Origin of the sequence: Saccharibacter sp. 17.LH.SD, assembly GCF_009834805.1 — a bacterium.
In the GTDB taxonomy this organism is placed as follows: domain Bacteria; phylum Pseudomonadota; class Alphaproteobacteria; order Acetobacterales; family Acetobacteraceae; genus Saccharibacter.
Window position 1 is genome coordinate 287,627 of the sequence record NZ_WVHO01000010.1, and the last position, 57,671, is coordinate 345,297.

General features: G+C 49.5%; 48 protein-coding genes, 4 tRNA genes and 1 riboswitch (1 of these 53 cut by a window edge). Of the genes, 11 read left to right on the top strand and 41 right to left on the bottom strand.

Annotated elements, in window-relative coordinates; all coding sequences use genetic code 11:
* From dnaE to GS501_RS06015, 16 genes are all read right to left on the bottom strand, one after another.
* Positions 1-3,049 carry the 5' portion of a DNA polymerase III subunit alpha gene (gene dnaE / locus GS501_RS05940; RefSeq protein ID WP_160830946.1) on the bottom strand. 377 nt of this gene lie to the left of the window's left edge, so the window shows 3,049 of its 3,426 coding nt (coding positions 1-3,049); its start codon is at positions 3,047-3,049; its stop codon lies off the left edge, out of view.
* A gap of 67 nt (positions 3,050-3,116) precedes the next feature.
* Positions 3,117-3,827, bottom strand: a complete 711-nt coding sequence (locus tag GS501_RS05945; RefSeq protein WP_160830947.1) for an ABC transporter ATP-binding protein — start codon at positions 3,825-3,827, stop codon at positions 3,117-3,119.
* Positions 3,820-5,067 (bottom strand): lipoprotein-releasing ABC transporter permease subunit, encoded by a 1,248-nt coding sequence (locus GS501_RS05950; RefSeq protein ID WP_160830948.1) that lies wholly within the window; start codon positions 5,065-5,067, stop codon positions 3,820-3,822. Before GS501_RS05950 ends, GS501_RS05945 begins: the two co-directional genes overlap by 8 nt.
* Before the next feature lie 3 nt (positions 5,068-5,070).
* Complete coding sequence (gene proS / locus GS501_RS05955; protein WP_160830949.1) at positions 5,071-6,387, bottom strand: proline--tRNA ligase; 1,317 nt, start codon at positions 6,385-6,387, stop codon at positions 5,071-5,073.
* A 12-nt stretch (positions 6,388-6,399) separates the two neighbouring features.
* Positions 6,400-8,058: a ribonuclease J gene (locus GS501_RS05960; protein WP_160830950.1), complete on the bottom strand. Its 1,659-nt coding sequence runs from the start codon at positions 8,056-8,058 to the stop codon at positions 6,400-6,402.
* Positions 8,059-8,077: 19 nt separating this feature from the next.
* A complete protein-coding gene (locus tag GS501_RS05965) occupies positions 8,078-8,908 on the bottom strand; it encodes a type III pantothenate kinase (protein ID WP_160830951.1) in 831 nt (276 codons plus the stop codon).
* Between the two features lie 14 nt (positions 8,909-8,922).
* Positions 8,923-9,663 carry a biotin--[acetyl-CoA-carboxylase] ligase gene (locus GS501_RS05970; RefSeq protein ID WP_202405329.1) on the bottom strand — a complete coding sequence of 247 codons (741 nt, stop codon included), beginning with the start codon at positions 9,661-9,663 and terminating at the stop codon, positions 8,923-8,925.
* A 14-nt stretch (positions 9,664-9,677) separates the two neighbouring features.
* Positions 9,678-9,752, bottom strand: a tRNA-Val gene (locus GS501_RS05975).
* 126 nt (positions 9,753-9,878) lie between these two features.
* Positions 9,879-9,953: transfer RNA gene (locus GS501_RS05980), tRNA-Val, on the bottom strand.
* A 196-nt stretch (positions 9,954-10,149) separates the two neighbouring features.
* On the bottom strand, positions 10,150-10,437 hold the full coding sequence (locus GS501_RS05985) for an HU family DNA-binding protein (protein WP_160830952.1): 288 nt from the start codon (positions 10,435-10,437) through the stop codon (positions 10,150-10,152).
* A gap of 139 nt (positions 10,438-10,576) precedes the next feature.
* Entirely contained in the window at positions 10,577-13,102 is a 2,526-nt protein-coding gene (gene lon, locus GS501_RS05990; protein WP_160830953.1) for an endopeptidase La, read from the bottom strand.
* 164 nt (positions 13,103-13,266) lie between these two features.
* Entirely contained in the window at positions 13,267-14,535 is a 1,269-nt protein-coding gene (clpX, locus tag GS501_RS05995) for an ATP-dependent Clp protease ATP-binding subunit ClpX (protein WP_160830954.1), read from the bottom strand.
* 87 nt (positions 14,536-14,622) lie between these two features.
* On the bottom strand, positions 14,623-15,255 hold the full coding sequence (locus tag GS501_RS06000; protein ID WP_160830955.1) for an ATP-dependent Clp protease proteolytic subunit: 633 nt from the start codon (positions 15,253-15,255) through the stop codon (positions 14,623-14,625).
* A 153-nt stretch (positions 15,256-15,408) separates the two neighbouring features.
* Entirely contained in the window at positions 15,409-16,740 is a 1,332-nt protein-coding gene (gene tig / locus GS501_RS06005; protein WP_160830956.1) for a trigger factor, read from the bottom strand.
* Between the two features lie 59 nt (positions 16,741-16,799).
* Positions 16,800-16,884 (bottom strand) — tRNA-Leu (locus GS501_RS06010).
* 169 nt (positions 16,885-17,053) lie between these two features.
* Entirely contained in the window at positions 17,054-18,493 is a 1,440-nt protein-coding gene (locus GS501_RS06015; RefSeq protein ID WP_160830957.1) for an NAD(P)H-hydrate dehydratase, read from the bottom strand.
* A 61-nt stretch (positions 18,494-18,554) separates the two neighbouring features.
* Between GS501_RS06015 and GS501_RS06020 the strand changes: the two genes are divergently transcribed.
* From GS501_RS06020 to GS501_RS06030, 3 genes are all read left to right on the top strand, one after another.
* Positions 18,555-18,998 carry a hypothetical protein gene (locus GS501_RS06020; protein WP_160830958.1) on the top strand — a complete coding sequence of 148 codons (444 nt, stop codon included), beginning with the start codon at positions 18,555-18,557 and terminating at the stop codon, positions 18,996-18,998.
* A gap of 681 nt (positions 18,999-19,679) precedes the next feature.
* Positions 19,680-21,275, top strand: a complete 1,596-nt coding sequence (locus GS501_RS06025) for a DEAD/DEAH box helicase (protein WP_408906236.1) — start codon at positions 19,680-19,682, stop codon at positions 21,273-21,275.
* A gap of 2 nt (positions 21,276-21,277) precedes the next feature.
* Entirely contained in the window at positions 21,278-22,579 is a 1,302-nt protein-coding gene (locus tag GS501_RS06030) for a class I SAM-dependent RNA methyltransferase (RefSeq protein ID WP_160830959.1), read from the top strand.
* A 36-nt stretch (positions 22,580-22,615) separates the two neighbouring features.
* Here GS501_RS06030 and GS501_RS06035 read toward each other — a convergent pair whose 3' ends face one another.
* From GS501_RS06035 to GS501_RS06070, 8 genes are all read right to left on the bottom strand, one after another.
* A complete protein-coding gene (locus GS501_RS06035; protein WP_160830960.1) occupies positions 22,616-22,972 on the bottom strand; it encodes an iron-sulfur cluster assembly accessory protein in 357 nt (118 codons plus the stop codon).
* Between the two features lie 33 nt (positions 22,973-23,005).
* Positions 23,006-23,443: an SUF system Fe-S cluster assembly protein gene (locus GS501_RS06040; RefSeq protein ID WP_160830961.1), complete on the bottom strand. Its 438-nt coding sequence runs from the start codon at positions 23,441-23,443 to the stop codon at positions 23,006-23,008.
* 7 nt (positions 23,444-23,450) lie between these two features.
* Positions 23,451-24,662, bottom strand: a complete 1,212-nt coding sequence (locus GS501_RS06045; RefSeq protein WP_160830962.1) for an aminotransferase class V-fold PLP-dependent enzyme — start codon at positions 24,660-24,662, stop codon at positions 23,451-23,453.
* Entirely contained in the window at positions 24,655-25,857 is a 1,203-nt protein-coding gene (sufD, locus tag GS501_RS06050; RefSeq protein ID WP_160830963.1) for a Fe-S cluster assembly protein SufD, read from the bottom strand. The genes GS501_RS06045 and sufD overlap by 8 nt, the downstream gene beginning before the upstream one ends.
* Positions 25,854-26,624, bottom strand: a complete 771-nt coding sequence (gene sufC, locus GS501_RS06055) for a Fe-S cluster assembly ATPase SufC (protein WP_160830964.1) — start codon at positions 26,622-26,624, stop codon at positions 25,854-25,856. The genes sufD and sufC overlap by 4 nt, the downstream gene beginning before the upstream one ends.
* A gap of 3 nt (positions 26,625-26,627) precedes the next feature.
* The gene (sufB, locus tag GS501_RS06060; RefSeq protein WP_160830965.1) at positions 26,628-28,112 is read right to left on the bottom strand and encodes a Fe-S cluster assembly protein SufB; all 1,485 of its coding nucleotides are present in this window, start codon (positions 28,110-28,112) and stop codon (positions 26,628-26,630) included.
* A 12-nt stretch (positions 28,113-28,124) separates the two neighbouring features.
* Positions 28,125-28,595 carry an SUF system Fe-S cluster assembly regulator gene (locus GS501_RS06065; protein ID WP_160831110.1) on the bottom strand — a complete coding sequence of 157 codons (471 nt, stop codon included), beginning with the start codon at positions 28,593-28,595 and terminating at the stop codon, positions 28,125-28,127.
* Positions 28,596-28,780: 185 nt separating this feature from the next.
* Positions 28,781-30,052 carry a DUF445 domain-containing protein gene (locus GS501_RS06070; RefSeq protein ID WP_160830966.1) on the bottom strand — a complete coding sequence of 424 codons (1,272 nt, stop codon included), beginning with the start codon at positions 30,050-30,052 and terminating at the stop codon, positions 28,781-28,783.
* A 135-nt stretch (positions 30,053-30,187) separates the two neighbouring features.
* Here GS501_RS06070 and GS501_RS06075 point away from each other — a divergent pair, with 135 nt between their 5' ends.
* Complete coding sequence (locus GS501_RS06075; RefSeq protein WP_160830967.1) at positions 30,188-32,983, top strand: phosphoenolpyruvate carboxylase; 2,796 nt, start codon at positions 30,188-30,190, stop codon at positions 32,981-32,983.
* A 129-nt stretch (positions 32,984-33,112) separates the two neighbouring features.
* Here GS501_RS06075 and GS501_RS06080 read toward each other — a convergent pair whose 3' ends face one another.
* Positions 33,113-34,978, bottom strand: a complete 1,866-nt coding sequence (locus GS501_RS06080; protein ID WP_160830968.1) for a Hint domain-containing protein — start codon at positions 34,976-34,978, stop codon at positions 33,113-33,115.
* Between the two features lie 370 nt (positions 34,979-35,348).
* Here GS501_RS06080 and GS501_RS06085 point away from each other — a divergent pair, with 370 nt between their 5' ends.
* The gene (locus tag GS501_RS06085) at positions 35,349-36,596 is read left to right on the top strand and encodes an APC family permease (RefSeq protein ID WP_160830969.1); all 1,248 of its coding nucleotides are present in this window, start codon (positions 35,349-35,351) and stop codon (positions 36,594-36,596) included.
* Here the strand turns inward: GS501_RS06085 and GS501_RS06090 are convergent.
* The 4 genes from GS501_RS06090 to GS501_RS06105 form a co-directional block, all read right to left on the bottom strand.
* Positions 36,591-37,934 carry a voltage-gated chloride channel family protein gene (locus tag GS501_RS06090; protein ID WP_160830970.1) on the bottom strand — a complete coding sequence of 448 codons (1,344 nt, stop codon included), beginning with the start codon at positions 37,932-37,934 and terminating at the stop codon, positions 36,591-36,593. The two genes, GS501_RS06085 and GS501_RS06090, sit on opposite strands and share 6 nt — an antisense overlap.
* A 50-nt stretch (positions 37,935-37,984) precedes the next feature.
* Positions 37,985-38,066, bottom strand: a riboswitch (Fluoride riboswitch).
* A gap of 117 nt (positions 38,067-38,183) precedes the next feature.
* Positions 38,184-40,289, bottom strand: coding sequence for an elongation factor G (gene fusA, locus GS501_RS06095; protein ID WP_160830971.1), 2,106 nt, complete (start codon positions 40,287-40,289; stop codon positions 38,184-38,186).
* 141 nt (positions 40,290-40,430) lie between these two features.
* Entirely contained in the window at positions 40,431-40,733 is a 303-nt protein-coding gene (rpmB, locus tag GS501_RS06100) for a 50S ribosomal protein L28 (protein ID WP_160830972.1), read from the bottom strand.
* Positions 40,734-40,892: 159 nt separating this feature from the next.
* Positions 40,893-42,680 carry an ABC transporter ATP-binding protein/permease gene (locus GS501_RS06105; protein WP_160830973.1) on the bottom strand — a complete coding sequence of 596 codons (1,788 nt, stop codon included), beginning with the start codon at positions 42,678-42,680 and terminating at the stop codon, positions 40,893-40,895.
* A 66-nt stretch (positions 42,681-42,746) separates the two neighbouring features.
* On the opposite strand from GS501_RS06105, the gene GS501_RS10120 reads away from it, so the two are divergent.
* A complete protein-coding gene (locus tag GS501_RS10120; RefSeq protein WP_370517952.1) occupies positions 42,747-43,613 on the top strand; it encodes an NUDIX domain-containing protein in 867 nt (288 codons plus the stop codon).
* 118 nt (positions 43,614-43,731) lie between these two features.
* Positions 43,732-44,865, top strand: coding sequence for an AI-2E family transporter (locus GS501_RS06115; protein WP_160830974.1), 1,134 nt, complete (start codon positions 43,732-43,734; stop codon positions 44,863-44,865).
* A gap of 19 nt (positions 44,866-44,884) precedes the next feature.
* Here GS501_RS06115 and GS501_RS06120 read toward each other — a convergent pair.
* The 7 genes from GS501_RS06120 to GS501_RS06150 all read right to left on the bottom strand — a co-directional run bounded on the left by GS501_RS06120 (position 44,885) and on the right by GS501_RS06150 (position 50,771).
* Positions 44,885-44,961: transfer RNA gene (locus GS501_RS06120), tRNA-Pro, on the bottom strand.
* Between the two features lie 66 nt (positions 44,962-45,027).
* Positions 45,028-47,205 carry a MerR family transcriptional regulator gene (locus GS501_RS06125; RefSeq protein WP_160830975.1) on the bottom strand — a complete coding sequence of 726 codons (2,178 nt, stop codon included), beginning with the start codon at positions 47,203-47,205 and terminating at the stop codon, positions 45,028-45,030.
* On the bottom strand, positions 47,202-47,513 hold the full coding sequence (locus tag GS501_RS06130; RefSeq protein ID WP_160830976.1) for an integration host factor subunit alpha: 312 nt from the start codon (positions 47,511-47,513) through the stop codon (positions 47,202-47,204). The genes GS501_RS06125 and GS501_RS06130 overlap by 4 nt, the downstream gene beginning before the upstream one ends.
* A 40-nt stretch (positions 47,514-47,553) precedes the next feature.
* The gene (locus GS501_RS06135) at positions 47,554-48,549 is read right to left on the bottom strand and encodes a beta-ketoacyl-ACP synthase III (RefSeq protein ID WP_160830977.1); all 996 of its coding nucleotides are present in this window, start codon (positions 48,547-48,549) and stop codon (positions 47,554-47,556) included.
* A gap of 8 nt (positions 48,550-48,557) precedes the next feature.
* Positions 48,558-49,655: a phosphate acyltransferase PlsX gene (gene plsX / locus GS501_RS06140; protein WP_160830978.1), complete on the bottom strand. Its 1,098-nt coding sequence runs from the start codon at positions 49,653-49,655 to the stop codon at positions 48,558-48,560.
* Between the two features lie 97 nt (positions 49,656-49,752).
* Positions 49,753-49,959 carry a 50S ribosomal protein L32 gene (gene rpmF / locus GS501_RS06145; protein WP_160830979.1) on the bottom strand — a complete coding sequence of 69 codons (207 nt, stop codon included), beginning with the start codon at positions 49,957-49,959 and terminating at the stop codon, positions 49,753-49,755.
* 212 nt (positions 49,960-50,171) lie between these two features.
* A complete protein-coding gene (locus GS501_RS06150) occupies positions 50,172-50,771 on the bottom strand; it encodes a DUF177 domain-containing protein (RefSeq protein ID WP_160830980.1) in 600 nt (199 codons plus the stop codon).
* 171 nt (positions 50,772-50,942) lie between these two features.
* Between GS501_RS06150 and GS501_RS06155 the strand changes: the two genes are divergently transcribed.
* Complete coding sequence (locus GS501_RS06155; RefSeq protein WP_160830981.1) at positions 50,943-51,575, top strand: outer membrane protein assembly factor BamE; 633 nt, start codon at positions 50,943-50,945, stop codon at positions 51,573-51,575.
* A gap of 58 nt (positions 51,576-51,633) precedes the next feature.
* Here GS501_RS06155 and GS501_RS06160 read toward each other — a convergent pair whose 3' ends face one another.
* Positions 51,634-52,128, bottom strand: a complete 495-nt coding sequence (locus GS501_RS06160; protein ID WP_160831112.1) for a MarR family winged helix-turn-helix transcriptional regulator — start codon at positions 52,126-52,128, stop codon at positions 51,634-51,636.
* A 182-nt stretch (positions 52,129-52,310) separates the two neighbouring features.
* Between GS501_RS06160 and rpsU the strand changes: the two genes are divergently transcribed.
* Positions 52,311-52,514 carry a 30S ribosomal protein S21 gene (gene rpsU / locus GS501_RS06165; RefSeq protein ID WP_026294133.1) on the top strand — a complete coding sequence of 68 codons (204 nt, stop codon included), beginning with the start codon at positions 52,311-52,313 and terminating at the stop codon, positions 52,512-52,514.
* A 67-nt stretch (positions 52,515-52,581) separates the two neighbouring features.
* Here the strand turns inward: rpsU and GS501_RS06170 are convergent, their stop codons facing one another.
* On the bottom strand, positions 52,582-53,991 hold the full coding sequence (locus tag GS501_RS06170; protein WP_160830982.1) for a glycosyltransferase family 39 protein: 1,410 nt from the start codon (positions 53,989-53,991) through the stop codon (positions 52,582-52,584).
* 5 nt (positions 53,992-53,996) lie between these two features.
* On the bottom strand, positions 53,997-54,461 hold the full coding sequence (locus tag GS501_RS06175; RefSeq protein ID WP_160830983.1) for an Lrp/AsnC family transcriptional regulator: 465 nt from the start codon (positions 54,459-54,461) through the stop codon (positions 53,997-53,999).
* A gap of 189 nt (positions 54,462-54,650) precedes the next feature.
* On the opposite strand from GS501_RS06175, the gene trxB reads away from it, so the two are divergent.
* Together trxB and GS501_RS06185 are read left to right on the top strand one after the other, a co-directional pair.
* Positions 54,651-55,622, top strand: a complete 972-nt coding sequence (trxB, locus tag GS501_RS06180) for a thioredoxin-disulfide reductase (RefSeq protein ID WP_160830984.1) — start codon at positions 54,651-54,653, stop codon at positions 55,620-55,622.
* A 163-nt stretch (positions 55,623-55,785) separates the two neighbouring features.
* Positions 55,786-56,730 (top strand): LysR family transcriptional regulator, encoded by a 945-nt coding sequence (locus tag GS501_RS06185; RefSeq protein ID WP_160831113.1) that lies wholly within the window; start codon positions 55,786-55,788, stop codon positions 56,728-56,730.
* On the opposite strand, the gene GS501_RS06190 is transcribed toward GS501_RS06185, so the two are convergent.
* Complete coding sequence (locus GS501_RS06190) at positions 56,660-56,998, bottom strand: HU family DNA-binding protein (protein WP_160830985.1); 339 nt, start codon at positions 56,996-56,998, stop codon at positions 56,660-56,662. The genes GS501_RS06185 and GS501_RS06190 overlap by 71 nt on opposite strands.
* A 145-nt stretch (positions 56,999-57,143) precedes the next feature.
* Complete coding sequence (locus GS501_RS06195) at positions 57,144-57,644, bottom strand: MucR family transcriptional regulator (RefSeq protein WP_160831114.1); 501 nt, start codon at positions 57,642-57,644, stop codon at positions 57,144-57,146.
* Positions 57,645-57,671 lie beyond the last annotated feature (27 nt).

Consider the following 57,671-nt stretch of genomic DNA (forward strand, 5'->3'; position numbering starts at 1 on the left):
CACATCCACCGCTGGAATCCGTTAAATTCACCCAGGCCATTTTTTTACCTGTGCGCGTGGGACGCTCTTTTTTATCCACCACACAACCTGCGATACGCACCCGTGTCACGCCATTTTGCGCTAAACGCTCAAGTTGTATAGCGGGCACAACCCCCATACGGCGCAAAACCTTACTGTAACCATCCAATGGATGGGCACTCATATGGAACCCAATAACCGCCGCTTCATGCGAAAGACGCTCAAAATCTGGCCAAGGCCTTACAGATTTGAGGCGTAATATCTCCCGGGTGGTGTCATCACTTCCCCCAAACAGACCAACCTGCCCCACTTGCTTCTCATGGGCGCGCGCCTGCGCCCGGCGCATAATAAGTTCAGCACTCGCAAAAACTGTATGACGGTCAGGCACAAGGCTGTCGAACGCCCCTGCCTTTGCCAAACTTTCTAGCTGGATTTTATTGATATGTTTGGAATCACACCGTTCGGCAAAATCCGTTATGTCACGAAAAGGCGTCTCACCACGATCCCGCACCAATCCTTCCATCGCGACAGCACCAACACGCTTCACGGCTGACAGCGCGTAACGGATAGCGAGCCGTCCATCTTCAAGCTTTTCAATCGAGAAATCTGCTTGTGAACGATTCATATCAACCGGAAGAATGGGAATCTCCATTCGCTTCGCTTCTTGGCAAAGAGCCGCTAATTTTTCGGTTTTTTCACGAGCAAGCGACATACAGCCCGCCAAGAATGCCACAGGATGATTCGCCTTCATCCACGCCGTTTGATACGACACTAATGCGTAAGCCGCCGCGTGGGATTTATTAAATCCATAATCGGCAAACTTCGCCATGAGATCAAAAACCTCTTCAGCTTTCTCAGGCGTGATGCCGCGCTTTACCGCACCTTCTCGAAAAATAGCGCGTTGCTTTTCCATTTCCGATGCAATTTTTTTACCCATAGCACGGCGCAAAATATCCGCCCCACCCAGACTATAACCCGCCATCTTCTGGGCAATCTGCATCACCTGCTCCTGATAGACCATGATTCCATAAGTCTCTTCCAGGATAGGGCGAATCTCTTCATGAGGCGGCGACCATTCCGCCCCATGTTTCCGTCGGCAATATTCAGGAATATTGGCCATTGGCCCTGGGCGATATAAGGACACGCCTGCAATAAGATCTTCCATACGGCTGGCGGCCATTTGTTTCAGCATGTCACGCATGCCTGCACCTTCGAACTGGAACACACCCGCTGTGTCGCCACGCGCCATCATGTCGAAGGTTTTTTTATCATCCAGTGGGATATGAGAGAGATCGACCTCAATCCCTAGACCTTTTAGAAAATCCACTCCCCTCTTCAGAATCGTCAACGTTGTCAGGCCAAGAAAGTCGAACTTGACCAGACCAGCCTGCTCAACAAATTTCATATTATATTGAGTGACCAACATATCACTGCGCGGGTCTCGGTAGAGCGGCACCAACTCCACAAGGTTACGATCCCCAATCACGACCCCGGCAGCATGCGTTGAGGCGTGGCGGAAAAGCCCTTCAAGCTGCAAGGCAATTTCCAACAAACGGCGAAGGGTTTCATCACCATCGCGCATTTCTTGCAATCGTGGCTCTTCTTCAATGGCCTTTGCTAAAGGTGTCGGCTTTGCGGGATTATTCGGAATAAGTTCCGCAACACGATTCACCATTCCATAAGGAAGCCCTAAAACACGGCCAACATCACGCACTGCGGCCTTAGCTTGCAACTTTCCGAACGTAATAATCTGTGCGACTCGTTCATTGCCATATTCTTCGCGAACATAACGAATCACCTCGTCACGTCGATCTTGGCAAAAATCGATATCAAAGTCCGGCATGGACACACGTTCTGGATTGAGAAATCGCTCAAACAGCAGGCCAAAAGGAATCGGATCAATATCGGTAATCGTTAAGGCATAAGCAACAAGTGACCCTGCGCCGGACCCACGACCAGGCCCAACAGGAATTCCATGCGCCTTTGCCCATTGAATGAAGTCCGCCACGATTAAAAAATAGCCTGGGAACCCCATGCTCACGATAATATCGAGCTCTGTTTCCAGGCGCTCCTTATACATCGTGCGGCATTCATGCTGATTGGCCATAACAGCCAAGCGCTTTTCAAGCCCCTCCCGGGCCATCGCCCGTAATGTCTCTTCTTCCGTCGCCCCTTCATTAACCTTGGGGCAAACCGGCAAAAGCGGCTGACGTGTTGTCGCTGCCACAGCGCAATAGCGCGCAATCATCACTGTATTATCACACGCATCTGGTAGATCGTGGAATAAAGCACGCATCTCCGCCGGTGTTTTAAACCATGCTTGAGACGAAACCCGCCACCGATCCTCTTCCGCCATCGTGCGCCCTTGGGCGATACAGAGCAGCGCATCATGGGCTTCATGCATATCTGGGCGCGGGAAGAAGCACTCATTGGTCGCCACAAGAGGAATATCCATCTCATCGGCCAAACGAATCAGCGCTGGTTCCGTAATCTCTTCCCCTGGCTCATCCAGACGGTTGATCTCAACGGCAAGATAATCTCCGAAAGAAGCCTTTAACCTCTCAAGAAGCGCCCGCGCCGCACTCTCTTGTTCAGAGAGAAGCAGCCTATTAAGAGGCCCGCGATTCCCCCCTGTTAAAAGAAAAAGTCCTGCTGAACGTTCACATAATATATCCAACGTTACGCAGGGATCAGACGAATCGCCCCCTATAAAACCTTGAGAAGATAAATATTGAAGATTCTCGAGCCCTTCTTCTGTACGCGCCAACACCACGACCGGTTCTGCCGGTGTTCCAGGCTTGTCACTATGAGGTGGCAAGCCTATCTGGCATCCGACAATAGGCTGCACCCCAGCCTTACGGCATGTCAGGGAAAACTCTAATGCCCCAAATAAATTACCACTATCGGTTAAAGCGACCGCTGGCATCTCGTTGCGCACTGCGAGATCAACAAGTTCCGCAGCCCGAATAGCCCCTTGGCTAAGAGAATACGCCGAATGATTACGAAGATGGATAAAATCAGCATGAGACATGCCTCTATTTATCACGCTCTCATCAAAGGCTGGAAGAATTTTCCGTTAAGGATTCGTCAATAACAGGCTACGAAAAAGGGATCATCGCCCCTTCTTGTAAGGTCATGATCCGATCTGTTGCCGCGGCAAGATCTTCATTATGCGTTGCGACCAAAACAGCCGTTCCCTCCTCTCGCACCACACGTGTGAGTTCCTGGAAAACGATTTCTGCTGTTTTAACATCCAAATTCCCTGTCGGCTCATCTGCCAACAACAAGCTTGGGTTATTCGCTAAGGCTCGCGCAATGGCTGTGCGCTGCTGCTCTCCGCCCGACATCTGACCCGGCAATGAATCAAGCTTAGTTTGAAGACCAAAGCGCCCCAATAAATCCTCGGCCCGTTTTCGAGCTTCATAGCGTGACTGCCCTGCGACCATTTGGGGCAACATAACATTCTCACACGCCGTAAATTCTCCAAGGAGATGATGAAATTGATAAACAAATCCAATCTCATCACGCCTAACAGCGGTACGCCCCTTCTCCCCCAAGGTTCGCGTTACACGCCCATTAACGATCACATCGCCAGAATCAGGAAGTTCGAGCAAACCCGCAATATGCAATAAGGTCGACTTGCCCGTGCCACTCGGCGCAACAAGCGCCACCATTTCTTCACACTCTAGCGAAAAATGAACGTCCTTCAATACCTCAAGCGTCTTATCCCCTGAGCGAAAAGAACGGGCCACATGATGCAATTTCAGAGCATGAGGCGAAGATGAAGAAGATGTTGTCATATCACTCATGTCTTAACGCCTCGACAGGATCCGTTTTCGCCGCGCGCCATGAGGGATACAACGTCGCAAGCAAGGAAAGCACGAGAGACAATACCACTACTTCAATCACCTGAGACCAGACCAACCGCGCCGGTAACCGCGAAAGAAAATACACTTCCGAATTAAAAAGATTTGTCCCTGTGAGATGCTCCAATACGTGCCGAATACGCTCAATATTAAGCGCAAACGCGATCCCTAAGGCCGTCCCAAAGCACGTGCCGATCACCCCAACAGCCGCACCACACATCAGAAAAATACGCATGATGGACGCACGGCTTACGCCAAAGGTTCGCAAAATAGCAATGTCACGCGTCTTATCCTTCACCATCATAATCAAGGATGAAATGACATTAAACGCCGCTACCAGAATGATAAGCGTGAGGATCAAGAACATGACATTCTGTTCCACCGTTACCGCATCTAAAAAGCCATTCGCACTTTGCGCCCAACTCACCACATTGAGCCTTGGATCATCTAAAACACGCGTAATCTCGCGGCCTACAGGAACCACATTAAGAGAATCCGTTGTGTTAATTTGAATGACCGAAACCGCTTTATCCATCAAGAGAAAGCTTTGTGCGGCAGCCAACGGCATAAGCACCACATTGCTGTTATAATCGTTCCAGTTCGCATCAAAAATCGCTACGACATGGACACGATGCACACGCGGCACCATCCCAAAAGGCGTTGACCGACCATTGGGCGACAAGATCGTCATGGACGAGCCAACGTGCAGACCCGCCCGTGCGGCCATCGTCACGCCAATGGCCACGGCATCATTGCCTTTGAAATTATCTAAACTTCCGTCAAAGACCCCTGAGTTTAACGCAGGCCATCCTCGCAAATCCTCAAGGGAAATCCCTTGGAGAGCCGCACCCGTCGAGTAGCTCTCCGCTTCAGCAAGAACTGTCCCTTGTGCCATTGGAATAACGCGACGAACCCCTGGAACCCGTTGAATACGCGCAACATCTTCCGGATAGTCTGTAATCGTTTTCCCATAAGCATAAACGTTGAGATCACCATGAAGGCCGAGAATGCGTCCCATCAAATCTGATTTGAACCCATTCATCACCGCCATCACGATAATAAGCGTCGCCACCCCAAGCATGATTCCCACCAAAGAGAATAATGCGATAAGCGACGCAAAACGTTCACCTCTGCGCGTTCGCAGATAACGTAAGGCAATGGTACGTTCAAAGCGCCCAAACATGCGCTAGTTCAGCCCCACTTTTGCAAGAGCTTCATCAACGGACAGCTCTAAACGCTCTCCTGTTGCGCGGCGTTTCAATTCAACCATGCCATTTTTCGCGCCACGTGGCCCGATGATAATCTGCCAAGGATGCCCCATCAGATCCGCATCATTAAATTTGACGCCGGCCCTCTCTGAACGATCATCATAAAGCAACCCTTCTGGATCACACTGATAGAAGCGCTCACACAAAGCATCGCAGCTTTCATCACCAGGGCGCAAATTCAAAATAGCCGCACGATATGGCGCGACATTATCCGGCCAGATAATGCCATGATCATCATGAGATGCCTCAATAATCGCCCCAACAAGGCGCGACACCCCAATACCGTAAGAACCCATATGAGGATGGAACGCCGTGCCATCAGCACCGCTCACACTCACACCCATCGCCTCGGTATATTTTGTACCGAAATAAAAGATGTGACCAACCTCGATCCCACGACCAGAGCGACGCTTATCTTCCGGCACATTCTGCCATGACGCTTCGTCATGTTTCTCATCGGTTGCCGAATACGTTTTAGAGACAATCTCTTTCAGCGCATCCAAATCTTCAGATTTTTGCGGATCTAATGGCGACGTCCCCCAATCCATCAAATCCCAATCATGATGGTAGAAAACTTCGCTTTCCCCTGTTGGCGCGAGAACCAAAAATTCGTGGCTTAAATCCCCACCAATAGGCCCCGTATCTGCAGCCATTGGCACGGCTTTTACACCTAACCGATGGAAGATGCGCAGGTAAGACAACATCATGCGAAAATAGCTGTACCCTGCTTCTTCGTATGACGCATCGAAGGAATACCCATCCTTCATGTAAAATTCACGCCCACGCATCACACCAAAACGTGGACGAATCTCATCACGAAATTTCCATTGGATATGGTACAATGTCTTCGGCAGCTCACGGTATGATTTAACCGTACTCCCGAACAAATCGGTCACCATCTCCTCATTCGTGGGCCCATAAAGCAATTCACGCTTTTGGCGGTCCTGAATGCGCAACATTTCAGGACCATAAGCATCATAGCGTCCTGAACGCTTCCACAAATCAGCCGACTGAAGGGTCGGCATCAAAACCTCTTGCCCACCAACGGCATCTTGCTCTTCACGCACAATAGTCGCGATACGGCGCAAAACCCGCAACCCAGCGGGAAGCCACGTATAAATACCTGAAGCCGTTTGTCTAACCAGACCTGCACGCAACATAAGACGATGCGAGGCAATCTGTGCTTCGGCGGGAATTTCTTTAAGGGTCGGCTGAAATGCTTGGCTCAAACGCATAAATGATTTTCCTTAAACCCGCAAAAGATGAACATCAACAAGCGGACGTTTTTGTAATTTACGCCCTAAAGCACGACGTAAAGCAGTACGGGCCGCATTGCGGAATGAAAGATCATCCTGACGTAATTCATCAGGGATCTCATCAATCGCATACGAAAATTCTTCGCAAATGCGCATGCTCTCTGGATCTTCGGATTCCAATAATCCTGGAGCACTAATGCGTGGTTCGCCGATGACATAACCTTCTTCGTCAACCGCAAAACTTGCTAGGACAACACCATTAAACAACATCCGACGACGTGCCGCTAACACACCACCCGTCATAGGCAGTAAACGCCCACCATCCAGAGCCCAACGCCCCGTCGGAGCCGTGTCAACGACCTTCACTTCTCCAGGCGCTAAATTGAGAATATCGCCATCTTCAAGCAAGACAACCTGAGAACCCGCCTCATGCGCTAAGGCGGCATGGGCTGTCAGGTGACGCCATTCCCCATGGGTCGGAATACTATATTGCGGACGCACCAAACTATAGAGATGGCTGATGTCGCCCCCCGTCGCGTGGCCAGAAACGTGAACGGTTCCATCTTTATCGGTCAGGACACGCACACCACGACGCGTCAAATTATCCTGCACGGTCATAACCGCTTGCTCATTCCCAGGAATGACACGCGAGCTGTAGATAACCGTATCTCCCTCACCAAGGGAAATGGTCGAATGCGTATCTGACGCAATCCGTGACAAAGCAGAGCGCGCCTCTCCTTGGCTTCCCGTCACGATCATCAGCAGATTATCATCTTCGATATTCTGCGCATCATATTCTGTCAGAAATGGTGGAAGATCCGTAAAATACCCGCATTCACGGGCCGCTGTCTCGAGATTACGGAGAGAACGTCCAACAATCATAACCTCACGGCCTGAGGCACGCGCTGCCTTAGCAATGCTCTCTACACGGGCCACGTTACTGGCAAAACATGTGACAGCAATCCGCCCTTCTAGCGAAGCAATCATTTCAGTCAGGCCAATCCGCACATCCGCCTCGGATTGTGAAGGCCCTTCCTTCATCGAATTCGTGCTATCGCCGACCATGGCCAGCACGCCTTCATCGCCCAATGCTTTGAATGTATCGAGATCGGTGACTGGACCAACGAGTGGGTTTGGATCAAGCTTCCAATCCCCCGTATGCACGACCAAGCCATAAGGCGTACGAAGTGCTACTGCCTGAGATTCAGCCGCAGAATGGGTAACAGACACAAATTGCAGATCAAAAGGCCCAACCTCAAACCGTGATGCCGGACGGATCACATGAATAACCACCTGATTATTCAAATAGGCTTCAGTCAATTTCCGCCTTAAAACAGCCGCTGCGAACGGCGTTGCGTAAACGGGGCACTGAAGATATGGCCATAAATGCGCTATAGCCCCCAGATGGTCTTCATGCGCATGTGTAATCACCAACCCGCATAAACGGTCACGTCGTTCTGCGATAAAGGTTGGATCAGCCATTAACACTTCAGCTTCAGGCGTATCATTTCCTGAAAAGCCGATACCGCAGTCAATCGCAAGCCACGTCTCTTCGCCTTCGTGACGCAAACGATAAAGATTGAAATTCATTCCGATCTCACCTGTTCCTCCGAGAGGAAGGTAAGCAAGACCCTCTTTTTGCTCTGTCATACGTTAATCCTACATTATGTTACGTATTGATTGGTTTATTCACACTCGAACGATCAAACCGTCCGGAAGAAGCTTTCAGAAACCGCTGAGCGTTACGCACGGCCAAAAGACGCAAACCATCCAGCGTCAAATCGGGTGCCACCGCATCGAACAAAGCCGTTCCTTCAGAAAAAAGTGGTGCTAATCCGCCTGTCGCAATCACTTTGGGGCTTTCCGCCATTTCCGCAGAAATGCGCCTTACAATCCCCTCAACAAGTCCAACATATCCCCAAAAAAGACCAGACCGCATCGCAACACTCGTATTGCGACCGATCGCTTCAGATGGACGTCCAATACTGACGCGCGGCAAGCGTGCCGCAGCTTGATGCAGCGCATCCATAGACAGGTTAACACCGGGCGCAATGGCGCCACCACAATAACGCCCCTGCCCATCGATCACATCAAACGTGGTTGCTGTTCCAAAATCCACAACGATCAGGGAGCCAGAATAGGTCTCACGGGCTGCCAAACCGTTTAAACGGCGGTCAGCCCCCAATTCATCAGGTTGATCTACCAGGACATCCATATCCCAGTCTAAATCACTATTTGCAATGAGCGGCTCAACGCCAAACCAGTGGCGGCAAAAACGCCGCAAATCATATAACGCCGCGGGGACAACCGTGCCAATAATCGCTTGCGTTACCAAAGAAGCAGAAATATCTGCCCGATCCATAAGGGCTAAAAGCCACGCCGCATACTCATCTGATGTCCGTTGATCATCAGTCGAAATACGCCAACGTCCAATCCATGATTGTCCATCATGAATCGCAAAAACAATATTCGTATTGCCTGCATCAATGACAAGAAGCACCGGCTATTCCTTACTCACAAGAGGACATCGCCTGTCACAACCGGCACAACCTCACCACTCTCCAATGTGAGCAGCAGGCGCCCTTGTTCATCCAACCCACCAAACATGCCGGTCATATACGTATCACGCCCCTTCACCGCAAGCCGCGTTCCCACAGGATGAGCATAAGACAACCATGTTTGATGTACAACTCTCACCCCCTCCTTCTGCCACACCTGTAGCCAGCGCTGCAGAGATTCAATAATGGCGTGAGCACAAATCTCAGACGTTGGTGGCGGTGCCTTCTCTGCAAAACAGGCAAGCTCTCGTCCTTCAATGACGGGAGCCTCTTGCAGATTAACACCGATACCGACCACTGCCCAACGCTTGGGCCCACTATAACCTGTCTCTACTAGAATACCGGCTAGCTTGCGACCATCAAGTAGTAAATCATTCGGCCATTTTAATTGAAAGCATTTTTCTGCTTTTTGCGGTCCAGGCAAAAACCCTTGCAACGCCTCATAAAGCGCAACACTGATAAGAAAAGGCAGTGCTTGCAGCCATTCATCGTCCACAAAATGCATTAAAAAAGAAAAAGAAAGGTTGCCCTTCCCCGTCGTCCAACCGCGCCCTCGGCTACCACGTGCGGCATATTGCTCTTTTGCTAAGATAACGAGCCCATCAGGTTCACCAGCTTCTGCCCGACTCCGGCACAAGTCGGATGTAGACGCCAGCGCCTCATAAATTTCGAAACGCCAGTTCACATTCTTAAACATCTTAAGGGGGATCATGGTGGGCAATGACGGGATCGAACCGCCGACCCTCTCGGTGTAAACGAGATGCTCTACCGCTAAGCTAATTGCCCGTAGCGGTATGTAGAGGAACATCGCCTCGCACGCAAGTAATTCATTGATTTTTTTTGATAAAAAATAAACACACCTCTCCCCGCAGGGAGATTAGTCTAAAAACCATTCTTTTTGGGGAGATGTGATGGTGGGCAATGACGGGATCGAACCGCCGACCCTCTCGGTGTAAACGAGATGCTCTACCGCTAAGCTAATTGCCCGCAGCGGTATGTAGAGGAATCACTCCTGGAGCACAAGCCGTTTTTATAATTTTTTGAAAAAAATTGATGCATTCTCTTTTTTATACAGCCACCAACATCATCGGCTGTCTATATTCCCTCCACCTTAGGGAAGAAGGAACAGCAAAAACGAAACCAGGCCATCTAGATGATAGCCTGGCCCGTCGCGCATAAAGCGTTACTTGCTTACAGCGTCTTTTAAGCCCTTACCTGGCTTAAACCGTACAGACGTAGAGGCGGGAATATCAATTTCCTCACCTGTACGTGGATTACGCCCTTTGGCAGCCTTACGCGTTGCTGTCACGAAGCTTCCGAACCCGACCAGACGGACTTCTTGCCCTTTGGAAAGAGTTTTCTCGATTGTGCCGAAAACTGCATCCACAACTTCACTGGCTTTTGCCTTGGGCAGGTCAGCAGCGTCAGCTACAGAAGCGATCAATTCCTGCTTATTCAAGGGTTTCTCCATGATATGCCTTTCTGGTGGTGGGCGCACCACACTCCTTCCAACATGAGGAAAAGTATGATGCGCAGATTAGGATCAACGAACTGCACTATGAAGCGGTTTTTATCCGCGTCAACTAGTGGAATCACTTAAACTGCCAAAGTCAGTGGCGATAGGACTGAGAAAGCACACCTGACGCCTCTTTCTCTCCTTTTCGTTCCAATAAGGCCTCCGGCGTTAAAGGTTCTGGTCGACGTGTCAAAGCCACTTCAAGAACATCATCCATGTGCTTCACAGGAATGATGGTCAACACTTGACGCACATTCTCAGGAACTTCAACGAGGTCTTTAACATTTGCTTCTGGAATCAGAACCGTCGTAATCCCCGCTCGGACTGCCGCCAAAAGCTTTTCCTTCAACCCGCCAATTTCCAATATGCGACCGCGCAATGTCACTTCGCCTGTCATCGCCACATCGTGTCGAACAGGGATACGGCTCATCACACTAACAAGCGATGTTGTCAATGCACCCCCTGCTGAAGGCCCATCTTTTGGAATAGCCCCTTCAGGAAGATGAATATGAACATCTGTCTTTTCAAACAGCGCTGGATCAATCCCGAACTCAACAGCACGTGATTTCACATAAGAAAACGCCGCTGCTGCGCTCTCCTTCATGACATCACCCAGCTTACCCGTGAGTTTAATGTTCCCTTTCCCCGGCAAAGCCAGACTTTCGATGGTCAGAATCTCGCCTCCCACCTGTGTCCAAGCCAGACCTGTCACAATCCCTACTTGGTCTTCTTGCTCTGCCTTGCCATGGTGATAACGTGGAACTCCGGCATAATGCTCCAAATTATCTACCGTGATCTTCACATGGTCGACCTTACCACTTGAAATCTCACGTACGACCTTACGGGCTAAACGGGCGATCATTCTCTCAAGATTACGAACACCCGCTTCACGCGTGTAAGAGCGAATAAGCTCAACCAGAGCCTCCTCAGAAATCTCCCACTCGCTTGGCTTAAGATTATGCGACTTCTCCTGCTTGCTCAGCAAATGACGACGCGCAATCTCAACCTTCTCCTCTTCTGTATAACCAGAGAGGCGAATGATCTCCATACGATCCAAAAGAGGTTGTGGCATATCCAGTGAATTCGCCGTTGTGACAAACATCACATCAGACAAATCATACTCAACTTCTAGGTAATGATCCCCAAAAGTGCTGTTCTGCTCTGGATCCAAAACCTCCAACAAAGCTGATGTTGGATCGCCACGCCAATCCGCACCGAGTTTGTCAATCTCATCCAGCAAGAAAAGGGGATTGGATACACCCGCCTTCTTCATTCCCTGAATGATTTTGCCCGGCATAGCCCCGATATAGGTGCGACGGTGCCCTCGTATCTCGGACTCATCACGCATACCGCCAAGCGACATACGCACGTACTTACGCCCTGTTGAGCGAGCAATCGAACGCGCTAAGGATGTCTTCCCCACCCCTGGCGGCCCAACCAAGCACAAAATCGGCCCTTTGAGTTTCTTCGAACGGCTCTGAACCGCAAGATACTCCAAGATCCTCTCTTTTATTTTCTCTAAGCCGTAATGATCGTTATCAAGAACCTCTTCGGCTTTTTCGAGCGAACGCGTAATCCGTGAACGCTTGTTCCACGGAACATTCACAATCCAATCAAGGTAATTGCGAACAACGGTCCCTTCAGCCGACATTGGGCTCATGCCACGCAACTTCTTCAGTTCCGCACGCGCTTTGCCTCTTGCTTCTGAGGTAAGGTCGAGCTTTTCGATTTTATCTTCAAGCTCGCTCAACTCATCGCGGCCATCTTCGCCTTCGCCAAGCTCTTTTTGAATGGCCTTCATTTGCTCATTCAAATAATACTCGCGCTGCGTCTTCTCCATCTGCTTTTTAACGCGATTTCGAATACGCTGCTCGATTTGAAGTACGTCTATTTCTGCTTCCATATGAGCAAAAACCTGCTCAAGACGTGCTTCCACCTGCGGCATTTCCAAAAGCTCTTGCTTCTCCGCAATGCGCAAATTCAGATGACCGATGATCGTATCCGCTAACCGTGATGGGTCATCAAGTTGGTTAACAGCCGCCAAAATTTCAGGAGCTACCTTTTTATTGAGGCGAGCATATTCCTCAAAGCGCCCCATCGCAGAACGCGCCAACGCATCACGACCACTTTTCGTGCCGCTATAATCGTCAGCAATATCCTCTATCGTCGCAACGAAATGGTCTTCCCCTTCATCCTGAAGGTCCACCAGGCGTACACGACGTATCCCCTCCACCAGAACTTTGACCGTTCCATCTGGGAGCTTCAATAATTGAAGAACATTCGACACCGTGCCAACACGATAGATATCGTCAGCGCGCGGGTCATCCAATGCGACATCTTTCTGCGCGACCAAAACGATTTCGCGCTGATCAGCAGGCAAGCTCTCCAACGCACGAATAGACTTATCCCGCCCGACAAAAAGCGGAACAATCATATGTGGGAAAACAACAATATTTCTTAACGGAAGAACAGGCAACGTCACTAAAGAGCTACGATCTGCCTCATTCTTTTTCTTCGCTGCAACGCGACGGCGCGTTTTTTTTACCGTATCACTGCTTTTCTTTTCAGAAACAGTAGCCGTTTTGCGGCGACGCGTTTTGGGTTTTGTTTCTTCAGTCATTATACGGGATCTCCACCAAGGACGATCAACCGCCCCCTTGCCCCATCAATGGGCACAAAAAGGGCGGGCTCTGTTTTACCTTACACCTAATGTGGTGCGCACCGACACGTTGAACAATACCTGCCCTATGAGAGACTCATAGAACAGATCTCCTTTTACAATCGTTAAGAAGACGTCTCAGTCACGGGCGATTCTTCCTGGCGATAGACATAAGCAGGCTTTGCCCTATCTTCTGCCACATCGCGGTTCACAATCACCTTTTCAACATCAGTTCTCCCGGGAAGATCAAACATCGCCTCCATTAAAATCTTTTCCAAAATAGAACGCAAGCCGCGTGCTCCGGTTTTGCGCTCAATCGCCCGTTTCGCAATGGCTTGAAGAGCATCATCCGTAAAAACAAGCTCGACATTATTCATCTGGAACAGACGCACATATTGCTTCACCAACGCATTGCGTGGCTCACTGAGAATGCGAACAAGGGCAGCCTCATCCAAGCCTTCCAGCGTTGCAATAACGGGAAGACGCCCGATGAACTCTGGAATAAGGCCGTATTTCATCAAATCTTCGGGTTCAACATCCGTCAGAATTTCACCTAGCTGGCGAGTATCTTCTGAACGAACATCAGCACCAAAGCCAATAGCCTTCCCTTTGCCTCGCGCACTGATGACTTTATCCAGCCCGGCAAAAGCCCCGCCACAAATGAACAGCATATTGGTTGTATCAACTTGCTGCATTTCTTGCTGCGGATGTTTACGCCCTCCCTGTGGAGGCACAGACGCAATCGTCCCTTCCATCATTTTCAGCAGAGCTTGCTGAACACCCTCACCGGAAACATCACGCGTAATGGAAGGGTTCTCAGCCTTACGAGAAATTTTATCAATCTCATCAATATAGACAATACCCCGCTGCGCACGCTCGACATTATGATCCGCTGCTTGCAGAAGCTTGAGGATGATATTCTCTACATCCTCACCAACGTAGCCTGCTTCTGTAAGCGTCGTCGCATCCGCAATGGTAAAGGGAACATCCAAGATACGGGCGAGCGTCTGTGCCAAAAACGTCTTACCCGTTCCTGTCGGACCAATCATCATGATGTTCGACTTACCAATCTCAATGTCGCTATCATGCTTCTCGATATGGCTTAGTCGACGGTAATGATTATGGACCGCTACAGAGAGGATCTTCTTGGCCTCAGCCTGGCCGATAACATATTCATCCAAAATAGCACAGATCTCACGTGGGGTTGGGAGCCCCCCACGCTTTTGAGATGAATTCGTACTACGCTCTTCGCGAATAATATCTGCACACAGCTCCACGCATTCATCACAGATAAAAACGGTCGGACCCGCGATCAGCTTACGTACTTCGTGCTGAGACTTCCCGCAAAACGAACAATAAAGGGTGTTCTTGGAGTCGCTATCTTTCTCGCTCATCACAGTTCCTCTTACCCTGCAATCTATTAGTCAATCACAGGCAAGTTCAGACGCATCCAAATTACAAAAAACGAATATCCGTCCGTGTTATTTCTCAGCTGGGTGACGAAGAACAACCTCATCAACCAACCCAAAATCGCGCGCTTCATGGGCTGATAGATAGCGATCCCGCTCCAGGGTTTCTTCAATCTCTTGCAGCGTACGGCCTGTATGCTCACGATAAATCTCATTAAGGCGGCTACGGATTTGCAAAATTTCACGCGCCTGAATTTCAATATCGGAAGCCTGCCCTTGCGCCCCACCAGAAGGCTGGTGGACCATAACACGGGCATTCGGCAAACAGAAACGGCGTCCTGGCTCCCCTGCCGCTAGCAACAACGATCCCATCGATGCGGCCTGTCCGATACAAACCGTGCTCACCGGTGACCGAATATACTGCATCGTATCATACATCGCCAAACCGGCGGAAACGACGCCTCCGGGGCTATTGATATAGAACGAAATTTCTTTGTCAGGATTAACGCTTTCTAAATATAAAAGCTGTGCGCACACCAACGACGACACCTGATCATAAACAGGGCCTGTTAGAAAAATGATGCGTTCCTGGAGAAGACGGGAATAAATGTCAAACGCACGCTCACCCCGAGATGTCTGCTCAACAACCGTCGGCACGAGAGTGCTGTCAAAAACTTCAAAAGGGTTGCGGTCCCCAATGGCCATAATCTCTTTTCCTCTATGCCTCCCCTCATCTCACTATCAGGGGATAGACTCTAATTCCCTCAGAGATGGGGCAGGAAATGTCGTTCGTCAAAGGGGACCGGGCAAAAACGGCAGAAAAGGGTGCCAGATGCCCGACACCCCCTACGCCTATGCTCAGTCCGCTGCCTCAGGCATATCAGCCAATTCCTCGGGAGTCACTTCCTTCTCGGTAACTTCTGCCAATTCAATCAAATAATCGACAACTTTGTTCTCAAGAAGAGGTCCACGCAGGCTCTCAATGGCTTGTGGGTTTTTGGTGAAATACTCAAAAACCATCTGCTCTTGGCCAGGATAGCGACGTGCTTCCTGCTGCATAGCACCCATCAACTCTTCACGAGAAACCTGGATCTCTTGCTTGCGACCAATCTCCGAGAGAAGTAACCCTAATTTTACACGGCGTTCCGCAATCTTGCGGTATTCCTGACGAAGGGTTTCTTCATCCTTAGCCGAGTCTTTCTCATCAAGACGATCAGCCTTACGCTCTTCTTCAATACGCGCCCAGATCTGGTTAAACTCTGCGTTAACCATATTTTCAGGCGCTTCAAAATTAATTTTCTCAGCCAAAGCGTCGAGCAAATCACGTTTAATACGCATACGGGAGAGCTGCGTATATTCACCCTCAGCTTGCTCGCTGATGATCTTACGAACTTGCTCTAAGTTCTCTAATCCCAAAGACTTCGCAAGCTCATCATCGATCGCTGGATCAACAGCTCTTTTAAGAGCTTTTGCCTTCAGATCAAATGTTGCTTCCTTACCAGCAAACTCAGCAGCCTGGTAATCAGCAGGGAATGTCACGGCGATGGTACGCTCATCACCAACCTTCATCCCTTCCATCTGCTCAGAGAAGCCTGGGATAAAACCTTCACCACCGATTTCAACATTTACATCTTCGGCGGAGCCACCATCAAAGGCCTCACCATTGATCTTACCAACGAAATCAACTGCCAGAACGTCACCCTGAGCCGCTGGACGATCTTCTTCAATCGTCTCAAACGTACGGTTACGACGTGCCACATCAGCCAAAGCCTTCTCAACGACGTCATCAGCAACCTTGCTGACCAAACGCGTCAGCTTCAATCCTGACATATCTGGGATTTCGATCTCTGGCAGGATTTCCATCTCGAGAGTGAATTCGAGATCCTTACCATCCTCAGCCGCTGAAACGAGGTTGACCGTTGGCTGACCAGCTGGACGGATATTCTGTTCAGTCAGCAGCTTATCCACGCTTTCTTGAACCAGCTTTTCCATCGCTTCAGCCCGAACGGATTGGCCATAACGCTGACGCACGACACTTGCAGGCACTTTACCAGGACGAAAACCCGGAAGACGAACATCACGTGCAACTTCTGCTAAACGAGCGTCACAACGAGCCTGCAGGTCAGCAGACGGAACAACAACAGTGAAGGAACGCTTAAGACCTTCGTTGAGCGTGGGCGTAACCTGCATGAGCCAGGCGATCCTCTCGGTCGGAATGGTTAGAAATTCATCGTTTTAGGAGATTGCCTTGGTACGGGCGGAGGGACTTGAACCCCCACGACTTTCGCCACCAGAACCTAAATCTGGCGTGTCTACCAATTCCACCACGCCCGCATAAACCAAACGGCCTTATATCTCCCTAGGGATGGCTTGTTATCCGCCAAACCTCGGTGAAGGGGGATTTAGCGCATGATCGCTTCCACGACAAGTGCCTCTCTCTCTTCAAAAGAGGTTTTTTTCCTTAAGTCAGAGTTTTTCCTCTTTATTAAAGGCATTTTGACACTCACTTTTCGGCCATTTCCCGTGCTTTTCCTAGAACAGACACCAAATCCTCAGCAATTGGCCACCCCCCTCGCTCCGTAGCCGCCTGATATCCAGCTTCTCCGTGAACCCAAACGCCGGCACAGCTCGCCATAAAAGCATCCATCCCAGCAGCGATAAATGTCGCAATGACACCACTCAAAACATCTCCAGAGCCTGCCGTTGCTAATGCAGCGGAGGCGTGGCGATTGATCACAACCCGTCCATCAGGCGCCACAATCAAGGTATCAGCGCCCTTCAGCACAACGACGCTATTCAGCCTATGAGCCACAGCACGGACAGAAGCCACACGATCTTTCTTAGGCTGCCCAAAGAGTCGCGTAAATTCTCCCAAGTGAGGCGTTATGACACTCACCCCCTTCAAGCGATCTGGATCCCCGACAGCCCAACCAAGAGCCCCAGCATCACCCACCACATGACGCTGCCCCTTCAGGAGCATCGGGAGCACACACCCTACCTCATCCGGCGTCAAACCGGGACCACAAACCCATACATGACGCCGTGCATCATCCAGTATGGCCACGCCTTCTAGCGATTCGATAATTACACCTGGTGCGGCGATTCGATAAAAATTTTCTGCCTGCTGTGCCACTGTCATTCTCACAAGACCCGCCCCTACACGGCGCGCCGCCTCAGCAGACAAAAGAGCCGCACCTGGCATCGTGGCCCCACCACAAAGGCTCACAACACCACGCGAATATTTATGGTCTTGGGAATGTTGCGTCGGAAGCTTCCATAAACCCGGATTATTTTCCCAATAACGCGGCTGAACCGCTTCTAAAGATGACGTTGGCATGGTGATGTCCACACAGATACTCTGCCCACACAACGCCGCACCAGGGTGTAATAAATGCGCAGGACGGCGCCTCACGAACGCAATCGTCATCTCGCACGGAGCCACATCCCCCATCATTTCCCCGGTCTCGCCGTGCAACCCGGATGGCAAATCAATCGCAACAATATGGGAGGACGCGCTTAAAAATACTTCTACCTCTTGAGGAAGATCGCGCGACATCCCTGCCCCAAACACAGCATCCACCACTAACCCAGCACGTTGTGCTTCCTCTGAGGTAAAGGGCACAATGGGCCCCGTCCATTGCTGTGCAGCCTGCTCAGCCAAAGAGCCCTCACGTGGCCGTGCTAGTGCCGCGACAGCAACGGGCCAGCCCCAAGCCTGCAAATGGCGTGCTGCCACATAACCATCTCCACCATTATTCCCCGGCCCACACGCCACCACGACACGACATGGCCGAAAATGCTGACGAATCAGGCGCGCCACCATCAACCCCGCATAAGCCATCAAATCTTTCAGAGAATTTTTCGCTTTTTCATCCATAACCCGCGTCTCTTGAGGAGTTAGCAAGGCATATGGCGATAAAGAAACGTGATCAGAGTGAGACATAAGGCGATCTTCCCTCTATAAGTGGCAAAGATATCGACAAATATAACCCTTTGAGGAACCCATGTTCAGTTCTGTTATATGGAGTCTGATCCTTGCGTTACACTTACTCTGTATCGCCTATTGGGTCGGTGGAGCACTCTACTGTTTGCAACTCCGTCGTGCCACTCGGTTACTCGAGCCCGCACAAACCACCATTGTTTTATTGCAATCCTATAGCCGCTACTTGCGCGCTTTGTGGCATGTTATCCCGACAGCGTTCGTCACAGGAATCGCCCTCTTCGTAAAAATGGGCTTTCATTTGCCATGGCCTTATCATCTCATGGCCTTCTGCGGCATTGTCATGTCCGCCATCTTCGCGTCAATGATCCTTGGCCCTCTCCGCACAGCACGACGCGCTATCCGGCCACAACCACAAACTTTTGCCTCCCTTCACACACGAACAGCCCTTATGGCGCTTTTTGGTGTTATCGCCATCATTGCAGGCGCTCTCAGCCATAGCTTTTGAGAGGGTTTTTTTAAGACGCGCATATTAACTAATTATCGTCTTTAGCTTGCCTTCCAGGGAATTTGACTATAACGGGAAGTGTACGGTAAATGGATACGACCTTATACGTCGTTTCTGTAGTGTTATATGTCGGCTCTGTGTTATCGGCATAGGCCGGCATCCCCTTACTATTAGTGTTTCGAGAGTCATTTGAGCACCAAGACAGCATCCAGTTCGTCAACATCCCGCAATGGCGCAACGTCTCGCACACGGAAGGCGTCCACGTCTCGTAAGCAGACACATTATTCTCCCGAGCATGGCGATCTTCCGCCTGAAGATGTTGTGGCGTCTGACGATAATGCTGCTCCAAAAGTTCGTAAAACAACACGTCGGCGCACGGCAACCTCAAAAAAGACTGATGATTCCGTGGCGGCCCCCATTAATACTGAGGACGCACCCGTCGCGAAAACGACCAGAACACGCAAGCGTGTCTCTGTCTCAACGCAAGACGACTCGGAACCTGCCGTCACAAAACGTAAACGCAAAACAAGTGCAGCAAACGAAGCAACATCTCCGGAAGCTGAACTGATGCCCAGTGCAGGGGCCGAAGATTCTGTTGCAAAGCCGAAACGTCGTGGCAGAAAGCCTGCTGCTGCCAAAAAGGTTGAGTTACCCGCTTCGGAAACCGTGTCTTCCGAAGAAATGCCCGTTCCAGCAAAGCCTCGGCGCCGTGTGACCCGTAAAAAGCTTTCTAAAGCTGAAGAAGAAAAATCCTCTGCATTGCCAGCGGCAACTGTAAGCGATGCACAAGAAGAACGCATCGCCCTGCCGGACACCCATGTTTCTTCGAACACTGCTAAAAAAGACGAAGCGCCCTCTCCCGCGAAACAGGAAAATACGCTGTCTTTCCAGAGCTTGAATCTTTCTGCCCCGATCCTGCGCGCCATTGATGAGATGGGCTATACGCACCCAACCCCTATCCAGGAACGTGCCATTCCTGAAATTCTGGGCGGGTGGGATGTCTTGGGTGTTGCCCAAACGGGGACAGGAAAAACAGCATCTTTTACCCTACCTCTTTTAGAGAAATTATCTAAATCACGTGGTCGTGCGCGTATGCCGCGTTCGCTCATTCTTGAGCCAACACGTGAACTTGCTCTCCAAGTCGCTGATAATTTTGAAAAATATGGTAAATATCTTCGCCTAAACCATGCCCTCCTTATTGGTGGAGAAAGCATGAATGAGCAGCGCGAGAAGCTCAATCAAGGCGTTGATGTGCTCATCGCAACACCTGGCCGTTTGATTGATCTTTTTGATCGTGGTGGGTTGCTACTCACTCAAACAGACTTGTTGGTTATTGATGAAGCCGACCGCATGCTTGATATGGGCTTCATCCCTGATATTGAGCGAATCGTAAGCTTGCTGCCTTGGCATCATCAGACATTATTTTTCTCTGCCACAATGGCACCAGAGATCCGTCGCTTGGCCGATAAGTTCCTTTCTTCTCCGCGCGAAATAACTGTTTCGCGCCAATCTTCTGTTGCCAGCACCATCACAGAACGTCTTTTCTTAGTTGAAAAAGACAAAAAACCTGAGGCATTGCTCTCCTTGGTTCAAAATCAGGATGTTGATAATGCCATCGTCTTTTGCAATCGCAAACGCGATGTCGATATGCTGCAATCCTACCTTGCCCGCAAACATCTCTCGGCTGGTCATCTCCACGGAGACCTAACGCAATCTTTGCGTTTTTCAACGCTGGAACGTTTCCGTTCTGGAGACCTAAAAATCCTCGTATGCTCCGATGTTGCGGCACGCGGTATCGACATTGGAGGGCTTTCATATGTCTTTAACTATGACCTCTCTTTCAACGCGGAAGATTACGTACATCGCATCGGCCGTACTGGACGCGCGGGAAAAGAGGGACACGCTTTCAGTTTAGCAACACCTGATGAGCGTCCCCTTTTAGAAGCCATTGAGAAACTCACAAAGAAGACAATTGAACGTGGGACAATAGAGGGATTCCCATCCTTAGAATGGCGCAGTGACGATAACGAGACGCCGCCCGATCCCTCAACCCCTCGTGGGAAAAAGGAACATGAGCCTCGGCAACGCGCCCCTAAACAAGCCCGGCATAATAAGTCTTCAGACCGTCCTTCACGTGAGGAAGACCGTTCTTCACGCAACAAACATCATGGCCTCTTGCCTCCTGTTCCAGAGAAGGACGATATGCAGCATGGGTTTGGGGAGAATGTTCCAGCTTTTATGAAGGTTTCCTTCCGCCCTACCCCTCGTAACGATTAAGCATGGAAGCCACTTCGCCGCTACATCACCGCCTTCCAGTAGAAGGCCTCGGCCATTCAGGTGATGGTTTTATCCGTTATCAGGGGCGTGTTGTCTATATTCCAGGCGCTCTCCCTGGTGAACATGTTGTGCTTCGTCTAAACGGAGAACAGACGGACCTTTTGAAACACGAAGTGACGTCGCCCGTGAGAGTGGTGCCGCCTTGTTCTCTCTTTGGTGAATGTGGCGGTTGCGCAATGCAACACATGGCATTGCCTGCCGTTTTGGAATGGAAGGTCTCGCGTGTTCGTCATGCGTTAGAGAATGCGGGTTTTTCCTCTCTTCCTTCTCCGGAAACATTTCAGGCCCAACCGGCCCATCGCCAGCGTGTCGACTTAGCGATACAACGCGTTCCTGGCTCTGTTGTCCTAGGACTGCATCGCCGCCAAGGTGATCCCGTTGACATGACGGAATGCACGGTGCTTCATCCTCAAATAATGGGGCTTTTACCTCCCCTTCGTGAGGTTTTGGGGTCATTAGGAGCACTCACAGGCCGAGGCGCTCTCGCGATTAACCTCTTTGACAGCGGCCCTGACCTTACACTTGAAATTCCTGGCACACTCTCCAGTTCCGACCGAGGTAAACTCGCTGATTTCGCTAAAAACCAGGCTATTCCACGTATCACATGGCGCCCTAGCGCAACGGCAAATGTAGAAACTGTCGTGCAATGGAGCCCTGTTTATCATCATTTTGGTGAAAAACGTGTCTCTCCACCCCCTGCTTCTTTCCTACAGGCAACACGTGATTCAGAGCAGGCTATTGTAAATGCCGTTCTAAAAAAACTTCCAACGCTTAATCGTAAAGATCGTATCGTCGAACTTTACGCAGGCTGCGGCACTATTACATTTCCAATGGCTGAGAAAGGACAGGTTAAAGCCTTCGAGGGTAATGCAGATGCTATTAAGGCCCTCAATAGTGCAACTCATGGGACCCGTGCCGAAGGGTTTACGCGCGACCTCAACCGCCAACCCCTTCTTCCACATGACCTCAAAAATGCGCGTGTGGTTGTTCTTGACCCCCCATATAACGGCGCAGGGAAGCAAATTTCCCCCCTCGCACAATCGGACTGCCGGGATATAATCTATGTCAGCTGCAATCCAACAGCCCTGACCAAAGACCTTACTCTATTGAAGAAGGCAGGTTATGAGATTTTCGGGTGGCACGTGATTGATCAATTCTTATGGTCTGGTGAAGTTGAGGCCGTTATCGCCCTATCACGCGATGCAAAACGCCTTCGTAAGGCAAAAAAAAAGCGAGAAGAGTAACCTCTCCTCGCTTCCCACACGGGACACGCATCGCCGTTAAACGTGAAAGCTTTCACCACACCCGCAACGCCCTTTTTCGTTCGGATTTGTAAAAGTAAAGCCCGATTCTAGATCTTTAACCGCGTAATCCATCACGGTTCCGATCAGAAAAAGCGTTGCTTTTTGGTCAACAAGCAAAACAAGCCCTTGGTCATTCACGCGTTCATCACCCGGCATTGGCTGATCTACGAAATCCATCTCGTAAGACAAACCTGAACACCCGCGTTTCCCAACACTAATGCGAAGCAACTTCCCGTGCTGCGCTCCTGCATAGAGGGCCTTTAGACGCTCCGCCGCACGATCGGTCATGGTCAATAAGGGAGGCAGAGCGCGAGACGGTTTCATTTCAGCCATATTAGAACCCTCTTTCATCATACTCATACGATCTCAGAACATATTGAGAGCGAGACGTGCACCATCGCTCATCCGGCTCATATCCCATGGTGGATCCCACACAACGTTCACCTTCACCTTCTTAACCGTCGCAACGGAAAGAACAGCATAGCGAACCATCTGTGGGAGTTCCTGCGCACTTGGGCAATTAGGAGCCGTCAGAGACATCTCAATCTCAACACGCCCATCATCGTGCAGGTCAATCGCATAGATCAAACCAAGTTCATAAACATTGACGGGAATTTCAGGATCATAAACTGTCTCCAGTGCCGCAATAACCTCTTCCTGAGTGGGCGGCGCATCAATAGGTGGGGGGACAAGCACTTCCTCACCGTCTGGAAACGCTGCAGAAGCAGGAATCGCTAACGGTTCCGCCTCTTCAGGTGTTGGTGTAACGCCCTCACCTTTTTCATGAACATCAGAAATGGTCATATTTCCCTCACGTAAGTAATGCCCGTGCGCGTTCTAGCCCTTCAGCCAACGCATCAATCTCGTGACATGTCGTATAAATACCTATGCTCGCCCGCGTCGTTGAAGACAGCCCCAAGCGCGTTAGAAGAGGCTCCGCACAATGTTGCCCTGCACGTACCGCAATACCTTGCCTGTCGAGTAACACAGCCAAATCGTGCGGATGCGCTCCATCTAAAAGGAAGGAAAAAACTCCACCTCGCTCTGCTGGATCCCCTAAAATACGCAACCCCTTAATGGCCTCTAAACGTGCCCTCGTATAAGAGGTAAGTTCTTGTTCGTGAGCTTCAATAGTCTGCGCGCCAAGACTTTCCACAAAACGGATCGCCTCACCTAGACCAATGACTTCTAAGATAGGTGGCGTCCCAGCTTCAAAACGATGAGGCACATCTGCCCACGTCGCTTTTTCAAATGATACGGAGCGGATCATTTCACCCCCGCCCAGAAAAGGAGGAAGCTCTTCTAGAAAGGCTTTACGTCCCCACAAAACTCCTACGCCTGTTGGGCCGTAGAGTTTATGCCCTGTAAAAACAATAAAATCTGCCCCAATAGCCTGCACATCAACTCGGCGATGTACAATGGACTGTGAGGCATCGAAAATAATCTTCGCACCATAGTGATGAGCAAGAGACGCTAACTTTTGAGCGGGCGTGATCGTCCCTAACACATTCGACATATGTGTCACGGAAACAAGCGCGACCTTCCCATCAGAAAGCAGACGCTCATACGCCTCTATATCCAAATCCCCATTATCGTGAATGGGGGCAACCCGCAACTCAATCCCAATACGGTCACGCAACAGCAACCATGGCACGATATTAGCGTGATGCTCCAATTCGGAGATCACAACGGCCTGACCTGGCTTGAGACTATTGCCCAGCGTGTGAGCCAGAAGGTTCAGTCCTTCCGTGCTATTGCGCGTAAACACCACCTCATGAGCATCAGGCGCATTAATGAAACGTGCGACATCGTGGCGCACACTCTCATAGGCCGCCGTCGTGCGCTCACTCATCGCATAAAGCCCGCGATGGATATTCGCATAACAATGTCGTGCAGCTTCACCCATAATATCAATAACGCAATCAGGCTTCTGCGCTGATGCTGCGCTATCAAGAAAAACCAACGGTTTCCCATGTACATGTTCAGACAAAATGGGGAAGCGAGCACGCACTGTATCAGTCATGACCTGGAACATTCCTCAACAGATAATTTTGCAGCTCTTCATCATCCAGCATCTCAAACGCCTCACGGAGGAAGGCTCTTACGAGAATATCCCGTGCTTGATCCCCTGGGACGCCACGTGATTGAAGATAAAAAAGCTGCTCTTCATCTAAGGCACCGACAGTCGCACCATGACTGCACTTTACATCATCGGCGTAAATCTCAAGCTCTGGCTTGCTATTCATCTGTGCTTTTTCAGATAAAAGAAGCGCCTGATTCATCTGATAGCCATCAGTTTTCTGAGCAATCTGATCAACCAAAATCTTACCCTGAAAAACACCTTGAGCACTATCCGACAAAACCGTCCGCACCGTTTGGCGAGAGGTACATTCTGGCGCTGCATGATGAATCATGGACGTTAAGTCGTTCAGACGTGCACCGTCTAACAACTGAACTCCATTCACATTCGTATGCGCATGCTTCTCTTGAAGAGTTGTCACCACTTCGTGACGGGCCAGCACACTCCCCTGGTTCAAGGTGAAACTGTTGTAATTGCCACGCTCCGCCACATCGGCGGCAACAATGCCAAGATGTGCGGCCTCTTTGCTCTCTCGCTGATGCTTCACATGCCGTAAATGAGCCCCTTTGGCACAAACGACCTCAATTTGCGGATTAGAAAGATAATGCCCATACCCGCCTTGCACATCCAAGAGCGTTAAAGAAGCCCCCTCCTCCAACACAATGCGATGACGCAGATGAATGGATACATCCTTCCCTTCAGAGAAGCTTACCAGCGTCAGCAACCCAGCATGAACACCAGCTGGAACGCGAATATGCAAACCTTCCTTACGCAAAGCGGCGTTAAGCCCAGCGGAAAAACGCCCGATAAGCGCAGGAGTTTCCTGCCCTGCTTGGATTGGCTTCCCTTCATCCACAATCTCTTTTGGTAACGAAGAGAAGGAAGACACCCTTACGCCATTAGCAAATACCACGCGTCCCTGCGAAGCAGGAAGATCTAAGCCATCCAAATAGGCTTGAATCTTGTCATCGGAGAGAGATGTTGGATCTCCCCATGCCGTCTTCCCAAGAGACTGCAATGGCGTGTAATGCCACGCTTCTATGCGCCGTGTTGGTAAACCTTGATCGCCGAGGAAATGCGCCTGAACCCCAGCCCGTTCCTTCCAAGCTGCCCAGGCGCGTACATTTTGTTCACTCACGCTGCCGCCTCAAGAAACTGTTTATAGCCCTTCGCTTCCAACTGCTTTGCCGTTTCCGGACCACCACTATGGATGATGCGCCCATGTGCCATAACATGCACACGATCAGGAACAATATAATCCAACAAACGCTGGTGATGGGTAATAATCAGCGCTGAGAAATCAGGACTACGCAGCGAGTTGACCCCTTCTGCGACAATCCGCAAAGCATCAATATCAAGCCCACTATCGGTTTCATCTAAGATGGCCAAAGATGGGTCGAGGAGGCGCATTTGCAGCACCTCATTCCGCTTTTTCTCACCACCAGAGAAGCCTACATTCACGGCGCGCTTTAACATCTCATTGGACATGGAAAGACGTGCCGTCTCTTCTCGTGTCCGTTTCAAAAAACTGACAGCATCCAGCTCTTCTTCACCGCGCGCACGCCGGATAGCATTCACAGCCGTGCGCAAAAAGTTGGCGTTATTAACACCTGGGAGCTCTATAGGCGCTTGAAAAGCCAAGAAAATTCCCAAAGCCGCACGCTCTTCCGGCTCTAAAGCAAGGAGATCTCGCCCTTTAAAGGTCGCGGTCCCGCCTGTCACTTCATAATCTTCACGCCCGGCAAGCGTGTAAGACAAGGTGGATTTCCCTGAGCCATTCGGCCCCATAATAGCGTGCACTTCCCCTTTAGGGAGCACCAAATCCACCCCTTTAAGAATTTCCTTCGGGGTGCCATCAGCATCAATTTGTGCCTTGAGGCCCTGAATGTTCAAAAAATCACTCATTTTTTACCCCACACTTCCTTCAAGACTGATCTGAAGCAATTTTTGTGCTTCGACAGCAAATTCCATTGGTAATTCTTTAAGAACTTCTCGACAGAAGCCGTTTACAATCAACCCAACCGCTTCTTCTTCCGAAAAACCACGCGAGCGGCAATAAAACATCTGATCTTCCGATATCTTCGATGTCGTCGCTTCATGTTCGATACGAGCGCTCAGATTGCGGCTTTCAATATAAGGCACCGTATGAGCACCACATTGATCACCAATCAGCAAACTATCGCACTGCGTAAAGTTCCGGCCATTACGTGCCTTAGGCTGCATCCGCACCAGCCCACGATAGGTACTGTCTGACTTCCCAGCGGAAATCGTTTTCGCAACAATCGTTGACCGTGTATCGGGAGCCAAGTGAATCATCTTCGTGCCCGTATCGGCCTGCTGATGACGGTTCGTCACGGCAACCGAATAAAACTCTCCCACGGAGCCCGTTCCTGCCAAAATGCAAGACGGATATTTCCATGTAACAGCAGACCCTGTCTCAACTTGCGTCCACGAGATACGCGACCGTGCCCCTTTACACAAACCACGCTTCGTCACAAAATTGTAGATCCCGCCTTTACCGTTTTCATCACCAGGATACCAATTCTGCACCGTTGAATATTTGATGGACGCCTCTTCCATCGCCACAAGCTCAACAACGGCGGCATGAAGCTGGTTTTCATCACGTTGCGGTGCTGTGCATCCTTCTAAGTAGGAAACAGTCGCCCGATCTTCCGCGATAATGAGTGTCCGCTCAAATTGTCCTGTATTTCGCGCATTAATACGGAAATAGGTTGAAAGCTCCATGGGGCAGCGCACACCTTCTGGCACGTACACAAACGAACCATCTGTGAAAACGGCTGAATTCAGAGCCGCAAAGAAATTATCGCCAGGGGGCACAACACTACCGATATACTGCCGCACCAAGTCAGGATAATCCCGAATAGCTTCAGAAATGGGACAGAAAATCACCCCAGCTTCAGCCAGTTGCTTGCGGAACGTTGTCGCCACCGAAACGCTATCAAACACAGCGTCAACAGCAACAGGAGAACGACCTTCCCCCGCTCCTTCTACACCGGCAAGAAGCTCTTGCTCATGTAAAGGAATACCCAGCTTTTCGTAGGTTTTGAGCAGTTCAGGATCAACCTCATCAAGGCTTTTGGGCCCTGGCTTCTTCTTAGGCTGAGCGAAATAGTGCGCATCCTGATAATCAATTTTCGGATATTTTACTTTAGGCCAACGAGGCTCTTCCATTTCCTGCCACGCACGAAACGCCTTCAGACGCCATTCTAGCATCCATTCAGGCTCGCCCTTCCGCTCTGAAATCAGGCGAACGATATCCTCATTCAAGCCTTTCGGAGCGATTTCCATCTCAATATCTGTCTCAAATCCCCACTCATAGCCTGAGTCAGCAATCTTTTCGACAGTTTCACGGGTTTCCGATACAGCCGGCATGATTTCCCCCTGCTAGCCAGATACCAGCATATCTTTTGTTCTGACTTTATCGTTCGGCGCTGAATCTTGCGCCTCCAAACTTAGCCCCCCAGGCTTTGCCATATCCGCTAGAGTAATCCCCTCTAACGTCCGACAAATGGCCTGATTGACCATATCCCACTGCCCTGAAAGCCCACAGGTTTCCCCATGGTTGCATTCACGGCCATCACAGCAGGCGGTCACACAGATCGGCCCATCCACAATCCTGATGACACGCGCAACAGAAATATGGTCCAACTCTTCAGCTAAACGGTATCCCCCACGTGCTCCACGATAGGATTCCACCAACTTTCCGGCGGCTAACCCTTTGAGGAGCTTCGCGACCGTTGGCTCGGGTATACCTGTCTCCTGCGCAAGGGTCGTCGCTGTTGTGAGTTCTCCGCGACGTCCTAAACGCACAAGGATAACGGCTGCATAGTCAGTGAGTTTGGAGAGTCTCAGCACAATAAATAACCCAGAACCTGTTACGTGGCATTTAAGACCTGTATAGTCCTCTTTAATGGTTTGGCCCATAAGCCGCTCTAGGTCAAGATATTTCTACTTATGTGTGTCTATCAGCTTTTCTTATAAGGAAGCCTTAAGTTGTTCTCTTCCCAACGGCCATCAACAACATGGAGATACGCCTTTTTTCAACCAAAGAGGAGACCAAAAAAAACTTCTAAGAAAGCACCCACTAAGAAACCAACCACGGTACCATTAATACGAATAAACGCTAAATCCTGCCCGACACCATTCTCCAAACGTTCTGTCAAACTCGTAGAATCCCACTTCTCCATAACTCTCGGGATGAGGGCTGCAACCTCTTGGCGAATACCCGGAACAATATACAAAATGCCCTTACTCACGAGCTGATTAATTTTATTCGAAAACTCCGTATTGGTTTCTAAAACGCTTATCCCTTGTTGTAATAAGGCTTCTGAGGCTTCAGCGCCCCATCCATCATCGCGATGGCTGTCGTCTTCCGCCATCTTCCGTAGACGCCGCCAAAGCCCACCGCCCCATTCCTTTAACGTATCATGCGTCAGAAAATCCGCCATCCGGTCCATAATACGCGTGAGTTGCTCCGGGTTTTCTTCAAGCTCATCCAACTTTGTGTTAACCCATCGCGTAAAACCATGACGCAATTCCGAATTTTTGGGGTCAACACGTTCCAATTCTACCTTAAGAGCTCCCAATGCTTGAGAAGCCACTCTCCCGCCAATAGCCCATCCTACCAGACGTCCACCTTGCTCACGCACACGCTCTTCTACAAAACGATGCAATTCTCCCTCATGTGCCAAGACAAACTCTTTAAACTGCACAAGAAAGAACGAAAAAACTTCTTGATGTACGTCTTCATCCACCATCGCACGCATCGCACGGACAACAAGTGGAATGGCCCCTTCCCCTCGCAGAAAAATAGGGACCATATGCTCTAAAATGACTGTCCCTTGACCATTTTCCAGACGTTTTAGCAAACCCGGTATAATAGTACGAAAATGCCGTAACACGGCCTCTGTTACGGCAGGTTCCCGCAATGTCTTGACCACAACCTGCGTAAAATTGAAACGCCCGAGCAATACAGCCATATCGTGGTCTGTAAAAAAATGTTCCGCGACAAAACGCCCCAAAGCCTTACCAAGTTGCGCCTTACGTTTGGGTAAAATCGCCGTATGCGGGATTGGAATTCCCATAGGATGACGGAACAAAGCTGTCACCGCAAACCAATCAGCCAACCCACCAACCACACCGGCACGGGTACCAGAGCGAATAATATCCAGAGTAAAGGTTTCACCATAAAGGTGACGCCAATAAGGGAGGCTACTTCCCACAGCCGCCGCCCCCATACCAACCAACAGCATTGTGGCCAAACTCCCCGGTTTAGGCTTCTTCCACTTCTCTTGCTGTTGTTTTTTCGCCATAATGACTCTACGCCTCACTATTTGGAGCCCCATTCTGTAGCATGGTCCCCAGTGAACAGGAATGCTTGCGCTCTGAAGAGGATCATGAAACATTCCTCCCAGCCTCTATCTTGAAAAATAATGAGACCGATCCCGATGCCTGACCGCGCCTCCTTGACTGATGCCTCTCCCTCCGAGTTTGTTGACGTGTTAAGCGCCTCTCTTGATGACGCAACGCACAGCCTCCCTAAACTCATTACATCCTTGGCTGAGCAAAGCGGGTCTGAAAAAGGAATAGAGACGCTGGAGCATGTCGTGCGCCAGCTTCGTGATCAAAATTTTGCGACACGTGCCGATGCTCTCCGTCGGTATGTTGGGCTCGAGCAGCATGGTGAAATGGTGTCACCCTCCCTTCGCCTGGAACAAGCGGCAAAGAAACTTGTTGCTCAAGCTTCCTCTCCCGAAGCTCTTTCAGTCACCGATATTGCTGCGGTTTTTACAGCGCACCCCACCTTCGCCCTCGCCAATGAGGTGTATGATCTTCTTGCCCACCGTGCAGAAGACCCGTCATGTAACGTCCCCACACTCACAACGCATCGGCGTCCAGCACCACCAACCCTTGATGAAGAGCAAAGCCTTGCTCTTAAGGCCATCCAACGTGGCCGCGACTCCCTTGATGAACTTACTCATGCTATTTTACGCGCCGCCCGCAAACGCTGGCCTGCAGCACATGCGCTCACCCCTGCCCCGATCCGTCTTGCAACATGGGTTGGTTTTGACACGGATGGCCGCAATGACATTGGTTGGTGGGACACTATTCGCATCCGCCTTGGCTTAAAAATTGCCCAGCTTCATCGCCTTAATGATGGGCTCAACACACTTGGCCTTCAAAACACAGCCCTCGGACAGCGCGTTGCAACCGCCATTACGGCCACCACTGAACAGTTTGATGCCTGCCCCCGTTCTCAAAAACCAGGGAAACAACCCGCCCCAGAGGCAATTGCTACATTTGCACGCGATCTTATCGCACGTCACGATGCAGCCTTGCTTGACGCCCATTCTCTTCAACCGCTTTTCGATGAAGCCGCTCGTAATCTTTCTCCAGAACACGCCGAACAGCTGGATGTCATTCGCACAGGCTTTGTAACGCATGGGCTGAGCTTGGCCCATATTCACACACGTCTTAATGCCGCTCAGATTTATAACGTTGCCCGCACACGTCTGGGTCTCACAGATGACCCAACGCTACCTTTCCATCGGCAAGCGCTCCTAACGCATATTGATGCCGCTATGGATGAGCTTGAGCCCTTGGCCGTTGATTTCGGCGCCCTCTTGGTAGAGCCCAGCGCCGCAGCACGTCTCATGATGACCATGGCGCAAATCCTGAAACATATTGATTCAGGTGCGCCGATCCGCTTCCTCATCGCGGAGACGGAAAGCGGCTATACATTACTCGCAACTCTGTGGTTGGCGCGTCTCTTTGGCATCAAAGACCACCAAATTGAAATTTCACCTCTTTTCGAAACAGCTTCTGCTCTTGAAGATGGTGAAACAATCTTGGAAGAAGCTTTCCGCTCCCCGCATTGGCGTCACTATCTCCGCGCGAACGGAAGACTATCCCTGCAATTTGGTTATTCCGACTCTGGGCGTTATGTCGGACAAATTGCCGCGGCGACTATGGTCGAGCGCCTACGTATGCGCACCCTCGCCCTTATGAAGGAATATGGCCTGCAAGATGTCGCCCTCACCATGTTCGATACACATGGTGAAAGCATTGGACGCGGAGCGCATCCTTTCAGCCTTAAAGAACGCCTGAGTTATTTCTCGCCTCCCCATACACGCCAAGCCTTTAAGGATGCTGGCATTAGCTATCGGGTTGAGACGGCTTTCCAAGGCGGCGATGGCTACGCTCTTTTTGGCACCAAGGCGCTCGCTAGCTCAACCATAGCCACCCTTGCAGAATGCGCGTCCACACAAAGAAACGATATTACTGAAGCAGAACGGCGTGACCCTCTTTATGATCGTCCCGATTTTGCCATGGACTTCTTCTCCACCATCGCCATGAAGATGGGGGATCTTGTGGATGACCCTGGCTATACAGCACTTCTAGGCGCTTTTGGACCTGCTTTAGTGGATAAAACAGGTTCACGTCCTTCTGCCCGTCAATCAGATACCGCAACCGTCAACCGGATTACCCATCCTGGGCAGATCCGTGCGATTCCCAATAATGCCATTCTTCAACAACTTGGCTGGTGGGCTAATATTCTTCATGGGCTTGGTGCAGCTGCAGAACGTCATCCTAAAACCTTTGCGCATTTGCAAAAGAATTCCCCTCGCTTCCGTCAACTAATGGATTTTGCTCATCAAGGGCTGGCCCATTCTGATATTAATATTTTACGGACAACCCTTCATCAGCTTGATCCCGGCACTTGGTTGAACCGTGCAGCGCATTGCAAAACAGAAGATGAACGCGCGCATTTCCTGAGCATTGCTCACGATCTAGAAGAACTTGAATTCTGGAAAACCGTTCCTGCGATGTTCCGCCGCATTCAACGTGACCATATTTCACTATGCAGCGCATGGCCCGAAGCCCCAACCATGGTGAGTGATGAAAAACTCCTGCATGTTATCCGCTTCGCTTTAATGGAGCACATTTGGCGGCTTTCAACCTACATTCCTTACTTCGGACCAAGAGGAACCTTAACGCGCGAAGCAATTACGACACTCATTCTGTGCCTCGATGTCCCCAGGGCCTTGCATCTATTGGATGATCTCTTCCCAATTACCGCACCAAGTATCGCGGATTTAGATTTTGGTGAACCAGGTGGTGCTGGCGTCGCTCAAGGCTTTGCGCGTGAGCATAAAGAAATCTTCCGCCCCTTACAGCGTTCTTTCGATCTTCTCCGAGAAGTTGGTATCGCCATCATGCACGCAAACCGCGTTTTTGGATGATCTGTAAGTTCTCAACAAAAAACTCCTGTCCCCCTCTCTTTCATAGGAGACGGCACAGGAGGAGGACATGCCCAACAACTTAAAACAACACCCCCGTGATAAGATAATGCACGGGGGTAAGCTATGTTTCTACGCGATCATTGCGACGTTTTCATGCTCTGTCTTTTTAAGAACATAAGGCCCTGCTGCTTTAATCTGAACAGCCAAAAGACCAATATTGCGGAACGAATGCTCTCCCAATGGCAGGACAGCATTACCGGTTGTCCAGCGCGTACCTTCTTCTCCAGAATCACCCCACCCTTCCAGAGTTTTCTCTGTTAAGTGAGCCGTGATAGCGCGTACCTGGTCGCCCTTAAAGACAACAATTTCACCAACTGAGACGCCAAAATAACGTCGATCATCAACGAATGGACCAATCACATCACTCGGGCGGCTTGCATTCGATACAAGACGCACCGATTTCACCCCGGCTGGAATGGAAAAGATAACACGCCCATTACGCTCACGCCGCTGACGAAGCAGCAACCCTGTATCGGTGATGAGATGTAAATCCATATCATCCGTTAATGTCGGCGCCACCGACTTCGCAGCGCACTGGATATGCTCTGCACGCGTCTCAATCTGGCGGAACAAAGGTTCAACAAATTCACGTGATACATCCAATGGCGCTGCTGCAGATTCATCCCACGTCAGACGACGCGTAAGAGTAGACATGGAATTGTCGTCATATTGATCAAACGCATGACGATTACCCGTATCTAGATAACTCTCGCTCAACATGCCATCCGCTATAATAACAGCATGATTCTTCGTTTCTATATGGTAATAGTCATAGGATGTGATCGACTTGTCATAGAACACTGAACGCCCATTAACGAGCATACGCACCGGTACGAACTTACCATCAAAGAACAAGCAATGTTCCGCGGTAATGAGCATATCCTTAAACGGCACACCCTCCGCAAAGGCATCTTTAAGGATACGAACAGGATAACCCGCTTTGTCATCTGTTAACTCTGGAGTAACGCGGCAATGCGCTTTTCCTGCCCATACAACTGGGCGCATAACCTGCTGGTTCTCACGCCAATCGAACGTAACCAGCTCATCACCCACACGGATATCTTCTACAGCCTTGTCACCATCAGCCGTCTGGATCATTGATCCTTCTAAGAAGCATGTAACAGGTGTAGCCTCTACCGTAATGGTACTGCCAGAATCTGAGACAGTCAGAGGCCCATTAGCTCCAACTTTATACGATCCAGCTGGGAAATTAATCCCCGTGACGGTCACTGAGGCAATTTTATTTCCCGAAGCATCAAAAATATCAATTGTTTGTGAAGATGTATCTCCAATCCCCAAAATACCCCCGGCATTTTTATTTGTTATTTTATAACTAACCGGGTCAGAGGGCATATTAATAAACTGAATATAATCGCGTGCGCTGTTAAACCCATTAATCTTTTGTGAGGTTAAGTTGATAATGGCACCACCCGTATTTGCAATATAGGTACCACCTCCTGTTCCGAAATTGATCGTCGTTGAAGACAATAGAGAACTAGTAGACAACGCCTCCGAAAACACACCCCCATTTGTTAAATTTACCGTCATTTTCGTCGCAGTACTACCAAGCTCACCAACTGTGGCTTTTAATGACCCACCATCTACATTAAATGTAGTGTTGGTCGCCGTCGCCACGAGAGCTGAATAATTGATAGCCCCACCAACCCAGATCGTACTGGTAACACCGGAAGCCAGGGTCATATTACCCGTAGCCCCTGGTGCCACAATGTAGTCCCCTGAACTTAAAATGTTAAAGTAGGATGATGCACCAGGGAAAAGAATACTCGTATTCGGAAGACTATCATTTGAATATACCGTATCCCCATTAGGATCGGTAATCTGTACGGATGAACTCGGGAAGAGTACATTCGTAATTAATCCAGAATTCGAATTTATCGAATAAACAGTACCTGAATCTGTGGAATAGTCGGTCATCTTTCCCTCACTGTATATAAGTCGGGTAGTGTCTTTTACTATAATTTGTTTTCACATGTTTTGCATCATATTAATGATGTTTAGATTTTATTTTTCAATGAAAATTTCAATAAATAAAAATAAATCAATATGTTAGCTGAACAGGACATTACGGAATGATGAATTTTTTTATAAAAAAATTGAATCCTCTTATAAATTTTATTTATGATGTTTAAAGAATAATCTGATCAATGTAAGTTGACTCCTCTAGTACAGATTAATCTACACTCAACTTTACCCAATAATAAGACTTTCCATTATCATGTTCACTTCTCCCTACGTATAATTTAATCATTCTCGCTCTTACTGCTGATGAGTTTATAAATAAAATATGACAACCCCCCACACGAAGCGCCTCCACAACACATTAGGCCCTCTTTCAGGCACAGCCATGATGCTCAATAACGTTATTGGAGCAGGCATTCTTTCCCTCCCAGGGTTGGCAGCCGGCATCGCAGGCATTCAATCCTTTTGGACATGGATCATAGCATCGCTTGTTGTGGCTCCCCTGCTCACCGTTTTCATGATGCTTGCCATCAACTACCCAAATGCAGGAGGTGCTATTCATGTCGCACAACAAGCTTTTGGACGATTTGGAAGTTTATTCACGTCAACTTTACTTTTTGGCACATTCATCCTCGGCATCCCCTCAGTTGCCTTAACAGGTGGATATTATCTTCAAGGAGCTTTTTCACTCCCGGCATGGAGTGCAGGAGCCTTAATGCTTATCACAGCGACTCTCGCTAATCTCTTTTCAGCAAAAGGCGCTGCAAGGATTGGTATTTATGCTTCTATCGCGGTCATCGGTTTTTTAATTATTTTAATCAGTGCCGGTCTTTTCAGTGTTCACCTAACAATCAACACATCCATCCCATTTCCAAAATGGTCAGCTTTTTCTCCCTTTATGCTCGTCTTTTTTGCATTTTCTGGGTGGGAAGTTTCTCTGGGCTTATCCGAAGAATTTACAAACCCAAGACGAAATATTCCGATAGCCATCGCTTCCTCTTGGCTCGTCATCAGCATTTTTTATATTTTCTGCGCACTCATTGTGACCAATGGTGGTAAAAATTTTTGGAACGCTCATCCATTCTTAGACGTTTTTACAAAATTCTTGGGCAATAAAACACAAGCCGAAACCATTGTCGCCATTGGTGCAACCTTGCTGATCTGGACCAATCTTTTTGCCGCTGTCTGGGGGATATCACGCATGATCTACCGCAGCATCAAATTCAAACAATTGTCTTATGAGCGCCGCGGAATTCCTGTTGCAGCCGTTACCGTGACAGGAGGGATAATGACAAGTGTCGTACTACTCTCTGCAGCTTTATCCATTAATATTTCAACGCTGTTATCGTCTGCCGGAATGAATTTTCTCATTCTCTATGGAATAGCCGCGGCTGCATTATGCAAACTCTCTCAAGGAATATTGCCAAAAATCATCGCTCTGGGCGCCATCATCCCTGTTGCTCTTTTAATGGCCTACTCCACGGCGCACCTCATCTACCCTGCTCTTATTTTTTGCGTGACGTTGATGGTGTTTATCTCCCATACACGCCACGCAAAAAAAGCTACTTTATAGAGTAGGCTTGCCCCATTGGCCTAATCGGGCTTGGCGAAGAATCGTTCCAGGAACGAAGCTCTTATTCCAAATTTTGGGCGCTTCAACACGTTGCGATAAGTAAATGCCTGTATAGCCCGAAACGAGATAAGCGACCACGCAACCCAATGCGTAATAGACGATATTCGCACTCCCAAACAGCTCAACCGCCATAAAGATGCAGGCCATGGGCGTATTCGCACACGCAGCAAAAACAGCCATAAAGCCGACACCTGCGAGGAGATCATTGGGCACACCCAGCACGGGAGCCAAAGCATTGCCAAGCCCTGCACCGATAAAGAAGAGTGGCGTCACCTCACCACCCTTATAGCTACAGGACAGTGCAACCACAGTGAAAACAAGCTTCAACAGCCACGACCACGTATAATGCGACGTCCCAAAAAAATTGATAATGGACGCCCCACCAACCTCTGGCGCAATAATCCCTAACCCAAGGTAGTCTCGTGTACCCAAAATCCACACCAAAACAATGGTGAGCACACCGCCGATCAGAGGACGTAACCAACTTTGCGGACAAATTTTCTTTACGATCGATGAAAGAAATTGAACCGATTCAACAAAAAGACGGCTGACTAAACCAAAAGCCAGTGCTGCAACACACACTTTAAGCAAGAGCCACGCATTGGCATGTGGGACAAGACCTTTAGCATCAGCTATCCCATGGAAACCCATCGGATAGGTTGGATGGTGGATGCCCCATTGGTAGCATGTCCAATCTGCAATGACGGACGCCAACATAGAAGGCAAAATCGCACTATAGCTTATCTGCCCAACTGCGAGCACCTCCAATCCAAATACTGCTCCTGCGATAGGTGTTCCAAAGATAGCCCCAAAGCCGGCAGCCACCCCTGCGATCAATAGGATACGCGTTTGACGTTCATCAAAATGGAACCAACGCCCAAACGTGCTGGCTAAACTACCCCCAATCTGAACAGCCGACCCCTCACGCCCCACTGAGGCGCCAAATAGATGGCTTACTACCGTGCCCAATAAAATCAGCGGCGCCATCCGCAGAGGAACCCCCTCATTGGGCTTATCAATCTCATCCAGAATGAGGTTATTACCCCCTTCAGCGCGCCCACCCCACCAATAATAGATAAGCCCGACAGCTACCCCCGCAAATGGGAGCGCATAAAGCAAAGCAGGATACGCGAAACGATAGAGAGTCGCTTCTTCTAAAAGCCATAGAAGCAACGCGCAGCCACTCCCCACGGCAAGCGACATGGGCACCAACACAAGGAGCCAACGCAGCAACCCTAGGCCAATAGAAGCATATTTTTGTAATAATGAAATCGACATAAAAGACTCCCCCTTGCCATGCCAACAGGGGAAATACCCCCTGACTATAGTCACCGGTAGGAATCATCAGCCCATCATCGTGGGCGGTTCGGCTCAAAATCGGCCAGGCGGAAATCCATCACCTATTCATTGTAAAAAACTCAAAAAGATTTTTATGTCAAGCCCATCTTTCAACAGTTACGCTTATTACAAAAAACCCCCGCCATTTTCACGGCGAGGGCTTTTTTTAATCCGCGATAAAGAAAAATCTTAAGCGCGTGATTCCATAATCTCATCAGCCACGTTGCGTGGTACTGGGTCATAGTGATGGAACTGCATGGTGAAGGATGCACGGCCCTTCGTTGCCGAACGCAGATGAGAAATGTAACCGAACATTTCTTTCAACGGCACCTGGGAACGAATGAGAACCGTAGACCCCATCACTTCCTGGTTCTGAATGATACCACGGCGACGGTTAAGGTCACCCACCACGTCACCAACGTGATCGTTTGGTGTTGTGATCTCAACATCCATGATTGGCTCAAGAATGACTGGACCAGCCTTCTTCATCCCTTCACGGAAGCATGCCTTAGCGGCGATCTCAAAGGCCAGAGCCGAGGAGTCAACATCATGGTATTTACCATCTTCCAGCGTGAACTTGAAGTCCACCGTCTCGAAGCCAGCCAACACACCGGTTGATGCCTGGTTACGGATACCCTTCTCAACAGCTGGGATATATTCCTTCGGAACAGAACCACCAACCACTTTATTTTCGAAAATAATCTGATCTTTCTCACCAGAAGGCTCGAAGGTGATCTTCACCTCAGCGAACTGACCAGAACCACCAGACTGTTTCTTATGGGTGTAGGTCTCTGTGTGGGACTTCGTGATCGTCTCACGATAAGCCACCTGAGGCGCACCAATGTTCGCATCAACCCCATATTCGCGGCGCAAACGGTCCACGATAATATCAAGATGAAGCTCACCCATACCAGAAAGAATGGTCTGTCCGGTTTCTTGGTCTGTGCGAAGCTGAAGGGATGGATCCTCAGCGGTCAGCTTTTGCAGCGCCAAGGTCATTTTCTCAACAGCGTCTTTCGTGCGTGGCTCAACCGAAATATCGATCACAGGCACTGGGAACTGCATACGCTCCAGAACCACAGGGTCGGACGCATCAGCCAATGTATCACCCGTTCCTGTGTCTTTCAGACCAACGAACGCTGCAATATCACCCGCACCAACAGACTTCACTTCTTGGCGTTTGTCAGCGTGCATCTGGAACATACGGCCAACACGCTCTTTCGTACCCTTCGTGGTGTTCAGAACCGTATCGCCTGAATTCAGCACACCGCGATAAACGCGAACGAAGGTCAGCGTTCCGTATTTGTCAGAGATGATCTTAAAGGCCAACCCTGCAAACTTCCCTTCTGGCTCTACCGGAACGATCGGCAGGAAGTCTTCATCAACTTCTTCACCTTCTGGTGGCGCAATACGGATACCTTCAACTTCATCAGGAGCTGGCAGATAATCGATCACAGCGTCAAGAAGTGGCTGAACACCCTTATTCTTAAAGGCCGTACCACAGAGAACAGGGCGGAACTCACCAGAGATCGTCCCCTTCTTGATGGCACGTTTCAGGGTAGCGATATCGACATCCCCCTTCTCGAAATACTCTTCCATTGCTTCATTATCAGCAGCAAGAGCTGTATCGAGCAGGTTTTGACGTGCCTCTTCAGCCTTTTCTTTCATATCGGCTGGGATTTCTTCGTAATGGAACGAAGCGCCGAGGTCATCACCTTCCCAAACGATAGCGCGCATCTCAACGAGATCAACAACACCCACCATTTTGTCTTCGGCACCGATAGGAAGCTGCAGTGGGATCGCCACAATATCCAGCTTTTCCTTCAATGTGCTGAAAGCGTAATAGAAGTCGGCCCCTGTACGGTCGAGCTTGTTGATAAAGATGATACGCGGCACATTATAGCGATCAGCCAAACGCCAATTCGTTTCAGACTGAGGCTGCACACCGGCCACACCTTCAATCACGAAGATGGCTCCATCAAGCACACGCAAAGAACGATTCACTTCAATGTTGAAGTCAATATGGCCTGGTGTGTCGATGATGTTGATGCGATTGCCGTTCCACTCACACGTCACGGCAGCAGACGTAATCGTGATACCGCGCTCACGCTCTTGAGCCATATAGTCGGTCGTTGTGTTACCGTCATGCACCTCACCAATACGGTGGGACATACCGGTATAGAACAGCATACGCTCAGTCGTCGTGGTCTTACCTGCGTCAATATGAGCGGTAATACCAATATTACGAATCTTTGAAAGAGCGGACTTGGCGCTCTGGACGCTATCGTCGGTCACGGGAAACCTCCAAAATGCAAGGAAAGGTGTTTCAGGCTGCCCGAAACACCTCAACGAACCCTGTTCACTTCAATGGGATATCATAATTCTTTAGCAGGGTTCCCCTAAAGAAAACGGCCCTTAACCAGGGCTAACCAGGCCTTAACCCTGCTGGGCAGCCTTACGCTCTTGCACCCGAAGAATGCGGCGCTTGATCACAAGAGCTTCTGGTGGAAGCTTGCGATTTGGTGTTCCTAAAAGAAAGGAATCAAGCCCACCATTATGCTCGACCGTACGGATACCCTTGGTCGTAAGACGCATGCGAATTGGCGTCCCTAGGATATCAGAAAGCAGAGTGGTCTCCTGAAGGTTGGGCAGGAAACGACGACGGGTTTTGTTATGAGCGTGGCTGACGTTGTTGCCCGTCAGTACCCCTTTGCCCGTGACTTGGCAACGGCGAGACATAGAACTTCCTCGATGCTGTGATACGTAAGGGCTAAATGCCCACACGTGTTCCGTAAATAAGGCGGGCTTATGGCCGATAGTTCACAAAACGTCAAGCCTTTCTGCCCTCTTTCATCAGACAGAACCGCAGCCCGGTCCCTCCTCTAGACTGTAAATGCGTTATAGGGAACCCCTTCCGGCCTGTGCAGACCACATTGAGGCATATTTTCCTTCTAAAGCCAGTAAAGTGGCATGAGTTCCCTCTTCCACAATACATCCATCTCCCAACACCATGATATGATCGGCATCCTGGACGGTGGATAATCGATGAGCGATAATAAATGTTGTGCGCCCATGCGAAAGGGACGATAATTCTCTTTGAATGCGCGCCTCCGTCTGCGTATCCAAAGCACTTGTTGCTTCATCCAAAATGAGCAGGCGTGGGTCTCGTAAAATAACACGAGCAATCGCCACACGTTGCTTCTCACCTCCTGAGAGTTTTAACCCGCGTTCCCCAACCAACGTGTCATATCCATTGGGAAGGGATTCTATAAAATCTCCAATTTGTGCACGATGAGCCGCCTCCCGCACCTCTTCAAACGAGGCACCAACGCGCCCATAAGCAATATTGTCCCCTATGCTCGCATTAAACAAAATGCATTCCTGCGGCACAATTCCGAGTTGTTGCCTCAAATTATCCAATGACAGAGAACGGATATCATACCCATCAAAAGAAATTTCCCCCTGTATCGGGTCGTATAACCGGCTGATCAGTCGTGCGAGTGTCGATTTCCCCGATCCCGTCTGCCCCACAACGGCCAATGTTTTCCCTGCGGGGATACAACACGTGATATCTTTCAAAATCAAACGCGAAGGATCATACCCAAAAGAAACATGCGAGAACTCTACCGCAACACCACCTGCCTCCTTATGCCCAACTGACAGGAAATGAGGCTGAGGAGGTGATGCAATTTCAGGTGTGAGTGCCAGGAGTTCCAAATAATTTTCCATATCGACACGCGCATTACGCCACCCCGCCCCAACGTAATTTAAGGCCCCTACTGCAGCATAAACGTTACGAATGTACGTACCGATCAAGACGAACTGAGCCACCCCAATCCGATGATGTACAATATCAATAATCGCCAAGCCCAAAAGCAGAATAGTCGCAAATGCAATAATAATATTCCGCACGATCTGCGATGAACTCACAAGATATTGCAAACGAATATCTGCCTTCTGCAAACGCGCACGAACCGTATCATGTTGCGTCACTTCGTAACGTTCATTTCCAAAAGCACGAACGGTTTCAAGATTCGTAATACCATCAACAAGATGATGGTGTGCGGCATTATTCGCCTGATTACGCTGGCGCCGCGCTGCCATACGGAGCTTTGTGAATATGTATGAAATTATGGCGTATAAAATAACGGTTCCGAGGAGCAAGAACACATACTGCCAATTAAATACGTGTATAATAACACCGAAAGTCAGCAGCAACCCAATCACATTAGGTAACACATTAGAGAGTGATAAATCCAACAATGAGCCCGCAGCGTCAGCCCCTCTATCCAAAATGCGGGTCAAAGCGCCTGTTTGGCGGTCCGCATGGAAGCGCGCGCTGAGACGATAAATATGCTCAAGACCTAGTAAAACAACGCGCCGCTTCAAAAAAGCGCGCAGCGGTACAACAATAATATCCCGCAAAGGACCTGCGACACTCTCGATAAATCGTAGAAAAGCATATTGTACAAGTAATGCAACAATAGCTTTGGTGACTAATGCCCCACCTGAAAGTTGCTGCACCATGTGGCTAAATACCCAGGGCGTCGCCACAGATACACTGCTTTCAAGCAATAAGAGGCCACATGCTAAGAGAATACGCACCACGATTGGCCGTAAAGGGTGCGGGCGCAATAACACCCAAAAAGCTTTTAAAGAAAGACGGGGTGGATTTAACGAACTCATAAGCTCACTATGTAGAACACTCAGAACGCTTTACAATCACCTTCTCTTTTGACGAGACAAGAAAACGTGACACACGCGCAAACACTTTCACCTGAGAGCCGACCTTTTCTACGTCATATAGAACGATGCCGAAACGTCACTCTTCCTCATGGACGCCTTCCACTTTATCGCACAGACATACTTGTCGGGTGGATTGACCCAAACGTTGTCCCGCACCTGAAAAGTAATGGATATGCCCCTTTCATCTCCATTACAGACACGCGTGCCACCTTAACTCAGCCTGATAGTATCAAACGTCTGAGCATCCTACTTGCGGATCAAAATATTTACCGTCCATTTCGGGAATGGTTTGATGTCACCTCTCCTGACAACGTTATTCTCGATCAAATAGACCGTGGCCTTATCCCACTTCTCGGTGTGGAAGCTGCCGGGGTTCATCTTAACGGTCTTGTTAAAAAAGACGACACCTTGTTCCTCTGGGTTGCACAACGTAGCCAAACAAAACGTCTTGACCCTGGGAAGTTGGATCATCTTGTCGCAGGGGGGATGAGCAGCGGTCTTTCTCCAAAAGAGACTATTATTAAAGAAGCCCAAGAAGAAGCGTCTATCCCTGAAACTTTAGTTCAAAAAGCCACGCATGTGAGCACCTTATGCTATGCGATGCTACGCCCCGAAGGGTTAAGGCGTGATCGGCTCTATTGTTATGACCTTTTCTTGCCGGAAGACTTTATTCCTATCCCCTCTGACGGCGAAGTCGAAGCATTTCACTTGAAACCACTTGCTGAGGTCTTTCGTCGTATTCAAAAAACGGATGATTTCAAGTTTAATGTTAACCTCGTTATCATTGATCTCTTCCTACGCCACGGTTTTTTTCCTAAAGAGGATGAAGGCGTCATTCATGCTGCACTTTACCCAAAATATTCAACGCGCTGATGACATGCCTTATTATTTGCCAAAACTCGCATTATTGTCATTCTCGGGGAGTTGACCATTCAATGAAGATAGGTATTACCCCTGAACTTATCACGAATAGGCTGAGGCTTTCTTCTCAATGACCAACACACCACCAACACATGGGGAGCACAACCACCTGCGGTTACCTCCTCCTTCGGGGAACTTCCAACGTCGTGCCCGAGGCTTTCTCTCATTATTTTTCATCCTTGCGGGGCTTTGGGCGTTACAACGCTTCCTTCCCGCCCTGATTTGGGGGGGCATTTTCTCCATCGCTCTCTGGCCTCTTTATCGCAGAGCAGAGGAACGCTTTGGAAATTCTGTATGGCTCCCATCTATCTTCACATGTGCGCTGGCCCTGGTTTTCATTTTACCCGCAATATTCATCGCCTATAAAATAGTCGATGAACTTCAAGATGCGCTTTTGTGGGTCAATAGCATCTTGCACACAGGGCTCCCTGAACCTCAGTGGGTACAACGCATTCCGCTCGTTTCAGCCAAAATTCATACATTCTGGCAAACCCATTTAGCTCAGCCAGAACAGATTCATGAATTATTTGATTCTGCGGGTATGAATTTGAGCAAAGGCCTGAGCATGACTCATCAAGTCGGCTCGCGCGTTGCTCCGCTCGTGCATGTTGTCATTCTCTTTTTCTTTTCCTTGCTAACACTTTTCTTCATTTTGAAGGATGGCGATAGCATTACCACAAAGCTCTTAGGCAGCTCACAACGGCTTTTTGGACGCCAGGGAGAGACATTGGCACGTCAGATCATCTCTTCTGTTCATGGGACTGTCTCAGGCCTTGTCTTAGTTGGTTTGGGTGAAGGTGTCGTCATGGGAATTGCCTACGCAATTGCTGGAGCCCCTCAACCCATCATCTTCGGCCTTGTTACAGCGGTGGCAGCCATGGTGCCTCTTTTGGGATGGATCGCCGTCACTGGAGTTGCTCTTCTGATGGTCGCCACACAAAGCAGTGCCATTGCAGCTATTATTGTATGGGTCATCGGCGCTATTGTGCTCTTCGTGGCCGATCACTTCATCCGTCCCGTTCTCATTGGCGGCAACACAAAAGTGCCTTTCCTCTGGGTTCTTCTCGGAATTTTCGGCGGTGCAGAGACATGGGGTCTTCTAGGATTGTTCCTTGGACCTGCCATCATGGCATGCCTGCATCTCCTCTGGACGATCTGGACGGAGAACTCTAACAAGAATATCAGGGAACAAAAACAAACATAAAGGGGAATAACCGTAGGACTGGTCGGGCAGGCGGGATTCGAACCCACGACCCCCAGTCCCCCAGACTGATGCGCTACCAGGCTGCGCTACTGCCCGTCCTACGGTGTGAAGCTCTTTAGCAGTCTCAGCCCTTCCCTGCAATGGGCTGAGACACACTTTCTTTTACTGAGTTAAAGCGTTACGTAGTTCTTTTATATCCGCTAACAAAGCACGCGCTCCTTCACGTAAATGAGAAAGCTCCGTCTTCGTTTGCGCTGCTTCTTTTTCGTGACCTAACGCCTGTTGTAACTCTTGCTGCAAACGAAGCTTATCTTCCTCCATAGCAGCAAATTGTCCACGCAACTCGCGAGCGTGCAAACGCTCTTCATGCGCTACATTATATTGCTCTTGTAAATGAGCTTTTTCTTTTTCCAAAGCTGTCAGACGCACACGCAATGATTCGGCATCTCGCTGCTCTTCTTCGGCTTTTCCGAGCGCCTGATGCAGCCGTTGGTTATCCTCTTCCAGTTTTTGTAGCGATACAACGGCCTCTTCCAGTTTTTCTAAAAACTGAACTCGCTCGCCCTCCACTCTATCCAAGCGCGCACGCACTTCACGCGCCACTTCCTGCTCCTTCTGAGCATTCTTAAGCTCTTCTTGGAGTGAAGAATGCTCTGCCTCTAACTTCTTAAACGCATCATCTGTCTGCGTCAGATGTACAAGTTTTTCTTCCGAAAGATCTTTTTCTTTATGAAGTCCTTCGAGCTTCTGGCGCAAATCCTCTTCACGAGCGGAATACTCTTGCTTTGTCTTCTCTAACGTTTTGCGTAGCTCTGACAGTTCCTCTTCCAACAAAGGAAGTTTTTCGACCTGCACCTGACGTTCTTTCAAGGCTTCTTGAAGATCCAACGCCTCGCTATTGCTCTGCACCTGCTTGGCTTTAAGCTCCTCATGCTCCGCACGCAGCATACCATGCTCTTCTTTGAGGGCCCGCAACGTTTCAAGCTCTCCCTCTAACGTCGCAACACGTTTCTTAGATTCTTCAAAATGCTGATGTTCCTCTTGAGCATGTTCTAAAGCCTCGCGTTGCTCTGACTGCTCAGCTTCTAACTCACGATAACGTTGTTGAAGAGCATCATACGCCTCAGCACGTTCCTTCAAACGCGCATTATCCTCTTCCACCGTCAATAAATGAGTAAGTAACTCATCATCTTCCGTCTGCCTTGCCTTAAGCTCTTCATGCTTCGCACACAGCGCACTATGCTCTTCTTTGAGAGCCCGCAACGTCTCAAGCTTGCTCTCTAACCTTGCAACCTGTTTCTTGGACTCCTCAAAACGTTGCCGCTCCTCTTGGGCACGCTCTAAAGCCTCGCGTTGCTCTGACTGCTCAGCTTCTAACTCACGATAACGTTGTTGAAGAGCATCATACGCTTCAGCACGCTCTTTTAAACGGGCATTATCCTCTTCTACCTTCAAGAGTTGTGTGAGTAACTCATCATCTTCCGCCTGCTTGGCCTTAAGCTCCTCATGCTCCGCACGCAGCGTACTATGCTCTTCTTTGAGAGCCCGCAATGTCTCGAGCTCGCCCTCTAACGTTGCAACCTGTTTCTTGGCTTCTTCAAAATGCTGACGTTCCTCTTGGGCACGCTCCAAAGCCTGGCGTTGCTCTGACTGCCTAGCTTCCAACTCACGATAACGCTGCTGCAAAGAATCATACGCTTCAGCACGCTCCTGAAGGCGAACATTTTCCGATTCTATCTCGTTGATATATTCTTCGCGATCTTTATTTTCTTGATCCTTCTTCTCATAAGAAGAAAGTTTAGCGCGTAACTGAGTATTTGCTTCTTCTAGCTGTTTTACTGATACGGCTTCCTGCGCTGCATTATTTATCTTTTCTTGTAAACGCGCATTTTCTTGACCCAATACAGCAACCGTATCTGACAGTTCTTTTTGCAAAGAGTGGCGTTGCTGTTCTGCTTTCTCAGCAGCAACACGACTTGCCTTTTCTTCTTCTTGAAGCCGCGTATTTTCTTCTTGCAATGCTAGAAGGCGCTCTTCGAGCTCACGCTCTTTTCCTTCATCCCGTCTCTCTTCCGCTGGAGATGACGAGGCCTGTTTAACAAGATTTTCCTCCCGAAGAACCGTCATAACCTCATGGCTTTTCCGGCCTTCGCGATATAAAATCTCAGAAATACGACGAATGATCGCGACATCGTCAATATTATAAAACCGCTGCCCATCAGCCCCTACATGAGACTGAAAAGCAGGATACAAATTCTCCCAGGACCGCAGACGATACGGTGGAATCCCTAACTCTTCAGCAACAGAGGAAAGAGTAACTGTTTGCGGAGCAACAGTCATGCCGACGTTCCTTTTTCTTTTCGTTTACGATTCACCTCTTCACGCAGAAAGCGTGAAGGCCGGAAAAAAGGAACACACCGCGCCGAAATCAACGCCTCCTCCCCCGTAAGGGGATTTCTCCCCACCCGTGTCGCTTTACTACGCACACCAAACGTTCCGAAGCCACTCAACTTCAGGCTATCTTCCCGCTCAAGTGTTTGAATAAACAACTCAAGCATCTGCTCCAGAAAGTCCACGGCCTCTTGGCGAGAAAAACCATTTTCTTTCTGTAAGAGCTCTACCAAATCTGCGCGCGTAATTGTACCCATTCCTTAGGCGTATCACGCCAGTAGAAACAGTCAAGAAATCTTAGAGACGAATAAGAGCAGATCCCCACGTCAAGCCGCCGCCTAGAGCTTCCATGAGAACGAGGTCACCCTTTTTTATACGCTGATCATGCACGGCTTCACAAAGCGCCAAAGGAATCGATGCGGCTGACGTATTCGCGTGGCGATCTACAGTCACCACAACTCTCTCAGGCGGTAGAGCAAGACGCTTTGCCATCCCGTCGATAATTCTTAAGTTTGCCTGATGAGGAACCAGCCACTGCACGTCACTGCCCTTCAGGCCATTTGCTTCAAGAGCCTCATCGACAGCCGCAGCTAAGCGTACGACCGCATGCCGGAACACTTCTCGCCCATGCATCTTTAAGGCAACTTTGCCAGAAGCACATCCGACAGCCCCATCGACATAGAGCAAATCACCCAAACGTCCGTCAGCATGCAAATGGGTTGATAAAATACCCTCGTGCTGTGTTTCTCCCCCCTCGAGCAAGACCGCTCCTGCACCATCGCCAAACAGCACACATGTGGAACGATCCTCCCAATCTAAAAGACGGGAAAAAACTTCAACACCAATAACAAGCACACGGCTTACCTGCCGGCTACGTATCATCGCATCAGCTGTCGAAAGCGCATAAATAAAACCAGAGCAGGCAGCACTGACATCAAAGCCAAAACCCTGCTCTATCCCTAAAGCGGCCTGAACACGCACAGCAACAGAGGGGAAAACCTGGTCTGGCGTCGATGTCGCGACAATGATGGCATCAACATCCGCACTTGATACGTTGGCATGTTCTAATGCTTGGCGTGCAGCCTCTGTCGCGAGAGAAACAGCGCTCTCGCCCTCGCCAGCAATGTGACGCTGAGCAATACCCGTGCGCGTGCGTATCCACTCGTCTGACGTCTCTAATCTCTCGGCTAGCTCTTCATTGGTAATAACATTTTTAGGAAGAGCGCCACCGACTCCGGTTAAACGACTTCTCCATTCACCTGATTGCACAGTCTGCTGTACCACCGATTGCATACTTACTCCTACTCCTTCGGGTCGGCAGCAGAGCCCAACATACCTACCTGATCCAATCGATGACGAATTTTCGCGTTAAGATTATTCAAAACAGCATCAACGGCAACATCAACGGCTGACGCAAACCCCTCAGCATCGGCTCCACCATGTGATTTCACAACGACACCATTTAAGCCGACAAAGACAGCCCCATTATAACGCCGAGGATCGATCCACTCACGCATACGATCCAACCCTGGCTTCACAAGGAGATAACCAATTTTTGTCAACCAATTCGTCTTAAAAACACTCTTCAAAAGACCAAAAGCGAGTTTCAATGCGCCTTCGCCTGTTTTTAAAGCAACATTCCCTGTAAAACCGTCCGTCACAACAACATCGACAACGCCGGCTGTAATGTCATGCCCTTCGACAAACCCGGAGAATTGTTTTCCCAAAACACTTCCACGCAACGCCTCAGCTGCCTGCCGCAAGCGCTCATCCCCTTTTAGCTCTTCAGAACCTACATTCAACAAGCCAATAGTCGGGCTTTTCAAACCGAGCGCTGCCTGAGCAAAAGCTTCTCCCATAACGGAAAACTCTACGAGATTACGCACGTCACAAACGATATTCGCCCCTAGGTCGAGCATAACCACATCTCCACGTGCTGACGGCTGAACAGCCGCCATAGCGGGACGCGAAATACCGGGAAGAACTTTGACAACAATCTTTGCCAAGGCAAGCATGGCACCACTATTGCCAGCAGACACAACACCACGTGCCTCACCTGAGGCTACAGCCTGCATGCATAAACGCATGGATGATTCACGTACACGCAACGCCGCTGTAGGCTTCATGTCCATAGGGATGCTTTCCGCCGCATGACGGATTGTGCATATCCCCTCAGCTTTTGGGAAACGTTTTAAGGCTGGCTCAAGAACAGTCTCATCGCCCACAAGCAAAATCCGGACATCAGGATGCCGGATCGCCGTCATTTCTAGACCTGCTAATACGATCTCAGGAGCCTTATCGCCACCCATAGCATCAACAGCCAGAGTATATGGGAGAGAAGATGTTCCTCCCACTTCCTTGACGCCATCCCCCGATGCAACGGCAGACGTCTCTGTCATGAATGCGGCCCCCAGATTTACATATAGCCTAGAATAAACATTATCCTGCTACACTCCCCCCGGGAAGGCCCCCGGGAGTGTGGGGCAGAAAAGTATCTTAGGAACGGACAGCCGTCTTAAGAACTTTACCTTCCGCGCTGATAACCTCACGCCCATCATAATGGCCGCAATGGCTGCAGATGTGATGCGGACGTTTTACTTCACCACAATTAGCGCATTCTGCATGTGCCTCAACACGTAAAGCATGATGGCTACGGCGCATACCGCGACGGGACGGCGTGGTCTTTCTTTTAGGGACGGCCATGGTTTTCTGCCTCTTACTGGTTCAACGTATCTAGCTTGCAACGCCGCCTCTTAAATACGCCGCCGAAAGCCAGGATCAGTTTATACAACACCACCGCTTCAAAACACGGTGCTCAGGCGGGGGGCTCTAGCAGACAGACCGTTAATCTGCAAGCTTATTACCACCCACGCATCAATTTCGTCCTTCCCTTTAGCAAAGGAAAAGAAGGCTTTCTACTGTTTGTCCTTTTTTTCTTTCAATTGGGCCAAAGTTGCAAATGGGTTTGGCTTACCATCTCGGGGAATTTTTGCCTCTTCCTCCTCCGATGGTGTCACCTCGACAAATTCTTCCAACCCAACCCCAGCACGTCGTGGATAAGGATTAAGCGCCAGTGCCAGCTGCTCAGAGGCCGCTTCGCCTAAATCTACCGCCAAGCCATCATAGGGCACATCATCTGCTTCTTCCGCTAACAGAGCATCAAGATCAATATCATCGTCAGCAGGCATATCTTCTTGCCGGACAAATCGTAGCTGAAAAGCTTCCGAAATGATTTCATCAACAGGCTCTGCCGTAATGACGCAGGCTTGAGTTGCTTGTGCTTCAAGAAATCCTCTAGCTTGAATCGCCCTACCTGTCCCTTTCGTTAGATCAAAGCTGCATACCAACCGATCTAGACGAACCAACCCAAAACGACGGCACAGCGCCTCACGTTCTGATTCATTCGCTTCAACCCGCCTCTCTAAAGAACGCCCGATCGTGGAAACCGACACACGATGAGAAAATTCTGGTGCAACAGCATGCGTTTGAGACACCGGTTCTTTCTTAGATGACATCACTCACTCTCCCTCTAACAACCCCTAAAAATGACCTATAAATCTCTCTAACGGAGACCCATACCAGGGCGATTCTTAATGAAAAAGATTGACATAAGCGTGACACTAAGGCACCGGAAAACAATTAATGCTCCCTCTGAACATACAGTACCATCAGGACAGCACGCCTTCATGACTAGCGTATCCTCCGCCACGCCTCTGAGAAGATATTCTCGTTTTCTGACTGCCACACGCTGTCTTTCTGTACCCCGCTCGCGTTGGGTCGGGTTACTGGCTGGAGGAATTATTTTTCTCAGCGGCTGTGCTGCGCCTATCCCGCGCGGAGCGCTTATTGAAAAAGAAGATTACAGCCAACTCATTCCGAATACGAGCACTCAGTCCGATACCCTCGGCATTTTAGGATCCCCGACCACACACTCGACATTCAACGATAACACATGGATCTATATTTCCATGACGAAGGATCTTGTCCCTCTCTCTCATCCTGCTGTCGCGACGCAAAACGTGCTTGTCCTCAATTTTGATAATAATGGCGTTTTGCGGAAGAAGACTGTTCTTGGCCGTCATGACGCCATCCCCGTCCGAATGGTGAACGCTGTCACACCAACACCAGGAACGCAGATCTCTGTTATCCAAGAACTTTTGGGAAATGTCGGACGCTATAACCCTATGAGCAGCATGGGCAGCACGTTCGGTGGTCTTAACGGTGGTAATGGTATGGGCGGCGTTGGCGGCGGCGGCGGCATGGGAATGGGTCAAGGCAGCGGAACCGGTAATGGTGGTGTCGGTAACACTATGCCTTGATGGCTTTCAATGCCATCACCTAATGATTTTCTAAAAGATGACCCTATTACGATATTCGTCACGTTGATGATTCGTATGATCCGAACTGCATGATCCCTCTGAGCACGTGACGAAAACTCTCCACTCCGTGTCCATCCACCTGTCGATAGGAAAAGGAGAGCGCTTCGCGAATCTGTGCAAAAAGCTTCGCCTCAACATCACGTCCTTTTGAGGTTAAATGCAGTGGCTTTCGCCGCCTATCAAACGCATCTTTCTCTTGCTCTAACAGCCCTTCTTGCTTCAAATCATTCAAAGCACGTCCCAAAGACTGCTTCGTCACTCCTAAACGCTCCAAAAGACGTGTTGGCGTGATATGCTCATGCGAGCCTACAAAAAAAAGAATCCTATGATGGGCTGCCCCCAAGCCATATTCTTCCAAAAGCGGCCTACAAACTTCATGTAACCGACGAGATGCAAGCAAAAACGCTTCAAATGATTGGCGCATCGACTCCTCTCGTAGATAGAGCTGCGCCTCTGCCGCTGACCCCTTTAATGGCGTTGCACGTAACGTCATCACCTTGATTTCCTACTTCTATACCAACTCAGCTCAACAGAGTTGCTCGAGATACTATTGTTTCCGCAATGAGAGTATGTTAGGCCGACCAACACCGAAATACGGATTTGATCCCAAATTTCGGGTGGATGTTCCAACATCCCTCGAAGGGATCATAGACCCCTAAAGGAGATGACGACACCGTGCAGGTTCTCGTTCGTGACAATAATGTTGACCAGGCGCTTAAAGCGCTCAAAAAAAAGATGCAACGTGAAGGCGTGTTTCGCGAAATGAAGCTTCGCCGTCATTTTGAAAAGCCTTCTGAGCGTCGTGCTCGCGAGGTTGCTGAGGCTGTTCGCCGCGCTCGCAAAATGGAGCGTAAGCGCCTAGAGCGTGAAGGCTTCTAAGAAGCCTTCCTTCCGTTTTACGGATGGCAAATGCGAAGGAACCGCCCTTGAGGCGGTTTTTTCGTCTCTATCTTTGTGTATCTGAAAGCACAGCACCAACGGCGTGGCATGTATAAATACGGTAAGCACGCACTTTCCGGCCATGCTCTGTCATACGCCAGATGATGAGACTCCCCTCTGTCGATTGCTTACGCTCTTCTTCAAGGCATAGCGCGGGCTGGGGAATAGTGAGCCTTGGTAATTTCTGCAAATAAACCCAGCGTTGATCTTCCCCAATAACACGGACAGTACTCTCTGACCGATGTAAGTGGAATGACAGAATAGACGCTAGTGCATAATCCTCAACAGCAATGATATGCGTAGAGTCCTTTTCAGCGAGGTGACGCACACCCTCCGCAAAAGAATCCCATCCTGCTGTTTGACGTAATATCGGGTCCCAATGAGCTGACAATGGCACAGGGCGCCAAGCGGCTTGCCCACAAATTGTCAGACTGAGCGCCGCGCCACTCGCAATAGCTGTTCGCCAGTAGAATCCTGACAAACCACCCGCAAGCGCAAAAACGGGATAAATAACACTCGGCCAATTTGCTTGGACCCTATCCCCGCAAGCATGCACAAGGAAAAGACAACAAGCGGGCAATGAAAGCCATAAGAGTAATGGGCTTTTCCTTCGGGCTTGCCACAACCCCACAACACCACACAGAAAAACGACTGGTGTTGCTAGACCAATTTGTCCCCCGATTAATTCTCCCAAAAACTGTCCGGCACGCTCAGGATGCCAATCCCCCGCACGCCCTCCTTGCTTCAGAAAACTCACCCAATGATGATGCGCATTCCACCACCATACTGGAAATGTCGCCCCCATAGCGATGACTAATCCAACCCAAGGACCAGGTTGACGCCACAGTCGACGCGAAGAGGTAAGAACAAAACCTGCAAGCCCTACGCCCAATAGAAAAGCCGTATATTTTGAATCCCCAGCGCAGCCCAGGGAAAGGCCTGTGCCCCCCCACCATAAAAGAGATTTTTTCTTAGGTTGTGCCGTTAAGGCTGCCGCAAAAGCCCATAGGCTCACAGCAACGAAAAACATAAGAGGTGTATCGGGGGTCGTAACAACCATGCCTAAACCGAACATGAGCGTTACATTTAACAAATAGACAGAACGTTCTGCGATGGACGTATCCTGAGGCCATAAACGCCGCGCAGCCCCATAAAGAGCTAAAGAAGCTCCTAAAGACGCTAAGACACCACAAAAACGGACACCAAAGGGAACGTCCCCAAATAAAACCGTACCCAACCGAATCCACAGAGCCACCATGAAGGGGTGATCCATGTAACTCGTTTGAAGATGCTGCGACCACATCCAATAATAAGCTTCATCAGGGGAAAGCGGTAAAAGCGCCGCTAAAACCAAACGAAACCCGACTAATCCCGCAAGCACATAGCCAAGAAGAGGCGCACCAATGACCCGCCTCATGAAAACTACAACGGAACTCCAGAACGCTGACAACTGGTCCTAATCGTCTGAAATGTCTGCACACGTACAACATTCATCACTTCGATAAGCTGACGCGTTAACCGGTTTTGATGGTCTGAATCACGCGCCACCAAACGGAGTAGAAAATCCTCCCCTCCGCGGATCATGTGGCATTCGCGTGTTTCTGGCCATGTACCGACTAAAGCCTCAAAGGCTTCCAAAACGCTTCCCTTTTGACTATCCAACCCCACTAAAACGAAAAAACTGATCGCCCACCCCAAAACTACAGCGTCAATATCCGCATGATAGCCCTGGATAACTCCAAGCTCTTCCAAACGACGCACGCGCCGTAAACAAGGTGGCGCTGAAATGCCCACACGCTTAGCCAATTCCACATTCGTCATACGGCCATCCTGCTGTAATTCAGCCAAAATACGACGATCTATGCTATCCAAGTCTGCAAGTATCATGGGATAATGAGGGACTTTCTCAATGAGCTAAGGAAGAAACTTTCAAGAAGATTTAAGCCTTATACGATTACCCTTGCTTCATGCAAAGAACCCTCCTTGTGGTTCATTCTCACTATCACCATCTTCCGCTCATAGAAGGGGCTCTCCCCGGCCCCTATTTCGCCTCATAACTCTATTATCGGGATCCCTATGTCAGAGACACATATTACAGATATACTCATTGTTGGTGCTGGACCTGCTGGTTATACCGCGGCCATCTATGCCGCACGCGCCGGTTTAGACCCGCTTCTCGTGACGGGAATGCAACCTGGCGGACAGCTTACCATTACAGATGAGATTGAAAATTTCCCCGGCTTTGCCAAACCCGTGCAGGGGCCGTGGCTTATGGAGCAAATGCGCCTCCAAGCAGAACATGTCGGGACGCGTTTTCAATTTGATTTAATTTCTAAAGCGTCTCTCAAAAATGGTCCTGATCACGAGGGTTATTTTCATCTGACAGGAGATTCGGGCGATGCTTACCGAGCCCGCACGGTCGTCATTGCAACAGGAGCGCAAGCAAAATGGCTCAATCTCCCATCAGAACAACATTACCAAGGCAGCGGTGTTTCAGCATGCGCAACCTGTGATGGCTTTTTCTATCGTGGAAAAGATGTCGCCGTTGTTGGCGGTGGGAATACCGCCGTAGAAGAGGCTTTGTACCTCACGCATCATGCCGATAACGTGCATCTCATTCATCGTAGAGATAGCTTAAAAGCAGAACGTATCCTTCAAAAACGCCTCCATGCACACCCAAAAATTAAAGTCCATTGGAACAGAGAAGTCCGTGAAATTCGTGGAGAAGGCACACCGAGCGTCGTAACAGGACTGGATCTACATGACCCACGTGATCCTGCTGTAAAGCAACATCTCCCCGTTGATGGTGTGTTTATTGCGATCGGCCATAGCCCTAACGTTGGACCATTTCGTCACGAAGTAGCCTGCGATGAAGAAGGTTATATCATAACCCCACCTGGTACGGCACGAACATCCGTTCCTGGCGTTTTTGCCGCTGGTGATATTCAAGACAAGATTTACCGACAGGCCGTCACAGCGGCTGGCACCGGTTGTATGGCCGCCTTAGAAGCGGAACGTTATCTAGCTGAACGTGTTCATGACAAATAATTCACATTAACTTTTCCGTTAGAATCGCATTATCGTAACAAAGCACACTTGACCCTGTGCGCCATTTCGGGGATTTTCGCCGTAATTTCGGATACATGGCGCATGGGACAAAATGAGCATTTCCAACCATGACTATGTTGAAAGGCTGCACGGGAACCAAAACATGGACTGGGATAAACTCCGTATCTTTCATACTGTTGCTGAAGCAGGTTCCTTTACTCACGCTGGTGATCGACTCAATCTCAGCCAGTCTGCTGTCTCTCGACAAATTTCAGCTCTTGAGGAAGTTCTAGGCGTTCCTCTCTTCCATCGCCATGCCAGAGGCCTCATCCTTACAGAACAAGGAGAGGTTCTCCATCACACAGCAAAAGAAGTCTTCTCAAAACTGGCTTTGACACAGGCCTTTTTGAGTGAAAACCGGGAAAAAGCAGCCGGGAAAATAACCGTTACGACAACGACAGGATTTGGCCTATCGTGGTTGGCGCCGCGTTTACATCGTTTTATGGAACGCCACCCTAACGTTAACGTCTCTCTTCTATTGGATGATTCCGACCTTGACCTCAGTATGAGAGAGGCTGACGTCGCAATCCGCCTGCACGCCCCCACTCAGCCAGATCTTATTCAGCGACATCTCGCCAGTTTCCACATGCCTATCTATGCGAGCCAAGGGTATCTGGAAAAACATGGGACACCAAAAACCCTCAAAGATCTCGCTAAACACAATATCATCGGCTTTGCGGGATGGCATCTCCCACTCCCTAACATCAACTGGTTGATTGACCGTCTCGTCAAAGAGAAGGTCATTCTTCATCCTAATATCAGCCTTTCGGTTAATAACGTAGCGGCTATTGGAATGGCGATCGCCACAGGAAATGGCATCGGTACCCTTCCCTTCTACACGGCATCGGCACACCCTAATCTCGTCAATATTCTCCCAGAAGTTCATAGCCCGCTTGCAGAAGCGTTTTTCGTTTATCCTGAGGAATTACGCAGCTCTAAAAGAATATCTGTCTTCCGTGATTTCTTGTTGGAAGAGCTCAATGCGGCTCGGACAGGGAAGGAAGTTCCGACACACAGTGCTGATTCATTCCATGGTTCCGGCGATTGACCCGCTCTTTTAGTTCTTTCCCCGCACGGAAGTAAGGAACATATTTCTCCCCTACTTTTACAGCCTCTCCCGTGCGCGGGTTCCTCCCCACATGTGCCGTGTGTTGGCGTGTGCCGAAACTCCCTAAACCACGCAACTCCACACGCTTTCCCTTACCGAGCTCTTGTGCCAGATGCTGGAAGATTGTGTGCACGGCAGCATCAACTTCGTGCTGCTGCCGATCAGTAAAAAGAGCACTTAACAAGGCAACGAATTCAGACCTCGTCATAAGCCACTTCCTTGAGATTGGGATTTATCAATCCCAATACTGCAACAATAACGCACAAAAAATCAAGCAATAGGACGCATAATCACCCAATAAAAAGACAATGATAACCAAATATTATTCATACTTATGAAACAAAAACTCTTTGTTAACTTTTTTCGTCCTGCCCATCTTCATCACTACGGCGTCCATCAGAAGCAGAACCAATATTGCGGCCTAACCCAATGTGACGCGCCAAAACAGACCGCCGCTCTGCATAATTAGGAGCCACTAAGGGGTAATCATCCGGCAAGCCCCATTTTTCGCGATATTGCTCTGGAGATAATCCATAATTGCTCTGGAGATGACGCTTCAGCATTTTGAGCTTCTTCCCATCCTCCAGACAGACAATATAATCTGGATAGACAGACTTCTTAATGGGCACCGCTGGTTGTGGACGCGCTGACGCCTCCCCATCACCCCGGCCACTTACCGACCCAGATTGACCCGCTAGCGCCATATATATGCTTCGAATTAAGCCTGGTAAGGCATCAATCTCGACAAAAGAGCCTGCAACTTTGGCTATCGTAATCTCTGTCGTCAATTTGAGCAGCTCTTCGTGTTCTCGTTCTCTGATGTTCGCTTGGTCATCAATAGTTGTATGGTCCATCATGAAATTACCTTCTCAAGTCACCAC

Excerpts from the sequence above, each read along its gene's own strand:
- GS501_RS06150 (WP_160830980.1), bottom strand. The coding sequence starts at position 50,771 with ATGTCATCTAAGAAAGAACCGGTGTCTCAAACGCATGCTGTTGCACCA.
- GS501_RS06025 (WP_408906236.1), top strand. The coding sequence starts at position 19,680 with ATGCCCGTTCCAGCAAAGCCTCGGCGCCGTGTGACCCGTAAAAAGCTT.
- lon (WP_160830953.1), bottom strand. The coding sequence starts at position 13,102 with ATGACTGAAGAAACAAAACCCAAAACGCGTCGCCGCAAAACGGCTACT.
- sufB (WP_160830965.1), bottom strand. The coding sequence starts at position 28,112 with ATGCCGGCTGTATCGGAAACCCGTGAAACTGTCGAAAAGATTGCTGAC.
- GS501_RS05960 (WP_160830950.1), bottom strand. The coding sequence starts at position 8,058 with ATGACAGAGCAAAAAGAGGGTCTTGCTTACCTTCCTCTCGGAGGAACA.
- GS501_RS06130 (WP_160830976.1), bottom strand. The coding sequence starts at position 47,513 with ATGGGTACAATTACGCGCGCAGATTTGGTAGAGCTCTTACAGAAAGAA.
- rpmF (WP_160830979.1), bottom strand. The coding sequence starts at position 49,959 with ATGGCCGTCCCTAAAAGAAAGACCACGCCGTCCCGTCGCGGTATGCGC.
- GS501_RS06170 (WP_160830982.1), bottom strand. The coding sequence starts at position 53,991 with ATGAGGCGGGTCATTGGTGCGCCTCTTCTTGGCTATGTGCTTGCGGGA.
- GS501_RS06015 (WP_160830957.1), bottom strand. The coding sequence starts at position 18,493 with ATGTCTCACTCTGATCACGTTTCTTTATCGCCATATGCCTTGCTAACT.
- GS501_RS05950 (WP_160830948.1), bottom strand. The coding sequence starts at position 5,067 with ATGTTTGGGCGCTTTGAACGTACCATTGCCTTACGTTATCTGCGAACG.
- GS501_RS06000 (WP_160830955.1), bottom strand. The coding sequence starts at position 15,255 with ATGGCCATTGGGGACCGCAACCCTTTTGAAGTTTTTGACAGCACTCTC.
- GS501_RS06040 (WP_160830961.1), bottom strand. The coding sequence starts at position 23,443 with ATGACCATTTCTGATGTTCATGAAAAAGGTGAGGGCGTTACACCAACA.
- GS501_RS06045 (WP_160830962.1), bottom strand. The coding sequence starts at position 24,662 with ATGACTGATACAGTGCGTGCTCGCTTCCCCATTTTGTCTGAACATGTA.
- proS (WP_160830949.1), bottom strand. The coding sequence starts at position 6,387 with ATGCGTTTGAGCCAAGCATTTCAGCCGACCCTTAAAGAAATTCCCGCC.
- GS501_RS06080 (WP_160830968.1), bottom strand. The coding sequence starts at position 34,978 with ATGACCGACTATTCCACAGATTCAGGTACTGTTTATTCGATAAATTCG.
- GS501_RS06020 (WP_160830958.1), top strand. The coding sequence starts at position 18,555 with ATGTTCAGTTCTGTTATATGGAGTCTGATCCTTGCGTTACACTTACTC.
- GS501_RS06030 (WP_160830959.1), top strand. The coding sequence starts at position 21,278 with ATGGAAGCCACTTCGCCGCTACATCACCGCCTTCCAGTAGAAGGCCTC.
- GS501_RS06075 (WP_160830967.1), top strand. The coding sequence starts at position 30,188 with ATGCCTGACCGCGCCTCCTTGACTGATGCCTCTCCCTCCGAGTTTGTT.
- GS501_RS06070 (WP_160830966.1), bottom strand. The coding sequence starts at position 30,052 with ATGGCGAAAAAACAACAGCAAGAGAAGTGGAAGAAGCCTAAACCGGGG.
- GS501_RS06090 (WP_160830970.1), bottom strand. The coding sequence starts at position 37,934 with ATGTCGATTTCATTATTACAAAAATATGCTTCTATTGGCCTAGGGTTG.
- GS501_RS06175 (WP_160830983.1), bottom strand. The coding sequence starts at position 54,461 with ATGATACTTGCAGACTTGGATAGCATAGATCGTCGTATTTTGGCTGAA.
- sufC (WP_160830964.1), bottom strand. The coding sequence starts at position 26,624 with ATGAGTGATTTTTTGAACATTCAGGGCCTCAAGGCACAAATTGATGCT.
- GS501_RS05985 (WP_160830952.1), bottom strand. The coding sequence starts at position 10,437 with ATGGAGAAACCCTTGAATAAGCAGGAATTGATCGCTTCTGTAGCTGAC.
- GS501_RS06190 (WP_160830985.1), bottom strand. The coding sequence starts at position 56,998 with ATGACGAGGTCTGAATTCGTTGCCTTGTTAAGTGCTCTTTTTACTGAT.
- GS501_RS06160 (WP_160831112.1), bottom strand. The coding sequence starts at position 52,128 with ATGACGTTACGTGCAACGCCATTAAAGGGGTCAGCGGCAGAGGCGCAG.
- GS501_RS06125 (WP_160830975.1), bottom strand. The coding sequence starts at position 47,205 with ATGACTGTTGCTCCGCAAACAGTTACTCTTTCCTCTGTTGCTGAAGAG.
- GS501_RS05945 (WP_160830947.1), bottom strand. The coding sequence starts at position 3,827 with ATGAGTGATATGACAACATCTTCTTCATCTTCGCCTCATGCTCTGAAA.
- GS501_RS05970 (WP_202405329.1), bottom strand. The coding sequence starts at position 9,663 with ATGTTTAAGAATGTGAACTGGCGTTTCGAAATTTATGAGGCGCTGGCG.
- trxB (WP_160830984.1), top strand. The coding sequence starts at position 54,651 with ATGTCAGAGACACATATTACAGATATACTCATTGTTGGTGCTGGACCT.
- GS501_RS06035 (WP_160830960.1), bottom strand. The coding sequence starts at position 22,972 with ATGGCTGAAATGAAACCGTCTCGCGCTCTGCCTCCCTTATTGACCATG.
- GS501_RS06195 (WP_160831114.1), bottom strand. The coding sequence starts at position 57,644 with ATGGACCATACAACTATTGATGACCAAGCGAACATCAGAGAACGAGAA.
- GS501_RS06155 (WP_160830981.1), top strand. The coding sequence starts at position 50,943 with ATGACTAGCGTATCCTCCGCCACGCCTCTGAGAAGATATTCTCGTTTT.
- GS501_RS06135 (WP_160830977.1), bottom strand. The coding sequence starts at position 48,549 with ATGCAATCGGTGGTACAGCAGACTGTGCAATCAGGTGAATGGAGAAGT.
- clpX (WP_160830954.1), bottom strand. The coding sequence starts at position 14,535 with ATGAGCGAGAAAGATAGCGACTCCAAGAACACCCTTTATTGTTCGTTT.
- tig (WP_160830956.1), bottom strand. The coding sequence starts at position 16,740 with ATGCAGGTTACGCCCACGCTCAACGAAGGTCTTAAGCGTTCCTTCACT.
- GS501_RS06105 (WP_160830973.1), bottom strand. The coding sequence starts at position 42,680 with ATGAGTTCGTTAAATCCACCCCGTCTTTCTTTAAAAGCTTTTTGGGTG.
- GS501_RS06185 (WP_160831113.1), top strand. The coding sequence starts at position 55,786 with ATGGACTGGGATAAACTCCGTATCTTTCATACTGTTGCTGAAGCAGGT.
- GS501_RS06085 (WP_160830969.1), top strand. The coding sequence starts at position 35,349 with ATGACAACCCCCCACACGAAGCGCCTCCACAACACATTAGGCCCTCTT.
- plsX (WP_160830978.1), bottom strand. The coding sequence starts at position 49,655 with ATGACAGAGACGTCTGCCGTTGCATCGGGGGATGGCGTCAAGGAAGTG.
- GS501_RS06115 (WP_160830974.1), top strand. The coding sequence starts at position 43,732 with ATGACCAACACACCACCAACACATGGGGAGCACAACCACCTGCGGTTA.
- rpmB (WP_160830972.1), bottom strand. The coding sequence starts at position 40,733 with ATGTCTCGCCGTTGCCAAGTCACGGGCAAAGGGGTACTGACGGGCAAC.